Genomic DNA, 54,724 nt, shown 5'->3' with positions numbered 1-54,724 from the left:
CACTGTTATTGGCCGTAAAGGCGGTCAAGTATTGGTCACAATGGTTGATAGGAAGACCAGAATATTACTTTCAAAACGAGCGGCATCAAAGAAGACCGTCGATGTTATGAGAATCATAGGTTCAATGCTAGATTCCCTTCCAACCAGTCAGATACAGACTTTAACTCCAGACCGCGGAAATGAATTCAGTGCGCAAGATGAGATAACAAAGAAATTCGATGTCCAGTTTTACTTTCCTGATCCCCACGCTCCATGGCAACGTGGGACCAACGAAAATACAAATGGGCTAATCCGTGAGTACGTCCCTAAAGGGACTGCAATCGAAGATTATTCAGACGAATACATTGAACAAATGGTTGAGCAAATTAATAGCCGACCTCGAAAGCTTTTCGGCTGGAGATCGGCTAAAGAATATTATTTATCTCAAGTGTTCCGGTTGAATTGACAATTCACCTAACAAAAAAGCATTTCTGGATACAGTGATCCACAAATGCTTACGAAGAGGGTTTTCTCTTGTGAGTCATTTGCGGATTGTCGCCACTTTAGGTAGGCGGTAGAAACTCGCTGGCCATTTTCCAGCAATTAAATCTGCAAGGACAAAAATGTCTTTTTTGAAAAAGTTATTGTTGAATATACTACACGACTTATGACAGATTGCAAGCCCTAGATACGAATAAAATAGTTTTAATATGATTTTACGTTCGGCTAACAGTTTAACAGTCGTCAAACTGCGTGATTCTTCCTGAAAATAGGCGTACAATAGTTACTTGTAAAAAATAAATAGCGATTGAGGAGGTCATCATGATTCAGCGACGACTTTCCGGTCTCCCTACCTGGCAACGTAATTTGTACGTTCTCTGGTTCGGGGTCTTCATGACTGGAATTGGCTTCAGTGAAGTCATGCCATTTCTCTCCCTTTACGTCGATACCTTGGGACATTTCACTAAGAACCAACTAACGTTCTATAGTGGTGCCGCTTTTGCGATTACCTTTTTGATGACGGCCATCGTCTCACCATTTTGGGGTAAGCTCGCTGACAGTAAAGGCCGTAAGCTAATGTTGCTTCGTGCTTCATTAGGAATGGCGATTGTGTTCTTGCTCATGGGAGCAGCACAGAATATTTGGCAATTGATTTTCTTGCGCGCTTTGCAAGGATTGTTTGGTGGTTTCATTTCAAATGCAAACGCCATGATTGCAACGCAAACACCAAAGGAACGCTCCGGCTACGCTTTGGGTCTGCTGGTTACTGGTGTGACCGGTGGAAACTTGTTAGGACCGTTCCTTGGCGGTGTGCTAGCCTCATTGGTTAGCTACCGTATTTCATTTGTTATTACTGGTATTATTTTCCTACTTGTTTTCACCTTAACACTGACAATGGTCAAGGAAGAATTCACACCAATCGAGCGTGGTGTTTCGCCATCTCGTAAGGAAGTCTTCCAAATGTTGAAGTTTCCAAAGCTTACCATTGTCCTATTCACCACCACGTTGATTATTCAGATGGTTAACCAATCAATCAGTCCGATTGTGGCGCTGTTTGTCCGTGAACTTAATCACGGTGCACCAAGCACGACCTTCTTAGCCGGTTTGGTTGCGGCCATGCCTGGAATTGCGACAATGATTGCCGCCCCACGCTTCGGTCGTATTGGCGATCGCATCGGGACGAACCGCATGATTATGATTGGTTTTGCATTAGCATTCATCTTTATGCTACCAACTGGATTTGTAACCGCTGTTTGGCAATTGGTTATTCTACGTTTCATGATTGGTATTTCAGATGCCACGATGTTGCCAGCCGTGCAAACCATGTTGTCGAAATCAACGCCACGCGAAATTACCTCACGTATCTTCGCCTACAATCAGTCATTCCAATCACTTGGTGCGGTTGCCGGACCAATGCTTGGTACCCTGGTTGCAACATACTTTGATTACAACGGTATTTTCATGGTCAGTGCCGCTTTGATTGTGGTTAACGCCATTATCTTCGGTACAAATACGCGTTTCTTGCGTCACAATGATGACGTGAACGACTAAAAAATAAAGGTCGATGTTACTCAAATTCGAGTAGCATCGACCTTATTTTTTACTTCATTTTTCTAAGAATATGGTACATCAACAACAATGCCAGCTGCAAAGCCCCAAATGACATCACAAACACAAAACTGTGCATGGTAAAAGCTTGCAGAACTTGTTGCAGAACTGAGTGACCATTAGTCAACAAATCCCATGAGTTCAGACGTAGGAAACGGCCGAGATAAATCCCAAAGGCCGATAACAACGACAAAACAGCATAAAATGCCACCGCTTCGATTCTGGCATCTTCACCAAGAAAACGAACCGCAATGATATGTGCCGATGACACACCCAACAACGTACCAATCATCACACCACTAGCCAACAGCGCATAATTAAAGAACTGCGTCTCAGTCATCAATCCTGTACCGATTGATGACAAGTGACTGAAGTCCGTCAGCATATACATGGTATTTGGAAAGAAAATCAACCAAAGCAACGTTAGCACAACCATCATCCAACGCTTTAGTTGGCGATTTTTAATTAATAGCGATAAATCAAACGGGATTAACGCTAAAAAGACGTTCCATATTAAAAACATGAAATTCGTCGGAAATAGCCACACTGTCAGCATGAACAGCGCCACCAATATATGAATTTCAACTATGCCCCGCTTCACATTCCTCACCAACCCTTTAAAACATCATATTCTTGAGTATACGACGTCAACATTAAAGCTACCCAAACTTTAACGTTTACTTCAGTGACGACGTTTGTGCAGTGACGCGCTTTTCGTACGGCACTTCAAACAAATCGACATCCCCAACTTCAACCGTGACTTGACCAGATAGCAAATCGGTCACATCAGTATCAAAACTCGTCATATCTTCATCAGATACCGGCACAACCAGCGTCACGCCAGTATCATATTGTGTATCCAAAATAACATATTCATGTTGCTCGAGCCAATATTTTAGAGGCTCATAATTCTTATAATCAATGCGCAATGACATTTTGTGACGTTGAATACGTTGCACCAAGCCGAGCTCTGCAATACCACCAGCAACTGTACCAGCATATGCGCGCACCAAACCACCAGCACCCAACTTAATGCCACCGAAGTAACGCGTCACGACAGCAGCAACATCGTGTACTTCATTGTTCTTCAACACTTCTAGCATTGGCACGCCCGCTGTTCCAGCCGGTTCGCCATCATCAGAATAGCGTTGCACTTGGTCACGGTCACCCAACATGTATGACCACACATTGTGAGTGGCTTTGTTGTGCTCTTTGTTAATGCGGTCAATAAATTCACGGGCTTCTTCCTCGGAAGTCACCCGAGCCATATTAACGATAAAACGAGACTTTTTAATGACTTGTTCCCAAGTATATTCATCCGCCGCAATCGTGACGTATTGATCTGGATTGCTGACGTGTTCAGTTTGATTTCCGGCCATCATTTTCTCCTTTTCACACAAAAAGCCAGATGCAAGCATCTGACTTTTGATTTTACTCTTCGAATTCGAAAGCAAAGTCCAAAATTTGAACCGTGTCACCACCACGAGCACCTGCATCACGCAATGCTTCGTCGACACCCATGAAACGCAATTGACGTGCAAAACGCATCATTGATTCCGTGTAGTTCGTGTTCGTACGCTTGAACAAACGTTCGATTTCATCACCATAAAGAATCCAAGTACCATCTTCATCACGATCGATTTCAAATGGCGTACGGTCTTCAGTGAATTCGTACAAAGCAGTCTCATTTTCATCAGGCTCCATACCCTTAGGAATAAAGGCAGGTGTCTCATCCAACAAGTCGGCTGTACGTTGCATCAATGGCTCCAAACCTTGACGCGTCAATGATGAAATTGGCATAATCTCAACGTCTTCTGGGACATCTGGATCAGCAGCCAACTTCTTCTTGAATTCTGCCAACGTCTCTTCAGCGTCTGGCATATCCATCTTCGTTGGCACGATAATTTGTGGACGCTCCAACAATGCTGGATCGTACTCAGCCAACTCAGTATTAATCTTAACGTAGTTTTCGTATGGATCTTCTTCTGGATCGATACCTGACATATCAATCATGTGCAAGATAACACGCGTACGCTCAACGTGACGAAGGAATTGAATTCCCAATCCGACACCTTGTGAGGCACCTTCAATCAATCCAGGCAAGTCAGCCATAACAAAGTCACGACCATCTTCCAAACGCACCATTCCCAAGTTAGGAACCAACGTCGTAAAGTGGTAGGCCGCAACCTTTGGCTTCGCAGCCGTTACAACTGACAACAATGTTGACTTTCCAACAGATGGGAAACCAACCAACCCAACATCGGCCAAAACCTTCAATTCAAGGGCAATGTCCAATTCTTCTCCTGGCTCACCGTTTTCGGCAATTTCAGGGGCTGGGTTCGTTGAAGAAGCGAAACGCATGTTACCGCGTCCACCACGTCCACCTTGGGCAACAACCAATCGTTGACCTTGCTCAGTCAAGTCACCAATCACGCGACCTGTCTCAGCATCAGTAATCGTTGTACCTTGTGGGACTTTGATGATCAAATCTTCAGCTGACTTTCCAGTCATTCCCTTAGTGGCACCATTACCACCTGGGGTAGCCTTAAAGTGGCGCTTATAACGGAAATCCATCAAGGTACGTAGCCCTTCATCCACTTCCATCACAACAGATCCACCGTGACCACCGTCACCTCCAAAAGGACCACCCATGTTGATGTACTTTTCGTGTCGGAAAGAAACGGCACCATCGCCACCCTTACCGGCCTTTACAAAAATTTTAACTTGGTCGACAAACGCCATCGTTTATGACCTCACTTTCTTTATTAAAGCTCTTAAAATATAAGCGCAATTTGACGCTTATCATTTTACAGTACTTGGCCTCGTTTGACCACCTTTAATCATCACTGTGTTGAATTGCTTGCAGTGAAATCTTAATGGCGTTGGCTACCTTTTCAGAAACACCGACTTCGCGCAGTTCTTCAATTGACGCATTGGCAATCTTCTTGAGTGACCCAAATTTCGTCAACAACTTCTGACGCGTCTTTGGACCAACCCCGGCAATTTCATCCAACTTTGAGCCCAAAGAACTCTTTGAGCGGAGTTGACGGTGGAACGTGATGGCAAAACGGTGCACTTCATCTTGAATACGTTGCAATAGGAAGAATCCTTGCGACTTTGGATCCAAGTTAACGTGTGATTCACCCTCTTCGCGCAACAAGTCAGCCGTCTTGTGTTGGTCATTCTTAACCATCGCTGCGACTGGAATTGCCAAACCAAGTTCATCTTCAATGACTTCACGGGCCGCATTCAACTGAATCACGCCACCGTCCATCAAAATCAAATCCGGCATCTCAGCATGCTCCTTGAGCAAACGTGTGTAGCGACGACGAATAACTTCCATCGTTTCAGCGCGTTCATCCGCATGGTCAACCGTCTTGGTCTTGTACTTGCGGTACTTATTCTTGTTCGGCACACCATCTTCAAAGGCAACCATGGCCGAAACCATTTCTTCACCCTGGGTGTGTGAGTGGTCAAACGCCTCAATACGGTGAATGTGGTCAAGGTCTAACGCGTCCGCAATTTCTTGCATCGCCCCGTTCGTCTTCGACTCATTCATCTCCATCAAGCGGAACTTTTCATCCAACACGATTTTGGCATTCTTTTCCGCCAAGTCGAGCAAGTCACGCTTTTCCCCACGTTGCGGTGTACGCACGGGAACATTCAATACTTCTGGGATAATTTGCTTATCAACGCCAGCCGGCACCAAAATTTCCTTGGGCAACACGGCATTCTTACGGTTGTAGAACTGCAAAATAAAACTCGTCAATTCTTCTTCAGGTGAATCAACGATGGCAAAGGTACGCTTCTCACGTTTCATCAAACGCGCTTGGCGAATGAAGAAGACTTGAACAGACAGCCAGCCCTTGTCCATATAAAAGTTGAACAAGTCACGTGGCGTACCGTCCTTTGAGATAATCTTTTGCTTTTCAACGGTTGTCTCAATGAACTTCAATTGGTCGCGCAAATCGGCAGCACGCTCAAACTCAAGCTTTTCAGCTGCGTCAGCCATCTTGCCTTGCAAGACCTTCGTCACTTCCTTTGTATCCCCATCCAAGAAACGTTGGATCTTCTTGATTTGATCCAAGTACTCCGTGAATGGCACCTTACGATAGCAAGGACCTAAGCATTGTCCCATGTTGGCATACAAACATGGACGTCCTTGGTAACCGTTACAACGACGTAATGGATAAACCTTTTGCAAGAAATGCAAGGTTTCCTGCGCAGCGTAAACGTTAGGATAAGGGCCAAAGTATTGGGCGCCGTCTTCTTTGACGTCGTTGGCCAATTCAAGCTTTGGATCCGATTCGTGGGTAATCTTAATGTAAGGGTACCCCGTTCCACGCTTCAAGCGAATGTTATAGTACGGCTGGTATTTTTGAATCAAGGTGATTTCAAGCAACAATGATTCCTTTTCAGAACTCGTGACAATGAAATCAAAGTCCGCAATATTCTCAACCAGCTGGGCTGTCTTACCGGTGTGTTCACTTTTAAAGTAAGAACGCACACGATTTTTTAGGTTCTTGGCCTTACCAACATAAATGATTTTCCCGTTCACATCCTTCATTTGGTATGAGCCGGGCAAATCTGGTAACAGCGCAAGTTTTTGTTCAATATGTTCTGACGCCATCCGCTTTTCCTTTCAAATAGTATTTACTTCATTATACGCCGAATTTCGGTTTAATTTAACCCCGGAGATTGGTTAAAAAACTGCGCAAAAAAAGCCACTAGGAAATCTCTCACTTCCTAGTGGCTTAAGGGTTTACTTTGTCTTGTAGACGTAAATCATTACGGCTAGTGACGTCATCAACAATCCAGCAATCACTTCGACTGTCTCGGTTGAAGATGGTGCCATTGCTGTTGCTGTCGTTGCGGCCAATCCCTCTTCGGCCATCAACCACAATCCTGAAACCGTACCTGCAATCGCAAGTGATGCTTGTTGTGCGAACTTCATCTGTTCTTTCCCCTTTAAATAAATAATTGCTTCCGAAGTTGTATATTACGGTTCGTTTTTGAATTATTTATGAAGTTGAAAACGTTCTCATTATTACCAAATGCGAATGCGGTTTTCACCGACGACCAAGCTACCAACAGGTCCGGCTAACTCGCGTTCAATCTTGTCGCCAACTAAGTCTTCATTCAACACATAATCCGATCCATCTGGTTGCTCAAACTCAGCATCTACCAAGCGCACCTTGCCCAACGTTTCTGATGTCTGGGTTGGGGCAACAAAATTCGTCACCGTTTCTGGTACAGACAATTCTAGGTAATATGCTTCGCCCTGCTTCACCACATCAAAGTGTGGATTCATTTCATCAATGACGTTTGTCTTTTCAGCAGTCGTTGCACGGGCTCCGTTCAAATAAACATTATGTGAAACGTACATCTGTTGCTCAACGGTTTCGAATTGCTCAATATCGGTTGGGCGCGTCATGTGCACCGCATCAATGTACGCTTCAAGCGTGGTTGGTGCTTCCGCGAATTGCGCCGTTCCTTGCACTTCCCACGCCTTGTTAGGGGTTCCGATAAACACGTTGTTGTAAAAACGGTCATCCCCACCATAAACACAAGCGTAGCCAGCAATCTGAGTTGAATGTGGTGTGTGATATGGCGTCGTACGGTTCAGGACCTTTTGACGCTTCATCGCACCAGCAATCAGGTTATTGACGAACGCACCACCTTGGGCAAATTCATCAACCGCATTTTCAGAACCGAAGACATTGTGATCAACCATGAATGGTCCGTGGCTCACTTCAACGAAGAAGTCACGATTATTGTGGTGATAAACGTTACGGTTAATGCGCGTACCTTGCGTCTGCCAATCCAACCACGTTCCCAAAACTGTATTGTGAATGTGGTTATGCGTCAGTTGCACATCAATTGCAGCGTGCAACTTAATACCAGCAACTTTCCAGCCGTGGTATTCACGCTTCAAACCAATGTTGTAGATATGATTATCCGCAATCGTTGAGAAGACACAGCCCAAGTGACCCACGATACCATTTTGACCACAGTCATAAATCTCATTGTTGCGGACAATGTGTGACCCAATCGTTTCCTTGCGCCAACCATGATTGTTAATTGCTTCAAACACCGTTTCCAATTGATATTGGTAGCCTGGCTTATCACGACGATGCGTGTAGTAGTTATCGCCTGACGCACGTTCCTTACCGAGCGAAATACCACTGGTCTTAGCATCGTGAATGCGATTGTTCTCGATAATCCAACCCTTGCTCCAGTGCGCACCAATCAAGCCAGGTTGCTCTGCAGTTGGTGGCGTCCAAGGCGTTGCCGCTTGGGCCATTTCGAAACCACGCACCGTGATGTAATTACGGCCAATTTGGCTTGGATAGAACACATATGGGCGCACGTTCATTTCAATCAAATGCTCTGACGGCTTAATGTCATGAAAGTTAGCATAAATCGTCGTCACGTCATCCGTCACCTCGGCGAACCACTTGTACTTAGTACGGGCTGGGTACGGTTCCGCAATTTCCTCATCGGTCATAAAATCATGCACGTGATTACGCTCTTCACCAGCATCAACTTCGGCCAATGATTGCGCTTCGTACATTGAAACCCCATCAATATAAATGTCCGCCGTGTGCGCCTTACGGTTCAAGTTTGAAATGAGCCAATCCCCATTTAGCTCATCATCAAACGGATCAAACTCGCCAAACACCTTGTTATCCACGATTGCCTTATAAACCGAACCAGCAATCTCTTCCCACTCAGTAACCACTTCTGAGCCCTTGATAACCACCTTTTCGCGTGGCGCTGCTTGATAAACAATGCGGCGTCGGTCGCTTAACCCGGCATTCTTTGGATTCACCCATTCACGGTATTCCCCCTCGTGAACGATGACCGTGTCGCCCGGTTGCGCAATTTGCGCAGCGTGATTAATCGTCAACAACGGACGCTCTGCTGTCCCGTCGTGATGATCATTTCCTGTTTTTGCAACGTGAATCTGCATTTTTCCTACCCCCATGAAATCACTTTTGCCCCTTCATCATAAACAAAAGTGACGCCCTTATGACGGAAAAAAATGAATTTATTTTGACGACAGCACCCTAGGTAAACGTGGTATACTATTGGTAAGAATATTTGATGGGGGAAAGCCAAATGCCATTGCAAACTAAGCGTACGGATGAATTGAGCAAGCAATTTGATGACTTGTTCGTTATGCCCGAAGTTAAGTATGATCAAAAGGATCGTTTCTTGGGTAAGAAGGAAGAAGAGCAATTGAAGCAATAATCTGCTCACGAAAAAACGTCGACCATAATCGGTCGACGTTTTTTGTTTAGTCTTTAGTTTTAACGAACAAGCCCTTCAGACTAGCCAAAGCAGCCTTCGTGATATTACCGTCGTTGTACGTCAACACGTTGCGCTTGTAAACACGCAAGCCGAACATGCTGATGAATACCAACACAATCACTTCAAGCACCAACGCAATCGCGGCATCCCCCATCGTTGCATATTGCAACCCAAGACGGGCCGGCATTAGTGTTTGTGAGATGAACGGCACATATGACAAGATGTTCAAGAACGTATTGTTTGGTTGACCTGACAACGTAAACGTTAGCACATAACCAATCATCGCCAAGTATGTGATTGGCGCTACTGCTTGTTGCACCTGACTCAAGTCATTGACCATCGCGGCAACAATCGCTGTTAGCACCATGTACATGAAGATGGCAACCAGTGCGATTAGCAAGGTCATAATGGCAAAGCCAGCATCAACACCGGCCAACAACTCCTTGATCATCTTCAAGTACTTGTAGTGCGGCGCAAAGATGTTAACCAACAAACCAGCAATCACGTACAGCAAACCGTGCGTCAACGCCAAACCAGCAATACCGCTCAACTTACCAAAGAATTGCACAGCTGGCGATGTCGCAGCCAACAAAATTTCCATGATACGTGATGACTTCTCATTGGCAATCTCTTGCGCAATCATACTGATGTATGACGTCAAGAACACGAAAATCAAGATACCAATGGCCGATGCCAAAGCCGTGTTAGCCGAATTGGCTACCGCACCACCTGCTGATTGCCCCTTGTCACTTTGCGTCGTCGTCTTCAAAACCGGTGGCGTCATCAACTTTTGCAAGTCCGCACCTGATAGGTTAATTTCAGCTGCCGTATTCAACATTGAAAAACTCGTCAAGTTGGCTTTCAGCTTCGTTTCTGAAACTGATTCACCGTCCGCTGACGCAACCAATTGGAACTTGGACTCGCCAGTTTCCTTCAAATAGGCATCCAACTTACCTTTGCGCAAATCGGTCTTAGCTTGCTTTTCAGACGTAACTGTCTTCACCTTGGCATCGAAACCATCAGTCTTTTTCAAATACGTCGTTAGCGCTGGTTGGTTAACCACTCCGACAACCGGCATCTTATGACTTTGCGTGGCTGTGATGATAAAGGTGATACCTGCGATAACACCCACAATCAATACTGGCGCCAAGACCAATGCCCAATAACCAAAGGACTTAATACGCGTCAGGTAGGTTTGGCGAGCCACTAAGAATAATTGTCGACTAGTCATTTACGCCACCTCCTTGCACTTCACGACGGAAAATTTCATCCAGCGTTGGCGCTGTTTGGGCAAACACTGGCACATAACCATCTTGCGCCACAGTGCTAAAGACTTGGCGTCCAACTTCAGCGTTCGCCAAACGCACTTGACGACCAATCCCTTGTGGTTCAACCGACACCACGCCATCAATGGCCAACAAATCAGCATCTGCCACTGGTGACTCAATGTAAATCTCCGTACGCCCGAATGATTCACGAATTTCCGTTGTCGCACCGCTCAAAACCGTTTCACCATGACGCAACATCGTGAGGTGATCTGACAGCTTTTCAACCCCCGACATATTGTGAGAACTGAAAATAATCATTGCGCCATCTTGCTTCAAACGCTTAATTTCATTCATCATCAATTCCGTATTCACCGGATCTAGCCCCGTGAACGGCTCATCCAAAATCAAAAATTCTGGGTGGAAAATAACTGTCGAAATCAGTTGAACCTTTTGTGCGTTACCCTTAGAGAGCTTTTGGACTTTGTCAGTCGTCTTACCAACGACATCCAAACGCTTCATCCAATCTTGCAAAGAGACCTTCGCATCAGCACGCTTCATGCCGTGCAATTCAGCAAAGTACATCACTTGTTCTTCAATCGTTAGCTTTTGGTACAGCCCACGTTCCTCAGGCAAGAAGCCAATGCGTTGCTTATCGGCTGATGTAATCTTATGTCCATCCCAAGCAATTTCACCACTCGTTGGTTCGATAAAATCTAGAATCATGCGGAACGTCGTCGTTTTACCCGCACCGTTTTGACCAATCAACCCCATAACCTCGCCCGGGTTGATAACCATATTCATATCCTGAACTGCTAGTTTGTCACCAAACTGCTTGTTCAGGTTTTTTAATTCAATCATGTAAGCTACTCCCTATTTATCTGACATGTTAATACCATTGTACCCAAGCCATATGAATAATTGTATAAACTTTATTCATTTGTTAGAAAAATACTGTCACAGCCCGCATAACAAAAAAGGACGCATCCCCCGAAAGGAATGCGTCCTGCATTAGGCATTATGCCCAGTTAATTTCATCTCGTTGCACAAGTTGGAAATCAATATTTGCCATACGTGCGCGTCCAGTTGGGTTTTGACCATGGACTTGCAAGTAGAAACGAACGTCGTCATCATCACGCATCTCTGCTGGTGACAACACAACGTCGTGGTCGTAGTGCAATTGGAATCCCTTAATCTCTGGCACATACGTGTATAGACGACCAACATCGACATCAAAATCGGCGCGATACATCGCCACCAATTCGACGTCCGTTGCTGGATTTGTTAAATCATAACGAATCATCTGACGGCCTCCATCTCATTTAATCGTATGCGTTATGTTAGTGCTTCACGGCGGAAACGGTCAAGCATTTCGGGTGTAAACTTCAACTCACGTGGCTTAGATCCATTTTGTTCACCAATCAAGCCACGATCCGTTAGCGCATCCATGATACGACCGGCACGGTTATACCCCATACCAAAGTGGCGTTGAATTGATGATGTTGAGGCACCACCAGCGCGCAAGATAAATTCAAGCACGTCATCCCAACGTTCATCTAGCTCATCACCTTCTGAACCAGGATTATCAATCGCGTTCACTTCTTCGTCAGATACTTCCATGCTCTTATCATATTGCGCTTCACCTTGATTCTTGATGAAGTCCGTCAATGACTCAACGTCTTCGTCGGTCAAGAAGGCACCTTGAACACGTTGTGGCCCGTTTGAACCAATTGGGGCGAACAGCATATCACCACGACCCAAGAGCTTCTCGGCACCGTTACTATCCAAAATCGTACGTGAATCAACACCAGATGAGACGGCAAACGCCATTCGTGATGGCACGTTCGCCTTAATCAACCCGGTGATGATATCAACAGACGGACGCTGTGTAGCAACAATCATGTGGATACCAGCGGCACGACCCAATTGCGCAATACGCACAATTGAATTTTCAACGTCACCAGAAACGGCTGACGTCATCATCAAGTCAGCCAACTCGTCAATAATGACAACCAAGTATGGCATCTTTTGAAGCACCGTACTTGGATCAGCTGCATTACGCTTTTCGACTAAGCGGTTGTAACCATCAATGTTACGTACCCCTTCATCGGCCAGCAACTTAAAACGACGATCCATTTCAGCGACAACCTTCTTCAAGCCAAGTGACGCCTTCTTTGGGTCTGAGATAACCGGTGTAATCAAGTGTGGAATATCGTTATAAACTGACAATTCCACCTTCTTTGGGTCAACCAACATCAAGCGAACTTGCGATGGCTTGGCCTGTAACAGAATTGACGCCAAAATACCGTTGATGGCAACTGACTTACCTGAACCAGTTGAACCAGCAATCAGCAAGTGCGGCATCTTCGTCAAATCAAGCTTCACAACACCGCTTGTAACACCACGACCAATTGGCACAACCAATGGCTTCGTGGTATCGATACCAGCTTCTTCAACCATGTCTCGGAAACCAACTGTCGCTTGTTGATCATTAGCGACTTCGATTCCGACGACGTTTTTACCAGGAATTGGTGCTTCGATACGCAATGACTTAGCAGCCAACGCCAACGCCAAATCATCAGCAAGGTTTTGAATCTTTGATACCTTCACCCCAACTGCTGGCTTAATTTCGTATTGCGTAACGGTTGGCCCAAGGACCACCTTTTCAACCGTCGCATTGATGTTAAAGCTCTTCAATGTTTCGTGCAAGATACGGGCCTTATCGTTCAACGCATCGCGCTCAGCTGACTGGTCAGTTGAACCGATGTGTTGTAACAAATCAGTCGTTGGCAAAACGTAATCCTTATCATCAATCAACGTTCCCAAGCCAGAGGCATCGACATCAGCCGTTGGTTCTGAAACCGTTGACGGTTCAACGTGACCTACGTTTGATTGGTGCGCCGTTGTCTTTGGTGACGTTTGCGCGTCATTGTGACCAAGAATATCAGCGTGCGTCAACGGTACATCTTGACCAGGTAACAGTTCGTCATCTGGCAAGTCCTCGCCATACACTACCGGCTCAATCGCAGCATCTTGCGCTTGAATAACCTCATCTGGATTAAAACTTGGATCATACGCCATTTCAACTGGTTCTTCATCTTCGCTTGGTAGCGGTGTGAACTCATTTGTCACTGGTTCTGCAGCCGCAAATGTCGCCTCATCAACTGGTGCTTCCGGCTTGAACGGTGCCGGTGCCACAATTTCTGGCATCACGAATTCAGTGGCCGTTGCGTCTACTTCAGGTTCAGCATCCACAACTGCCGTAGGTGTCTTAGCCTTCTTTGATTTGATTGGTGCATCGTTTGACACAGAAGCATCAGGTAAGCCATCAATCATATTTGCGGCACGTTCCGCTTCTGAGGCGAACGGATCTTCATTGAAGAAATCTTGCATAGCCGACTTTTGACGGACACGGAAACTTTCAATTGATTCAGTCACTTTTTCATGGGCTGTTGAAGCTTGCGTTTGAACCAAATCACCCGCACCTTCAGCCAAGTTAAAGAAGTTGTCAAAGACATCGCGAATTGGCAAATTGAAGAACATCACTGGTCCAGCAATCAATAGAATAACTGCCACTAGCCATGAACCAAAATCAGCCATTGCCATGTATGTACCACTGTAAAGCATGGCACCAATTAAGCCACCACCAACCGGGGTTGTGACTGCCTTGTTGTTCATATCTTGATTGATTAACGTTTGAATGGTTTGTGCATACGCTTCATGCACATTCATCTTATCGAAAAGCAAGATGGAACCAACCAACATGATACCCACATAAAAGAGGGTAAAACCAACATATTGTTGCCACTTAAAGCGCTTTGGCCATTGGCCGTAAGCAACAACCACGAGTAGTGGAATTAAAAGCACCACTAACAGGAATTGATAAGAGCCACCTACTACAAGGCGAATAATATTGGCCAAAAACTTACCAACTAATCCAACCTTGGCAATGGCAATCACAGTCATAATGGTTGCAAATAGGCCAATAAGTTGTGGCCCACGTTCCAGCCACCAATTCTGTTGGGCTGCTTTTTTCTTTTTGGCAGACGTCGACTTTTTCGGCGTTGTTTTACGCTTGGTAGTCGGACGCTTTTTTGCTGTCGCCGCCATATTAATCTCCTTTCTTAAGTGAATAAACGCTCATTTATTTTTTACTTCAACTTATCGTAGTCGTATTCGTGAGCCAAATCTAGGTTTGGGAACCCTTGTTGGCACAACGTTTCGTAGATAACGATAGCGGCTGTGTTTGACAAGTTCAATGAACGAATGTGGTCATCGTTTTGTGGGATACGCAATGCCTTTTCAGGGTGTTGCTTCATGAATGGCTCTGGCAAACCAGTCGTTTCCTTACCAAACAAGAAGTAGTAATCGTGATCAGGGTTTGTGTAATCAGCCTCGTGATAAGCACGTGGTGCGAACTTTGAAATCAAGAACAATTCGTCCGTCTCCTTCAAGCTGGCCATAAAGGCTGGCAAGTTTTCGTGAATTGTAATATCAACTGTATCCCAGTAGTCCAATCCAGCGCGCTTAACGTGCTTGTCGTCCAACTTGAATCCCAAAGGTTCAATCAAGTGAAGCTTCGTGTTAGTTCCTGTTGCAGTACGGGCAATGTTTCCAGTATTTGCTGGCATCAATGGCTCAAATAATACGATGTGATTCGTGCTCATGATTATCTCCTATTCCGGGGAGGCTCCCCTCCCCCAACGCGTTTAATTGCATACAAAAATAAGTATAGCATGGTCTGATAACTGACCACGCTATACTTAGCAAACCTTATTAAATGCTTTACTCGTTTTCTTCCGTAAATAGACCTGAGTTTTCTTGCCACCACTTATACAAACGGTACAACAAAACCTTTAGGATGGCATACCCTGGAATTCCGAAAATAACGCCCACTAAACCGAAAATATTTCCGGCTGACAACAAGATAACCAAAACTGTTACTGGGTGAATCTGCAACGAATTACCGAGCAGCTTTGGCGTAATGAGTCGGCCTTCCAACGTCTGTTCGATCATAAAGACCACTAGTACTGAAACTAGCATCATTGGTGAGACGAATAGTCCCACGACAACTGCTGGCACCATTGCCAAAAATGATCCTAAGAATGGAATCAAATTTAGCACACCAGCAACAATCGCAATCAACCAGCCATATGGCAAACCAATGATGGTATAGCCAATCGCGAACATCACCATAACGGCAAAAGCAACTGACAATTGACCACGGATGTAGTTTGAAATTTGGTTGTTAATTTCACCAATCGTTTCAAGGAATGATGGTCGTGCCTGCGGTGGCAAAAACTTCGCCATGTAGCCTGGCATTTGGTGACCATCCTTCAATAAGTAGAACAACATGAACGGGAACGTCAACAAGGTTATGACAACCGTCGTTACTGTCCCGACAACTGAAGAAACCCCCTTGATTCCCTTGCTTGCATACTCAGCTGAGTAGTTTTTGAGCCAGGTCGTCAAGTCATTATTCGTCTCGTTAAACCACTTATTGACCGACATGAATCGCTTGTCTGACGTCAAATTATCAACAGTCTTAACAATGCTACGCCAGTATTCTGGCCAGTGCTTAATCAATCCAGCAACCTGATCCGTAATCCACGGAATGAATACAGCCAATCCCCAAATAATTAACAGCGCCAAGACAACGAATTGAATCGTAATCGTTACGGCACGATGCAACTTAAAACGGCGCTCGGCCCAATCAACCATCGGATTTAGCAAGTAGTAAAAGACACCCGCGATAATAATCGGTGCCCCCACTGCGCCGAACAAGCCAGCGACTGGCGCAAAGATGAAATCAACCTTCTTCAACATATAAATAATGGCCAACGTCAGCAAAATAACCAGCATCGTTGAAATGATTTTATTATCTAACAGCCAGCGATACAAAATCGACCGGTGTTTTTGGTTGTTGCTCATATAGTCTATCCCCCAAAAATAAAAAGCCAGTTACCAGCTGGCAACTGACTTTATTGTATCAAGCTTAGATGAACAATACACGCACTGATTCAGGAATTTCGTAGTCCTTTTGTGACAACGTCAATTCACCAGTCTCAGCATCGCGACGGTAAACCGTCACGTTATCTGTGTTTTGATTGGCTGCAACCAAGAACTCGTTGCTTGGGTTCAAAGCGAAATCACGTGGGAAGTCACCCTCAGTTGAAATCCATTGGATGCGCTCAACTGATGCGCCGCCGTCCTTAACCGCAAAGACAGCAATTGAGTTGTGACCACGGTTTGACGTGTACACAAACTTACCGTCGTTTGACAAGTAGATAGCTGCACCACCGTTGTGCTCAGTCCAATCTGCAGGAATCATTGAAACAGTTTGCAACAACGTGAATGATCCGTCAGCGTTGTACTTCAAAACTGACAACTTTGATGACAATTCACCCAACAAGTATGCGTATTGACCGTCGGGGCTAAAGCGCAAGTGACGTGGACCGAAGCCAGCTTCTGTTTCAAACGTTGCAACCAACGTCAACTTTCCTTCGTCAGACACATCAAACGTCAACACCTTGTCGGCACCCAAATCAACGACTGCCACACGGTTGTCTGGCGTCAAGTTGTTCCAGTGAACGTGTGATGAACCTTGTTCTGGACGTGGACCTGATCCTTCTGATTGGAATGAGTCAGTCAACGTCAAAGAACCATCGGCTGCAATCGCGAAGACTTCCAACGTACCCTTGTGGTAGTTACCTGAGTACAACAATTGACGGGCTTCATCAACAGACACGTACGCTGGTGAAGCACCTTCTGCCAAAACTTCTTGCGTCAACGTTGCTTCGTCATTGGCAAAGTCGAACACACCAACACCACCTTGGTCGCCGTTCTTGTCAACCGCGTACAACTTGTTAGCCTTGCTCAAAGCAAGGTATGTTGGTGAACCAACTTCAGCAACCAACTTGGCATCTTGCAACTCACCAGTCTCCGTGTTCAATGCTGCTTCGTAAATTCCCTTTGAAACATGTCGCGTATAAGTACCAAATAAAATCTTTTCCAATGCCATGGTTGATCTCGCTTTCATTCATTAAATATCTTTTCAGTAAACGCTTACATTATAACATAAAAGCGTATGTATCAACAGACACATACGCTTTCGTTACCTATTTATTCGCAATTACTTCGATTTCAATGCGGGCGTTCTTTGGCAACGTTGCCACCGCTACAGCTGAACGAGCTGGGAATGCGGCAACCTCACTAAAGTAATCGGCATACAACTCATTTACAGGTGCAAAATCAGCCATATCAGCAAGGTAAACACTCACTTTAACAATATCTGCTCGCGTCATGTCAGCTGCAGCAAGCAAGCCATCAATGTTCTTAAAGACTTGCGTTGCTTGTTCCAAGGTCGTCTCCCCTGCAAATTCCCCTGTGCTAGGAATCAAACTAATTTGTCCTGAAGCGTACAACGTCCCATTCGTCAAAACAGCTTGTGAGTATGGTCCGATAGCAGCTGGTGCATCAGTTGTTGCGATAATTTGCTTTGTCATTTTTCTATCCCCTACAAATTTAATATCGTCAGTATACGCGCAAAAATCGATAGTGGAATTAAAAAAGGACCTACCCGAAAAGGTAGATCCTCCAACTGTTATTCAGCCTTAAACTTACGACGCTCTTGTACACGAGAGACGATAACTGAGGCAATAATTGATAGTGTTAACAATCCAACGATAACGGTCAATGACACCACATTTGAGATGTGGAAGTGCCAATCGAAAGCCTTCGCTGATTCATTCAAGACCATCTTCACCCCAATAAAGGCCAAGACGACCGCCAATGCGTACTTGATGTAACGGAACATTGGCAAAATACCAGACAAAGCAAAGTACAATGAACGCAATCCCATAATCGCAAAGATGTTTGACGTCACGACGATAAATGTATCTTGCGTAACGGCCAAAACAGCTGGAATTGAGTCAACGGCAAATAGCAAATCTGATGCTTCAATGAACAACAATACCAACAAGAATTGCGTTGCATAACGCTTACCATTTTCCTTAACCAGGAAATGTGGTTCTGCCACATCTTCCTTCAATGGCAAAATCTTACGCAAACTCTTGATGATGAAACTATCATTCAAATCTTGCGCTTCTTCCTTTTCGAAGAGCATCTTCACACCAGTGACAATCAAGAATGCGCCGAAGATGTACATCAACCACGCAAAATGGTGTAGCAAGGCTGCGCCACCAAAAATGAAAATCACACGCATGACTAGGGCACCAAAGGCACCCCAGAACAGCAAACGGTGTTGATACTTCAATTCAATACCGAAGAAACCAAATACCAAAATGAAGATAAACAAGTTATCAATACTCAATGACTTTTCAAGCAAGTATGCCGTCACGAAATCAAGCGCATGATCACCGCCAGTGAAGAACCAAAGACCACCTGCAAAAATGAAGGCAAGCCCAATCCAAAAGGCACTCCACAACAATGATTCTTTCATGGTTGGTGCCTCATTGTTTTTGTGGAAGACACCCAAATCAAGTGCCAACATCACCAAAACAAAGGCGAAGAAACCAATCCAATAACCTATACCAACTTCCATGTATTTCTCAACTTTCTTATAAATAGATACGTCTCGGGCCACCAATTTGGTCCGCGATGACTATAACTCTATTCTAACCGAATATTAATCGTAATACTATTACTAACTTTTATTAGGTTCATTTCACGCCGGTAAACAAAAACACCCGCCCTAGGGTAAAGGCGGATGTTTTATAAAAGAAAGAAAGTGGGTCTTTCAGACTTTTTTATAAAGAGAGAAGTAGATAACTTTAGTTTGTGTTTTGGCTAGTGTTCATGTTCTCATTGCTAGCACTTGAGAATCTAGCCCGACGCTGCTAAAGCATCACAACATTGCGTTGCATAATTATTATGTCATAGCGATAGCAATCACTAGCACACTCTTTTTTCAAAATTGTAAAACTTTTTGAAGCTTACAAAATCGACGTCTTATTTAGTTTTGACACACTAATTTCACCTAGGCGCTGTTCGAACTGGTGCCATTGGCGACTCGTTGGTAGCGCCGTCCACTCGAACTTATTTTGCGGTTCCACGTTGGCTTGGAAGTTTGAAATGACCAAGTCAGCATTTTTAGTCGTATTTTCCGTAAAGACAATTTCATAACGCGAAACTGACTTAATCATTTCCTGTAACACGCGGTTAGCGCTAGGATATTGCTGCATGTTAACGTTCACCACGATCGGCTTGAACATCTTATCAAATGCCAAATCATTCAAGAACGTCACAACCAATTTGTCATACAAGAAATTATCTGAAAGATTTTTTACACCCATATCTTCGCGGAAAATCTTCATGGCCGCGTTTGTAAATTCATGTACAACCGGATACAACGTTGCAACATCAATCGAACTAAAGCGTTCCGGAATAAACAAATCGTCACTGTCACCAAATGAACGAATAATTGTCGCAAATAAATGACGACGTAGATTTGCTAATTCTTCTTCCTCTAGTTCGGTATTGAAGCACTCAAAATACAAGCTCTCCACCTTGAAAATAAAGTCATTCAAACGCTTCTTCACACGCTTCGTGACATTCATCATCCAATCCGTGTCGATGCGAATGTTGTTCAAATACAAAATATAGAGCAGCTGCACGCTTTCTTCCTTAGCATTCGTCACGCTAATACCTTGGCGTTCAAGCATTACTTGCCATTCTGTAATCAGCCACTGCGCACGATCGTCGAGTTCATCATAATTAACAAGCGTTTCGCGCACTGGGGCACTGTTAATAAAATGACCAAGTCGAGCACGAACTAATGAAATTGCCAAAAATTGCTGAATAACCAATGAACGAACGTTTGTTAACGCAGCTGAGTTAATACGGAAATCCTTGAAAATCGGTTCACGTGTCACGATGTCACGGACCTTGTCCGTTTGGGCCACCACATCCCAACGCATCATGATATGGAACAACATTGAGCGCAAATACATTTCGTTCCCTTCGAAATGATAATTTGGCGTAATCGTCAAATTTTTACTTGGCTAAACGTTCATTCAAAGTTTGCTTGATATTACTTACCGTCCCGGCAGAAATCGCATGTTGCAACGCGAAGTGCTCATATGACTTCATCGTTTCGTTCAATACATCAAGTGTAAATTGCCAATACACTGAATTTTTAATGTAGTAGCTAATAATGCCATCTACATTACCCAAATAACGATCATCCAAATAAATTGTTTTTGAATCATCTGAAACAAGCAACGTGTCATCTGTCGTGGACATCACAACTTGAATATCGCCATTCAGTGCTCGTGCATTCTCAAGCACCTTATACTTTGACCAATCCAAGCGCTCCATCAATTCTGAAACCGGCAAAATCAGTTCATCAGAATTCGCAAGTTCGGTTAACAGCGTCACCTTCTCTTGCTCTTTTTTATCTAACATCCATAAATCAACAACCATACCCCTTATCCTCCACTGGATAATAGTAATTGAAAATTTATTATTTAGAATTTAACGTTTTTTCAAAAACAAAATAATTTTGCCGTTGTTTTTGCCATGAAACCAAAATAGTGGCCCAACCGCATGGGTCGTACCACTATTGCATACATCATCTTAGAATAAGTCTGTTTTTTCGGTTTTATCCACCATTTTTGATCTTTGCATCTCAATCAGACTTCGTTGTAACTGTGTAATTTGTTTTGTGCTTGGTAAATCTTGCCAATTGAATCGATTGTTCATATTAGCAGTTGGTCCAATGACATCCGAAATGACAATGTCGGCGATCTTTAAATCATCTACAAACTGCACGTTAATCTTTAAGAATCCTGAAATTAGACGTCGCAACATCAATTCAAGATTAGGTCGCGTACGAATATCAATTAAGACATTAACTGGCGGCCAAAATAACGTCAAACTAACATTTGAAAATAACAACATGAAGATTGGCCCATAGAAAAGATTTTTCATCATTTCTAAATCAATTGCCATTGACTGTTGCCATTCAGAAATGATTTCGTCCGTAATTTGTGCCGTCGTTGGCACCATTAAAATTGCATTATCAATTCTTACCGGATTATCGAGCAATAACTCATTGTGTTCCTTGTAAACTTCGACAAGAATCAACGGTGCCAAAACATCTCGGGGCAGCGCCTCTTTGGTTCCTTCCGGCATAGTTGATTGTATATGCGAATCAAACACCCGCACCATCACCTGCCACAAATCCTTAACATTTTGGACGATAGGTTCTGCTAAATCGTTTTGCCAATCTAGCCGTCCGCCTAGGCCGACCACGTACATCGCGAGATAAAATCCTTGAACCTGTGCCCAGACATCCGCTTCTTCGTCCAAAAGATTAATTTCTTTGAACTTCTGGACTAACTGCGTCAAGATTAGTTGCGTACGTTGTGAAAGTTCTTGCCAAGGTCGCAAAATATAGTTGGTTAAGGTTTCACCACCACGGTGTCCATGGCGTTCTCTGGTAAGTGATACCAACAAATAAACTTTCAAAAAGTGCCACTCTGATGAAGACAGTTTCCCTTCACCTTCAAAAATCAGCTTATTCAACAGCACGTGGCAATCCTGAACTGTAATACTCAACGCATGGTTGAATCGCATTTTACGTCCGCCATAGAAACGGGCATAAATTTGAATGAATATCAGTCGAACCGATAATTCAGTATCCCCTTCAAGTGTGTTTTGTGGCGTGATGTGCACACCATATTTCAAGAGCAGATGCTCCAACTCTTTCTTATGATTACCTACCGTCCCCACAGAGACAGACTTTTCTGCCGCGTAGCGTTCATAGTTAATCATTCGTTCATTAAACATATCAACCAGCATCTGCCACTTCAATGACTGTGATAATAACTCGTACTTCAAATCATCTAGGTTGACATGCCGATATTTCGAGACAACCACCACGCGATTATGATCTGTCAGTTGAATTGCATTCTCGCCGTCCTCATCAACACCGTATAACTTAAGCAAGTGTTGTGCCAACAACTCGACGGTACGACGGACTTTGTATCCTGACCAATCGAATTCGTTTTCTAACTCTGTCACAAATATTTTATCGCTATTATTGTTGACAATAAATGATGCTAACGCAATTTCATCATTGTCTGCTTTGTCGAGTAACCAATCGACTTCGTAACCCATTAACATTTCTCTCACCCTAACAAGCAACCTCTTCAATCCCACATATCGGAGGCCTGTGTTGCATCCCACAAAAAACAAAGAGGACCTATATAAATAAGTCCTCTTTTAACATTGTACACCACAATTCAAATAATCATACTGAACAATTACGGTTTTTATGTCGATATTATTTTATTCGTCTTATTTTCGTATTCATCAAATGAACAAACTTGGGAAATCTGTTCATTATTCTCGAAAACTAAACTTTGAAAACTAACAGATTACTTGCGCTTTTGTACAAATGCAAAAGTTACAAGGCTAGCCATAACCGTCATAGCTACCAACAAGGCACTCTTGTCTTGGGCACCCTTAGCAGCCGTTTCTGGCAATGACACCGCATTTGAAATAGCTACCGCAGCGCGATCAACGGCTTGTTGCAAAGCTGCTGGCGTCTCTGCGTGTGCAATATCATCAATGCTTGAAACAACCGTGGCATCCTCGGCAACATTTTGCTTAGCAGCTTCATCTGTCATAGCATCCTTAGCATGATTCTTATCATCATCTGTAACACCATTGGCTGGTGCTTCAATTGGATCATTTGGTACTACTGCTGATGAACTGTAAATTGGATCATTTGGCACTACCGCTGATGACGTCAAGATTGGGTCGTTTGGTACTACCGCTGATGACGTCAAAATTGGATCATTTGGCACTACTGCTGATGACGTCAAAATTGGATCGTTTGGTACCACCGCTGATGAACTGTAAATTGGTTCATTTGGCACTGCCGCTGATGATGTCAAAATTGGGTCGTTTGGTACTACCGCTGATGACGTCAAAATTGGTTCATTTGGCACTACTGCTGATGACGTCAAGATTGGGTCGTTTGGTACTACCGCTGATGACGTCAAGTATTGTGGGTCATTTGGTACTACTGCTGATGACGTCAAGTATTGTGGATCATTTGGTACTACCGCTGATGACGTCAAGTATTGTGGATCATTTGGTACTACTGCCTCTGACGTCAAGTATTGTGGATCATTTGGAACCACCGCTGATGACGTCAAGTATTGTGGATCATTTGGTACTACCGCCTCTGACGTCAAATATTGTGGGTCATTTGGTACTACCGCCTCTGACGTCAAATATTGAGGATCATTTGGAACCATCTCTGTATCTGACACATCAGCTTGAATAAACTTACCACCGAATCCGTGGTGACCATCGGCCGCATAGTTATTGTTTCCATTTGCATGAATGGTTGCAATCAATTCAGCACTGCTGTTTCCAAACAACAAGTGCTTTACTGTCGTGTTAATACCATTTGCTGCATATACCGTGTTTGTTAGCTCAGGCGTGAAGTTGTTGTTTGACAAGTCAAGCGTTTCAAAAGATGCCGTCTTGACGTTAGAAAGTTGCATTTCCCAGAACAACTGCGCCGCGTCGTGACCATTGTGCTTATCAGCCGCATTGGCAGCAGCAAACGTTCCACTCAAATCAACTGACTTCAAGTTCTTGTTTTGCGCAAAAGCACGTCCCAAATCAGCAAGTGCGTTACGGGCTGCTTGTTGATCTGACCAGTTGTCCCAGTTCTTAACGACATCCGCTAACCAAGCTGAAAACTCACCGTTGTTTGACAAATCAACATCAGCTTCTGTGCTTGCTGCCGTCAAAACGCTGGCTGGTACCTTGGTAAAATCAGTTTCTTGCACAGAAGCTGCAGAAACCGTTTCTGGCGTCGTTAATTGTAGCGTTGCAGACATAACCGGTGTCCCAACAACCAACGCTACACCCATAACTGACAAACCGTAGCTTACCCACTTCTTGCCAGCCTTATACATCTTAAAATGACCCTTGCTTTGGACATTCTTCTTCATCATAACTCAAAACCCTTCCCACTATTCGAAACTTTGCAATCAAAATCACCCCAACAGGCGACTTGATCTATCAATGTGTAAGGTCATTGTATTTTTGATTATTAGTTTTCACTCATAATGTTTTAAGCATATGAAAGAATATATTTTTTATGTTTAATGAAAGGGCGAATGCCACAAACGCCTATAAATCAGGGTTTATAAATTTGTTGAAAGATATATAAAACAGTTCAATTTGAAAATTCCGTTAAAGTAGTACAAAAACACCTAACATAATCGTCTGTTTTTTAATTTAACTGAACGACAAAAAAGCGATCACACAGAAAAATGCGTGACCGCCTAAAATGTTTTCAATTTCTAAATCTTGCTAACTCTTGCCCTGCAACAACTTTTTTGACCATCCCAATTTTGCATCTAACCACCAGCACAATCCAACTAAAGCGTATGTAAAGACCGCATCCAAAACCGCGTGCTGGTGCAACAAGAACGTACTTAACGTAATTAACAAGCCGAAGACAACACAGATAACACCAAGGACAGAACGGTGCTCACGAAGCGCAACAACACCGAAGAACACCGCTAAAGCCGCCCAAGCATTGTGATAACTGGGGAATGATCCGAACACGTTCACAGATGACGAATCTAGCACCGCAATCTGACTATAGAATGCAGTGCCCTTGGACAAAACTTGAATCGGGCCCACCAAAAAGTCATGTGGAATCGTCACTGTTGGCATAACAGCGTAAATCACTGTCGAAATCACGTAAACCAGCGAACTTACCGTGAAGTATTGCCAAAACAAACGCTCCCGGCCAGCAAACCAAGCCATGACCGGCCATAAAATAATCCAAATAAACGGCAACGGCATATACAGTGCAAAAATCGGCGTAAACCATGGTATCACGCGATCAATGCCCAACTACAAATTAACCGCTGAAGCGACACCGCCATGCACGCCACCAGCCCAAGTTGCCACAACAAAATAACTGAACGATTCAATCGCCCATACAAACAAAAACAGTCCCACAATCATTGGCCATTTTGCGTGCCAAACCTGTTTAAAACTTATCATGATATTTCCTCCTGTCATCTTCATCAAACCCAGGTTATCACGGCGTTGTGAACAATTTTCGAATGGTGCTTGAGACACAAAAAAGGCCAGGCAAAAATTGCCTGGCCTTCATATTAATTAATGATTAGTTTGACTTAACATCCAATTCTAGGAAGTTAGCTACCTTAGTCGCTTCGTTAGCAACAGCGTGCAACGTAGCCAAACGGTTGTTCTTAACAGCTTCGTCTTCGACCATGACCATCGTCTCATCGAAGTAAGCTGCAACTGCGGGTTGCAAGTTCAACAAAGCAACCAACTTGGCATCCGTTTCTGAATCTTCAGCAACTGGTGAAACAGCTTCGAACAAAGCCTTTTCAGCATCGTTCTCGAACAACGTCACATCAACAACAGCGTCAGTAGCGTTCTTTGTCGTCAAGCGCATGACACGCGTCAAAGCTTCAACACCTTCACGGAAGTTATCGTCAGCCACGTGAGCTGCCAAAACTTGTGCTGATTCGAACATTTGAGTCGTATCAGCAAAGTCATTCTTCGTTACCGCGTTGATGATGTCACGACGAACACCATCATCTTGCAACGCCTTCACAACACGGTCCGTCAAGAAGTTCACAACGGCAGCCACATTGTTTTGCAACTCAGCCATAACATCTTCTGGCAAACCAAACTTAGCAGCATCGGCGTTGATGTCATCGATCAAGTCTGACAAGATACCGTCAATATCCAACTCCCACTTGTTGTCGGCCAAGATGTTTACAACACCTGAAGCAGCACGACGCAAAGCATATGGGTCGTTTGAACCTGATGGTACCATGCCACCAGCGAAGAATGACAACAAGCTATCCAACTTGTCAGCCAAAGCCAAAACCTTACCCAAATCTGACGCTGGCAATTCACCATCAGCTGAGATTGGCATGTAGTGTTCACGGATTGCTTGGGCCACAGCGGCGTCTTCACCAAACAAGTTGGCGTACTTCTCACCCATGATACCTTGCAATTCGTCGAACTCACCAACCATACCAGTCATCAAGTCGAACTTGTAGATCTCACCTGCACGGGCCAACTTCGTTTGTTGGTCAGCTGAGAAGTTCAAGCGACCAGCAATGATAGCAGCCAATGCCTTGGCACGACGCGTGTGTGCGGCAACTGATCCCAACTTAGCGTGGAACGAAACAACTTCCAACTTGTTGTTGTAGAAGTCGATGCCGTGCTTTTGGTCCTCGTGGTAGAAGAACTTAGCGTCTTCCAAACGGGCAACCAACACCTTCTCGTTACCGGCAATCACGTTGTCGATGTGTTCAGCGTTTCCGTTACGAACTGAGATGAAGTGTGGCAACAAAGCACCATTAGCATCAACCACGTGGAAGAAACGTTGGTGCTCCTTCATTGACGTAATCAATACTTCGTCAGGAACTTCCAAGTAACCTTCGTCGAAGCCACCAGCAAAGGCCGTTGGGTATTCAACGATGTTGTTAACTTCTTCAAGCAAATCATCGTCAACAACCACTTGCCAGTTGTTGTCGGCTGCAATTTGGCGCACTTGTGCACGGATGTTTTCCTTACGTGCTTCAGCATCAGCTTGCACGAAAACAGACGTCAAAGCTTCTTCGTACTTGTCAGCAGATGCGATTTCAACATCGTGACCCAAGAAGCGGTGTCCACGTGATGAACGACCCGTTGCAACACCCAAAATATCGAATGGTACAACTTGATCATCCAACAACGCAACCATCCAACGAATTGGACGAACGTATTCGAACGTGTGACGGCCCCACTTCATCGTCGTTGAGAACGTCATTGCCTCAACAACTGACTTGAAGCCTGCCAAAACAGCAGCAGCTGGTTGACCAGCTTCAAACTTCGTTACGTAAACGTATTCGTTACCGTTAAATTCCTTGAACGTGATGTCGTCCGTCGTCATACCTTGACCACGTACGAATCCTTGGGCAGCCTTTGAGTAGTTACCTTCAGCGTCCAAAGCAGCCTTCTTAGCAGGTCCCTTTACTTCTTCAGTAAAGTCTTCAGCCTTTTCAGCCACACCTGAAATCAAAACTGCCAAACGACGTGGCGTTGAGAATGGCTTGATTGACTCGTAAGCCAAACGCTCATCCTTCATAAAGTTTTCGGCACGCTCAACCAATTGGTTAATTGCGGGCGTAACCAAGTGGGCAGGAACTTCTGCCAAACCAATTTCTAGCAAAAAGTTAGCCATCTTAGTTCTCCTCCTCATCTGCAGGCAAGTACTTCGCACGCAAAGCTTCGTCCTTCAACAATGGGAAACCAAGCTTCTTACGCTCATCAATGAAGGCACGCGCAACTGAACGGGCCATGTTACGGATACGTGAAAGGTACTTTGCACGCTCAGTAACTGAAACCGTTCCACGCGCGTCCAACAAGTTAAACGTGTGTGATGACTTCAAAATGTAGTCGTAAGCTGGGTGAACCAAGCCCTTTTCCAAGGCCTTCTTGGCTTCAGCTTCGTACTCGTTAAAGTGACGCAACAACATCTCTTGGTCTGACTCTTCGAATGAGTAAACTGAGTGTTCGTACTCAGGCTCCTTGAAGATGTCACCGTACAAAACACCGTTACCCCATTCCAAATCGTAAACTGTTGGCACGTCTTGGATGTACGAAGCCAGACGCTCCAAACCATACGTGATTTCTGATGTTACGGCATCAACTTGGATTCCACCGACTTGTTGGAAGTACGTAAATTGCGTCACTTCCATACCATCCAACCAGATTTCCCAACCGATACCAGCGGCACCCATTGAAGGGTTCTCCCAGTTATCTTCAACGAAACGGATATCGTGTTCCAAAGGATCAATACCCAAGGCCTTCAAAGAATCCAAGTACAACTCTTGGATGTTGTCAGGTGATGGCTTCATAACCACTTGGAATTGGTGGTGTTGGTACAAACGGTTTGGGTTATCCCCGTAACGTCCATCGGCTGGACGACGTGATGGCTCTACGTAAGCTGCGTTCCATGGCTCAGGACCATTGGCACGTAGGAACGTGTAAGGGCTCATCGTACCAGCACCCTTTTCTGTATCGTAGGCTTCCATTAGCATTGCGCCTTGATCAGCCCAGAACTTTTGCAACGTCAAAATAATGTCTTGCACACTCATTTTTGCACTCATGTTGACAAATTCCTTTCTCGTGGTTGGCTTCGAGCAAATAAAAAGCCCTACACCAATCACCTTTAAAAATGATTGATGTAGGGACGATAATTCGCGGTTCCACCCTACTTCTAGGAAAACTCCTAGCAGCTTCATTGGATTAAATTGTGCTCCGGCAGTGCCCCTTGCGCGTTTTCAGATCACCCTCACATCACCGGTGACTTGCTGGACTGAGTTCACGCAATTCTTCTGCTTTCATCGCTTATTACATGTAATAAGTTTATCACTCAGCGTTTAAAAGTCAACGCGCATGACTGATTAATTAAGAACGACGATGTGCTTCTTTTCGAGCACGCTCACGGGCTTGCTCAGTCGCTTCTTGTGCTTGTTCCTCAGCTTGCTCACGGCGTTGTTCCTCACGCCAATCATCAAATCGTTTTTGTGCGTCAGCGCGCTTTTCTGGTGACAAGCGACGCCAGAATAGACGTTGCAACACTTTTTCTTGCATATCCATCGATTTCTCACTGATTGATTCATCATCCGCATTTAACATATCTTGCACACGCGCTTGTTCTTCTGGTCGCCAACGCGCGGCTTGATCATTAATGCGATCCTTCAATTCACCTTCAAACAGCGTTTGGACGAAACTAACAATTGGCACCAAGATAAACAACCAGAATCCCCACGTTGGCCAGATAGTCGCCACGATTAACAGAACTATTGCACTAATTCCCGTTAGTCGCGCCTGAGTATTAAATGCGAAATGATATAACTGCGCTAATGAATTATTGCCCGCCTCCGTCATCTCATCAGGATTGAAATTCGTCTTCACCAAATTGAGTAGTAACGCCTGTTGTAACACGCTAGCTAAAACATAAATAATCCCGTACCCCAACACTGCATACCGATTATGCCAGTCTTCAAACATCCAGCGGGTAAAAAATGGCAAAAGCGCTAATACTGCCAGCCAACTAAATACCAATAGCATCCCCACCGGATTAATTTTGTGAATCAAATTGAACATACGCATGTTCGTCACGTATTGATTCACCACCACAATGAAACTCACCACAAATATCGCAATCCCAATCAAAACAGGTTGGATTGTCGTCCAATCGTGTGCCCCTTTAATTGGCAACTTCAATGCCAACACCATGATAGTCGCTACAATTGCCAAAACAGCGTCAATCAATCCGTTCAGTCGATTGATCGTCGGCTTTGCGTAGTAACGATCGCTTAACTGCAACTTCGCCTGTTCAGCTTTCTTCAAATCAAATTTTTCTGTCATCGTCTTCCCCACATTGTCCCCGATTTTACTCAAGGATAGCGATTCATTGTGAACAGACACCGACTAAATCAAAAAAAGACTGACAACAAAATGTTGCCAGTCTATCATAATTAATCTTTATATTCGGTCGTCTTAGACCACAAGTACATCCCGTAGAAAGCATTGAATGTTTTCACAATCATGAGGACAAACATCCCCAATGCACCTGAGCCACCTGCTTGGATTTGATTCCACCAGAGCAACAAGCCCACAGCGTCAACGAACAACCACACAATCCATTGTGATAGGTAACCGTACGTTGCCAAAATTTGGGCCAACATACCTAGTGGTAGTTGTGATGAGTCCAGGTAAACTTGATTACCGTGGGCCGTCTTCGCAACCGTCAAGACAATGCCGTAGACGACGACTGCCCCTGCGACCAGGCAGCCCATCATCTTCGGACCAATGCGCTTAGCTTGAATTTAGCTGTTATCGGCCTGTTGTGACAGTTGCTTGTACCAAGCCGCCATCCCCACAAATTGCATCACGAAGAAGAATCCTTGGTTCAAGATATCACCAACCAAGTGATTATGAATTGACATCAACAGCCAAATACCATTCGTCAACAAACCCCAGAAGAAATTCGTCAAACGGCCACTAGCCAACATAATCAAATAAAACGCCAACACAAGGCCAGTAATCAAACTTGTCCAACCGGATGATGAATAGTCGCCTGTATAAACAAACGCCCAAACCGTGACGGCCATAATCACAACCATGTACACGCGTTGGAATCGATTCATCAACGCTAAGTCACGTTTGATGTTTGCTGGCGACGTTGCTTCACGCAAAGCTCGCTTCAAATTCTGCATCTTTCTACTACTCCCTAAAACTAAAACACTAAGCAATAGATTACCACATTAACTAATCGTTTGTGCACAATGTCACAGGACTGTAACTAGTTGGTGGTTGAGATGCGAAAAAAGACGGCACACTCACTCGAGCATGCCGTCCATTAGGTGTTTATTCAATCTTTTCCAAGCAATCCTGATAGCTTGTCCTTAACGTCATCTAAATCAACGTTATCAAGCATGTCAGCCTTGTCGCCAAGCAACTCGCCGGCCTTATCCTTCAATTCGTTCAAGTCAGCCCCTTCTAGTGCGTCAGCTGCCTTGTCCTTCAAATCATCCAAATTAATGTCCATAGAATCATCTCCTGTCTGAAAACGTTTTCTTCTACACATTTATTATAAGTGATTAGTCCGTAGAAGTCTCATTTCGGCCCTCAGAATTATTGCGAGTCGCTAGCCGTGCTTGCCAGCCTGATAACTGTTGAATAAATGATTTTGCACGCAAATGTACACCAACCTGATCGTCATACAGCTTATCCATCACACGCGCCATATCTTGCTTTGTTTCATCCTTCAGACTCAACGTGCCCAGTTGCTTCAAATCCACCTTCGCCAGTTGTGACAAAATTCGAACCGAGCGCGGATTGGCGTTCATGCGATTTTCATCTTGGTCCCAGTGTATCTGGCAAATGGTGCCATTTAACTTTTCAGAAAAATCGAGTGGCAAATCACGACGACCACAAACCGCGCATTCACCCCAAGTCGGATTTAGACCAAATGCTGGCAATAATTGGACTTCAAAGTAGTTCGCCAAGCCTTGTGGGTCGAGACCTTCCTCCAGCTTTTCAAGCGCCAACTTTGCCCAATTAAACCACTTTTCAATCGGCTGATTGTCGACGAAAGCAGCGTCAATCAAGCCAAGGATGTATGTCATGTAAGCATTCTTCTCAACATCCATCATCAACTCACGAGAATGATGACTTTCTTTAACTGAATTAATGAAACTTAGCCCGGTTTGGTTCAACGTTCCTTCGAAGGTTGCAATCGTCATCGGTTGGACATCAGCAGCAAACTGGTAACGCTTTGACTTACCATTTTTGATATAAAACATCCGCTTGCCGGCTGTTTTAGTCAGCATTTTAACCATCAAATCTTTTTCTTTGTGGTCACGTTGATACATGACAATCGCTTCAAATACTTCCGCCATGCCGCCTCCTAATAAAAAAGAGACTAATTAGTCTCCTTCTCACATCATTAAATATCTGAATCTTCCTTGTAACCATACGTTTGCAAGGCTTGTGGCTTATCACGCCAACGTTCTTCAACCTTAACCCACGTCTCCAAGAAAATCTTGTCTCCAAGCAAGCGTTCGATATCCTTACGGGCACGAACACCAATTTCCTTGATCATCGCACCTTGCTTACCGATAACGATGTTCTTTTGCGTTGGACGTTCAACAACAATCGTGGCTTGCACGTGCAAGTGGTTCTCATCTTGACGTTCGATCTTATCAATCACAACGGCAACTGAGTGTGGCACTTCTTGACGTGTCAATTGTAGCACCTTCTCACGAATCAACTCACTCATGATGAAACGCTCTGGGTGGTCCGTAATTTGGTCAGCTGGGTAGTATTGTGGTCCTTCTTCCATCTTGTCCATGGCGAAGTCCAACAACTCTGGCACACCATCACCCTTCAAAGCTGAAATTGGGAAGATTTCCGCGAATTCCATTTGTTGGCTGTAATCAGCAATGATAGCCAACAAGTCTGATGGGTTCACCAAATCAATCTTGTTGATGATCAAGTAAACTGGTGTGTTTGTGTCCTTCAAACGGTTGATGATGAAGTCATCACCGGCACCACGTGGCTCGTCGGCGTTAACCAAGAACCAAACCATATCAGCTTCACGCAAAGCTGACATCGCCGTCTTCACCATGAAGTCACCCAATGAATTGTGTGGCTTGTGAATTCCTGGTGTGTCCATGAACACAATTTGGCCTTCATCAGTCGTGTAAATTCCTTGGATCTTGTTACGTGTCGTTTGTGCCTTTGGTGACATGATGGCAATCTTTTCACCAATCATCTTGTTCAAAAGCGTTGACTTACCAACGTTTGGACGACCAACTAGGGCAACGAAACCTGACTTAAATCCTTGTTCACTCATGTATATTATTCTCTATTCTTTCTATAATCCACGCATCGCGCGTACAACTAACTTATTTAATAATCATCTGCAAATTTGGCAAGATGTATGGTTGGAAAATCAAAACACCAATCACAACGGCAAATGCCACCGCCGCCAAAACGGCACCAGACGCCACGTCCTTTGCCACCTTAGCCAACGGGTGATATTGTTCACCCACAATCAAATCAACAATTGCTTCGACCATGGTATTCACGAACTCAGCCATGATAACCGTAAAGACGGCAACTGAAATCCACAACCAATCTGAACGTCCTAGTTTAACATAGATGCCGACAAGTAAGACTACAATCGCCGCAACAATATGAAAACGCATGTTTCGTTCACGAACCAAAAGTTGACCAATACCTTCTAAGGCATGTCCAAGGGCTTGGAGGAAGTGCGTATTTTTCTCAATTTGTGGCTCTTGTGTAGTAGCCTTTTTCTTATCGTGTAAGTCCATAACTATCTAAAATCTCACGTTGCAAATCAAACATAATCTTTTCGTCTTCATCACTGCGCATGTGGTCATAACCATTCAAGTGCAAGAAGCCGTGCACAACCAAGAATCCTAGTTCACGCTCATATGAGTGTTCCAAGTATTCCGCTTGCTCACCAATCTTATCGACAGAAACGATAATGTCACCAATGTTCTTAGCCAAATCTTCGGCCATCTCTTCATCCATCATCAATGGCAAATCATCACCATCTTCTTCAATGGCAAATGAAATGACATCCGTTGGCTTATCCAACCCACGGTATTCGCGGTTGTAACGTTGAATTTCATCATTGTTTACGAACGTTACTGACATTTCAGTATCAGCTGGCAACTTCATATACTCACCAGCATAGTTCAAAACCTTTTCAACGAGTTCAATTTGCTCAGCGGGAACGCCAGGCTTTGATTGGTCAATGATCGCCAAATCCATAATCTTAATCCTTCTTCTTTTTTGCTTCTTTTGCCTTTTCTTGCGCTGCATCAAAGGCGTCGTATGCATTAATAATCGCTCCGACAACTGGGTGACGCACAACGTCATCTGCCGCGAACTCAATAAATTCGATATGTGACACATTTACCAACACACGACGGGCTTGAATCAAGCCTGAACGCACCTTACTTGGCAAATCAATTTGTGACACATCACCGTTAACCACCATGTGTGATCCAAATCCCAAACGGGTTAGGAACATCTTCATTTGTTGCGGTGTTGTATTTTGTGCTTCATCCAAGATGATAAAGGCATTATCCAACGTACGACCACGCATGTAGGCCAATGGTGCAATCTCAATCGTACCACGATCCATCAAACGCTCCGTGTGCTCAGCACCTAGAATAGCATGCAACGCATCATAAATTGGTCGTAGGTAAGGATCAACCTTTTCCTTCAAATCACCCGGCAAGAAACCAAGACTTTCACCAGCTTCAACAGCCGGACGCGTAATGATAATCTTCTCCACATCGCCGCGCTTCAAAGCAGCCACGGCCATAACAACAGCCAAATACGTCTTTCCAGTACCAGCTGGTCCGATACCAAACGTAATATCATTATTGCGAATGGCTTGGATATAGCGTCGTTGACCGTAGTTCTTAACACGAACTGGGTGTCCCTTAGCATCACGAATCAACGTTTCCGTGTACATGTCGCCAAAGTATTCCAACGTACCGCGTTCTGACATCTTCATCGCTGACACGATATCAGTTGCGTTCAACTTCACACCTTTTTTAATTAGAGCGGCCAATTCAGCGACAATCGCTTCAGCAGCATCTACTGCTTCAGCTTCACCCTTAATCGTTAGTTGGTCCCCAAACACAGACAATGCAACCTGCATGCCTTCTTCAATTAACTTCAAATTACTGTCTTGTGCGCCGACCAAACCAATTTCTTGCTCAGCATTTTCAAAACGATAAACTTTTTCAACTTGTGCTGCCAAAAATGTAATCCCTCTAATTCGAATTATTCTCTTACGGTTACTATTATACCGCAAATATATATGTATCGGGGGTATCCCCCGTATCATAGTTCGACCTTAATTAGCCCAACAATGATTGAACAGTTTGGTTAACCAACTTACCGTCAGCCTTACCCTTAACCTTAGGCATCAAAGCGCCCATTACCTTACCCAAATCAGCCTTTGATGATGCACCGACTTCAGCAATCGTTTCCTTAACAACGGCAACGACTTCTTCTTCAGACATTTGCTCAGGCATGTAACGCTTCAAAACGTCGATTTGACCTTGGATTTCTTCTGCCAAATCTTCACGATCAGCATCCTTGTATGATTCCAACTCTTCGACACGTTGCTTCATCTCACGTGACAAAACAGCCAATTCTTCATCAGCAGTCAAGTCGTGACCCAACTTGATTTGCTCGTTAGAAACTGAAGACTTTACCATACGAACAACGCCCAAAGTAACCTTGTCCTTAGCCTTCATTGCTTCCTTCATGTCGTTAGTCAGTTGTTCCAACAAACTCATAATCATAATCTCCTTTAATTACTTGAATATAAAACAAAACCGGACCACCAGCAGGTAGCCCGGCAAGAGTCGAATTAACGGCTCTTCTTGTTCTTGCGCTTACGAGCGGCCTCAGCCTTCAACTTACGTTGTACTGATGGCTTGATGTAGAACTCACGCTTACGGTACTCTTGCAAGGTACCATCCTTTGATACACCACGCTTGAAGCGACGGAGAGCATCATCAAGAGACTCATTCTTACGAACAACAGTCTTTGCCATAATGTTTACCCTCCCTTCCCGTGTGAAGTTTCCAACTTTTATATATGTCGCACACTTTTGTTCTTTAATAGTTTACCAGAATTGAACCTGTTGTCAACGCTTTATACAAAACTGCTGACGATTTGTTATCACTCTTCACCTAGTCACACCTAAAATGTTTGTCCCTAAGCTTTTTGTACCTAACAAACCGTTAGCTTACAACTTTGGCTCGTAGAAACGACCGAACGTGCGATCGATACGCCAGAGTGATGCCCAAGCTTGTGGATCAACCTCGTAAATCGCATCACGCAGGTCATATTGTTCATACATTGAAATAACGGTGAACAAGACTTCCTTGTGGTGGTGGTTATACCCACCCTCAGCGTGGTGCACAATCGTAATGCCACGACGGATATCACGCTGAATGGCTTCAATAACCAAATCAGGCTTTTCTGTCACAATCATCACTTGCATCTTTTGTTGACGTGTATAAACCAAATCAATGACGCGGGCGTTGATAACCAGACCAATACCGGTATACAACGCATATTGTGGACCAAACAAGAATCCTGAGGCCAACAAGATGAAGAAGTTAAACGTTAAGTTTACCGCTCCCATCTTCATGCCAGTCTTGCGACGAACCAGAATCCCAATAATATCCAACCCACCAGTTGAGAGCCCGTTACGTAGAGCCAACCCGGTTCCAAATCCGTTGACAGCACCACCAAAGATGGCCATGACAAGTGGATCGTGCGTCCATAATTGCTCCGGTTGCGAAACCAAACGCATCGCAATTGCGGCCAGCAACAAAGCCAACGCCGTAAACATCGCAAATCGCTTACCAATCGCACGGTAGGCGGTAATCATTAGTGGCACGTTAATCAGCACCAGCAAGACACCAACTGGCACATGCCATCCCACAAAGCGTTCCAGCAATGTGTTCAGCAACTGGGCTAGTCCTGTAAATCCAGAAGAATAAATGTGTCCGGGTGTCCAAAAAAAGTTCAACGCAATCGCTGAAGCAACTGCGTATACCATCGCACTACCGATGCGACTTGAGTACTGGTGTCGATTAAAATACTGTTCTATCTGGTCCATTTTCTCGCTTCTTTCAATTTGTACTTTATGATTTTAGCACGAAAACGCCCATAAAAATAAAAAACTTACGGACCAACGCCCGTAAGTTTTCGTCATGCTTTAATTATCGTGTTTCGTTTTCTTCGTCACGCTCTTCACGTCGACGACGGAAGAATGCGAACAAGAAGCCAAGGATTGCTCCCGCTACCATCGTGAACCATTCAGATCCAACGCCGGCTTGTTCCAACTTCAATGCATTAGAACGCTTGGCATCCTCAGAAACAATCATGTCGTGAATCAAATCACGCCCAGCACTTGAACTTGCAAGACGTGCTTGGTTGCTGTTTGATGCTGATTGGCTAAGCGTTGGTTGACTTGATGTCGCATAGCCACCGATGAACGTGGGTGCATCATCACCAAATACCGCTGTACGTGCCGTTGTATTCGCACCCGCTGAAACCAATCCTGGTGTTTCGTTAGTCACGAAGCCGGTTTGTGACCCACCAGGCGTGACAACTGCTGACGCACTTGAATCATCCGAAGTATTTACTTCATTTGAATCATTTGTATTGTTTTGATCATCAACGACCGGTGTATCTGGATTCGTGACGTTTGTATCACCTTCACCTGATACAACTGGCGCTGCGATATCGCCTGTATCTGGCTTACCACCTTCAGTGTTCCCATCAATCGTTTGTTGACCGTGATCAGGTGTGCTTGGTGCTGGAACAGCCCCATAACCTGGCTCAGTAGGTGCTAGGATATCCCCGGTATCTGGCGTGCTTGGCGCTGAAATATTTCCAGTATCGCCCTTGCTTCCTTCAGTATCACCGTTGATTGTTTGGTCACCTTGGTCTGGCGTGCTTGGCGCTAGGATGTCGCCAGTGTCCGGATTGCTTGGTGCCGAGATGTCACCAGTGTCGGCCTTACCACCCTCGGTATTACCATCAATGTTAATATCGCCGGTGTCACCCTTGCTTCCTTCAGTATCACCATTGATCGTTTGATCACCTTGGTCTGGTGTGCTTGGCGCTAGAATGTCGCCAGTGTCTGGTGTACTTGGCGCTGAAATGTTTCCAGTATCGCCCTTACCGCCTTCAGTATTACCATCAATGTTGATGTCACCGGTGTCACCCTTACCGCCTTCCGTGTCACCATTGATCGTTTGGTCACCTTGGTCTGGAGTGCTTGGTGCTAGGATGTCGCCAGTGTCTGGTGTACTTGGCGCCGAAATATCCCCCGTATCTGCCTTGCCACCTTCAGTATTACCATCAATGTTGATATCACCAGTATCACCCTTACCACCAACTGTGTTTCCATCAATCGTTTGGTCACCTTGGTCTGGCTTACCACCAATAGTATTCCCGTCAATGTTGATATCACCCGTGTCACCCTTGCCGCCTACTGTGTTTCCGTCGATGGTTACATCCCCAGTGTCAGGCGTTTGCAATGGCACACTTGGCAATGTCGTCCAATCAGAAAAATTAGGTGCATCAATAGGTCCCGTCGTCCAACCAGTTTCTGGATCTTCTGGCTTAGGTGCCTCCGGGTCCTCAGGCGTAGCTGGTCGCTCACCTTGTTGAATACCCACGTACATTCCTTGCGCACCATACCAAGATTCTGATTGATCGCCGTTTGCGCTCACTTGATACAACACTTGGAATTGAATGTCATAGACACTGTTAAACTTAACGAAGATTCGCGCAGTCGATCCGACGCTAAGTAAGCGGCTACTCTTGAAAGTTAAGTAGCCATCAAATTGTTGTCCGTTAACTGAAATACTTCCTGGGTGCCAATCCATGGCCTTCTGCCCATTAATCATGAAGCCCGCTTCACGAATAATCTCAGTGCGAACATCGGCATCCCCGAGCTTTGCATTCAAAGCATCCATATCTGTCGTGTACAACGGTGAGTTCCATGTCACCTTAGTCGCGTTGTCCAAAGTGGTTGATGCCGTGTGACTATTATCAGTCAAATAAACATCATCAGAACCGTAGGCAGTCCCTGCCACAGTCATCATCCCTAGAACAACAGCTGAAGATAATGCTAATTTACGCCAATTCAACATGTCACAATTCCCCAAATTTCTTTAATCCAAATTCTCTAACAAAAGATACTTACTTATCTTTATCACTAACAAAAAGTATAAGGAGGATTTATGAACAAAATGTGAAATGCGACAAATTCAGCTGTGCTATTTTTGCAACAAAACAACTTACTATTAATAGGAAAATCGATTGACAAACCAAAAAAGAGCGAGCTTACAGAAAACTGCAAACTCGCTCAATTAAAAACAATTATTCTTCTGACATGTTTGGTGCTTCAATGTCGGCGTATACAGGCGCCGTCAATCCCAAGTCATCAACGATTTGTGCCTTGGCAACTGGTGTTGGTGCTTCTGTCATTGGCTCAGTAGCCTTTGAGTTCTTAGGGAACGCAATCACTTCACGGATGTTGTCACGTCCAGCCAACAACATAGCCAAACGATCCAATCCTAGGGCGATTCCACCCATTGGAGGGAAGCCGTATTCCATACCTTCAAGCAAGAAGCCGAATGCGTCGTGGGCTGCTTCCTTAGTGAAGCCAAGTGCTGACAACATCTTCTCTTGGATGTCCATACGGTGAATACGGATTGAACCTGAGCCCAACTCGTATCCGTTCAACACAAGGTCGTATGATTGAGCGTGCGCTTGGTGAGCACCTTCCGTCGTCTCCAACAATGGCAAATCTTCTTCGTTTGGCATTGTGAATGGGTGGTGTGCCGCAATCCAACGATCTTCTTCAGCTTGGTACTCAAACAATGGCCAGTTAACAACCCAAGCGAAGGCCCACTTGCTGTTGTCAATCAAGTCCATTTCCTTAGCCGTCATACGACGCAAAGCATCCAACGTTGCTGAAACAACGCCTTCTGAATCAGCCGCGAACAAAATCAAGTCGCCGGCCTTAGCTTCAGTTTGGGCCAACAAGTCGTCACCCTTCGTCGTCAAGAACTTAGCAATTGGTCCAGTGATACCTTCATCAGTCACCTTCAACCAAGCCAATCCCTTGGCACCGAAGCGCTCGATGTATTGGGCCATCTTATCAATGTCCTTACGTGAGTAGTGATCAGCACCACCAGGTACAACGATTGCCTTTACTTGGCCACCGTTCTTAACCGCGTTAGCAAAGACACCAAATTCTGAATCAGCCATCAATTCTGACAAATCTTGCAATTCCATGCCGAAACGCATATCAGGCTTGTCAGTTCCGAAACGCTTGATTGAATCAGCGTAATCCAACACTGGAATTTGAGCCGTATCCAAATCAACATCAACTGTCTTCTTCATGATAGCGGCAACCCATTCGTTAACCAATGCCATGATTTCATCTTGCGTCATGAATGACGTTTCAACGTCCAATTGCGTAAATTCTGGTTGACGGTCACCACGCAAATCTTCGTCACGGAAGGCACGGGCAACTTGGTAGTAACGGTCAAAGCCGGCACCCATCAACAATTGCTTAAACAATTGTGGTGATTGTGGCAAAGCGTAGAATGAACCAGGGTAAACACGTGATGGCACTAGGTAATCACGGGCTCCTTCTGGCGTTGACTTAGCCAAGTATGGCGTCTCAATATCGATAAAGCCGTTTGCATCCAAGAATTCGTGCGTTGCAGCCGTAATCTTTGAACGGATACGCAAGTTATTTTGCATCTCAGGACGACGCAAATCCAAGTAACGATACTTCAAACGCAATTCGTCTGAAACGTTGATATCGTCTTCAATGTAGAATGGCGTCGTCTTAGCTTCTGACAAAATCGTTGCCTTGGCAACTTGCACTTCAATCTTACCTGACTTCAAGTTATCGTTAACCGCACCTTCAGCACGTGAACGAACAACACCTTCAACTTCGATAACGAATTCTGAACGCATCTTTTCAGCAACTGCCAAAGCATCTGCGCCAAATTCTTCTGAGAAGGCCAATTGCACAATACCTTCACGGTCACGCAAATCAACGAAAATCAAACCACCCAAGTCACGGCGCTTTTGCACCCATCCTTGTAGCGTGACAGTTTGATCAAGGTAGGCTTCATCAATCAAGCCAGCATAGTTAGTACGCTTCATAATTAGTTTTCCTCTTCTACGTCTTCTTCAACTTCAATAAACTCTGGGAGACCCGTGTAAAGTTCAGCCAACTTTACCGTGATTTCTTCACCAGTCGTCATGTTCTTCAAGTTTGCCGTTTGCTCAGCCAATTCACGTTCACCAATCGTAATGATGAAGCGTGCGCCCAGCTTGTCGGCTGTCTTAAATTGTGCCTTTAGCTTACGGTCTTGGTAATCGCGTTCTGCGCTGTAACCAAATGAACGCACTGCTTGAACCATTTGCATAGCTGCAACATCAGTGCCTTCGCCCATGTTGGCAACGTAAACATCCAATGGTGCTTGTTCAGGCAACGTTGCACCCTCGGCTTCAAGCAACAACATCAAACGCTCAAGACCGATTCCAAAGCCGACACCTGGCATTTCTGGTCCGCCAAACTCTTCAACCAAGCCGTTGTAACGACCACCACCAGTGATTGTCGTCCAACCACGACCAAGGGCAGCTGATTGCGTCATCACTTCGAAAATCGTGTGGTTGTAGTAATCCAACCCACGCACAACATTGGCGTCGACTTCGTAATCAATCCCCATTGCTTCAAGGTAGGCTTGAACCTTTTCCCAGTGTGCTTGGGCATCTTCCGTCAAGTAATCCAAGATTGATGGTGCATCCGCAACGATGGCTTGATCCTTTTCATCCTTAGAGTCCAAGACACGCAATGGGTTCTTCTCCAAACGCGTTTGTGAGTCAGCAGACAACTCATCAAAGTGTGGCTTCAAGAAGTCGATCAAGGCATTACGGTAGTTTTCACGTGATTCCTTGTCACCCAAAGAGTTAATCTTAACCTTCAAGTTCGTCACACCCAATGTTTGGAACAAATCAACTGCCATTGCAATAACTTCAGCATCCAAAGCAGGTGAGTCTGAACCCAAAGCTTCCACACCGATTTGGTGGAATTGACGCATACGACCGGCTTGTGGACGCTCGTAACGGAACATTGGTCCGATGTAGAACATCTTGTATGGATGTTGGTGTTCAGGTCCAAACAACTTGTTCTCAACGAACGCACGAACAACACCGGCAGTACCTTCTGGACGCAAAGCAACGTGACGGTCACCCTTATCCTTGAAGTCATACATTTCCTTCGTCACAACGTCTGATGTATCACCAGCAGAACGGGCAAAAACATCAAAGCTTTCAAAAATTGGCGTACGTACTTCTGAGTATTGGTAGTCGCCGAACAAAAGGCGCGCCGTCTCTTCAACGTAGTGCCACTTCAATGATTCACCAGGGAGCAAATCAGCTGTTCCCTTTGGCTTTTGGAATGATTGCTTAGCCATGTTTAAAATTCCTCTCATGTTTCCGATGGTGCAAAACGAAAAGGCGCCCTCAACGACACTTCATGTATCGTCAAGGGCGCCTTTTAGCGCGGTACCACCTTGAATTTGGTCTCATGCCGTAACGTGGCAACACGCGCATTGCTGCGACCTAAAAAGTGTCCCCTTGCTTCAGTAACCACAGGCTTGCACCAGACCCTGCTCGCTTTCTTCTACCAACCACAAGTTTGCTTTCTCATCGGTTTATCTATGGAATTTATTATCCAATAGAAAGTAAATTGCGTCAAGGTCTATGGTGCCACTGTATAGCACATTAAGCGGGCATATAAACGTTCCATTTCAGTTACGCGATTTGAAACTGCCTGAACGGCCTGCCAGTCGGCTGCATTATCAAATTGCAAGAAGGCAGCACTCATATCATTAATTTGATTTTTCAACGTGGCCAAACTGTGCGCTTGTGTTTGGCCAACTTCAGCGTCAACAAAATTACGCAATTGAATGCCCAAATCACCTAAGGCTGCTGTAACCGCGGCCTTATCAAAATTGACTGGGTCATCCCCAAACATCACATTCGTCAAGTGGTAAGCAATTTCGTCTACAACGCCAGCTAGACGCATAACTTCCATTGCCACCTCGTTATCAGTATTAATCGCTGTCATATTAAATGCCCCATTTCTAAACACATTCCCCATCAGAGAAATGGTATCGAAATTCCGCGAATAATTCTATCAATAACCCCTAACAACCTGTGACTAATTAACGGTTTTTACCCGATTGTCAAAATACGTTTCCAACCCTTGTTCAACATCTTGCGCAATCAATTTACGATATGCTGGGCTCTTAATTTTCTTGAAATCACGATCAGAATTGATGTAGCCATTTTCTAGCAACGTGGCAGGCACTTTATTATCAATCAACACCACATATTCAGCGTGATCAATTCCGCGATTCTCCAAAGGCATATTTGGATTCATCGCATCATTAATTGCCTGTGCTAAGTCCTTTGACCCGTTGTCCTTGTGGTAATAATAAGCAGTATAGCCACTTGCCCCATTCGCCTCGGTCACCGAGTCAAAGTGGAACGAAATAAACGCATCAGCATTCGCGTTTTCTGCCACCTTTGGAATCTGAGACAGATAAACCAATTTATCGCTATCACGTGTCATGATGACGCGCGCACCTGTAGCACGCAACGTTTTAGCAACTTGTTGGGCAAGTAACAACGTATAAGTCTTTTCAAACTTACCGCTATTCGACTCGGCACCAGGATCGTTACCACCGTGACCAGGGTCCAAAACGATTGTTGCTTCAGACAGTGGTGTGACCTTATCCAATGGTGTTGTGCGTTCTAGTAACCAACTAGCCACCCAACCCGTCGATTCATCTTCACGACGCACTTGATACCAACCATCATCTTCTTGCAAAATTTGCAAGTGTTCTCCTTGTTTCAGAACCGAAATTGGCGTACTTGTCACCCCGCGTTTTTCACGCAAGGTTAGGTTCGGAATCTGCACCGTAATTTGCTGCTTATACAGCATCACAGTTGTGACGGAAACCGCAACCGCCAGCATGCCAACGGTAATCGCTAACGGCACCCAAAACTTTGTAATCCATGCCAACATTAACCGGCCTAGTTTTTGCATGTTGTCATGTCCTTTCTCTAATTAATGTCTTAAAACAGTTTACCTTATTTCGAACAAAAAACGGCACCCACTTTTTGTGAGTGCCGTTTAATTTAAGTCTTCTATTTAGGTAAAACCCGAATTAGAAAGTCTTACCTTCCCATTCGTTTGATGGCAATGCATCAAAGTCATACGTTGCAACGTCGGCAACATCCGTGATAAAGGCGTGGGCTGGTACTGACATCATCAAGTTGATGCCACCTTCCTTTTCCTTCACCAAGATAACTGGCTTCTTCGTTGCTTCTGAGTAACCAATCTCCCAGGCAGTACCTGGATCAACGTGCTCACCCTCATAGTCAATCACAGCAATTACAACTTCGGCTGGATCCAAGTGATCCTTATCACCCTTGTAAATTGCCTTTGCCCATTCCTTTGAACCGAATTCAAATTCGTCGTGTTGCTCAGTACGTGGACTGAAGAATTCTGATACCGTTGGGTTGGCTGCTAGAGCCTTTTCCATACGTTCAATACGATCAATTTGGTCATCATCAAAAAATGGACCGGCTAGGTAGACGCGCTTCATAAAATTCCCTCTTCATCTAACTTTTATTATTTAGTCTTACCCAATAATTTTACCTGACGAATAGTGAACAAGCAACATCTACATAAATGGTGCATCTGCTTTATTGGCAAATGGCGCTGACGCTGTTTTAGCCACCTGAACTTGCGTGTGTAGCAACGATGCATTGGCATGCGTCAAATCTGGAATATACACCACTTCCATGTCGTACGTCTGCCCCTCACAGCGTACGACTTTCCCAATGAACGGCCGGTCAATGCCCTTTGCTTCATCGCAATGGGACAAGTCGCCAACTTTAATCTTGCATAGGCACTTCCCCCTGTACTAGTCTTTGCGATTAGTGTACCCAGCGCGTTTGATGAAGCCACGCATAATTATTGATTTTTTCTCGGAGTTAGTGTGCCACGTATTGGCGTTGTTGATCCTTCAAACCAGCCAAGACAAACTTAGCTGGATCAGCTGAGATATCAAACTCGCGATCCTCTGAACCGTGCAAGCCAGCCATAAACACTTCCTCGTATGCTGGAATCGTCAAATACTCACGATTCTCAAACAACGCGTCCATTTGACCAGCAATCAAGCCATCACGGAAGTTAGGTTGCAAAATAGCTGAGTAGAACTCACCCTCGGCACCAGAACCATATGAGAAAATACCCAAACGGTCACCAGCAGCCAAGTCTTCAGAGTTGGCCAACAATGAGTACAAGCTCAAGTATACTGAACCCGTGTACAAGTTTCCAATTCGCTTGTTGTAAACACGGCTGGCTTCAAATTCGTTCAACAAGTCGGCTTGCTTAGCTTCATCCGCCTCAGGCAAAATGTCACGCAAAGCCTTCAACCCCATCTTCGTGAATGGCAAGTGGAATGCGTATGCCTTAAAGTCGTTAATTGAACGACCCGTCTTCTCCTTGTATCGTGACCACAAATCACGGAAGAACTCACGGTAAACTTCAGCTGAATACTTACCATCAACCAAAGCTTCTTCAGCATAAACTGGACGCCAGAAATCCATCACGTCGCGTGACATGAATTGGTTATCGCGATTCAATTCAAGAATACGTGGGTTTTCAGTGACCAACATGGCCACCGCACCAGCACCTTGCGTGACTTCACCTGGTGTGTGCAAACCGTAACGGGCAATATCAGATGCCATAACCAACACCTTTGAACCAGGGTGCAAAGCAACGTAGTCACGCGCTTGCATCAAGCCGTACGTACCAGCGTAGCAAGCTTGCTTCATTTCAATCGTGCGTGCATATTCATTCAAGCCCAACAAACGTTGTACATAAACGGCCGCTGACTTTGAGTTATCAATACCTGATTCAGTGGCAAAAATAATCGTATCAATTTCAGCACGTTCTTCAGCCGTCAACAATTGATCAGCTGCATTGGCTGCCATCGTGACCACATCTTGAGTTGGTGGCACAACCGCTTGTTCCGTCTCACCGATACCAATCAAGTACTTATCTGGTTCTTCATTGCGCGCATTTGCCAAATCCACCATATCAATGTATTGGTGTGGTGAGAAAAAGCTCATCTTATCAATTCCAATTACTGCCATGTCTTATTTTCCTTCCACTTGAGTTGCAATACGATTCATAATATCACGGGCCAACGCTAACTTAGATTGTAGCGGTAGCTTTTCTGGTGCCGCATCACGTTGCAACAACGTCACTTCATTTGTGTCGTGGCCAAAGCCGACTTGCGCCTTAGACACGTCGTTCGCAACTAACATGTCGGCATTCTTCTTTTCCAACTTGTTTTGCGCATATGTCAACAAATCTTGCGTTTCGGCGGCAAAGCCAACCAAATATTGGGTCGTCTTTTGTTGGCCCAAAGTCGCCAAGATATCCGGATTCTCAACCAAGTCAATCGTCAAACCGGCGTGGTCAGCATTCTTCTTCATCTTTTGATCTTCCGGCGTCGCAACACGATAGTCGGATACCGCTGCTGCCATGATTGCAACATCAGTTTCCTCAAAACGTTCCGTCATCGCTGCCAACAAGTCGCGTGCTGATTGTACTGGTACCATCGTCACGCCAACCGGCGCTGGCAATTCAGATGATGATACAAGTGTCACATCTGCACCTTGTTCAGCAGCTGCTTGCGCCAACGCGTAACCCATCTTACCTGATGATCGATTCGTAATGAAACGCACTGGATCAATCGGCTCAACCGTACCACCAGCTGACACAACGACCTTTTTACCAGCTAAACGGCCCGTCTGTTGACGAAGCTTCAAATCAGCAAGCGCCAAAATTTCATCTGGTTCAGACAAACGGCCCTTACCGGCGTAACCTTCAGCAAGCATGCCTTCGGCTGGTTCGATAATGATCACGCCATCTTCGCGCAACATCTTCAAATTACGTTGCGTTGCTGGGTTCTCATACATATTCACATTCATTGCCGGTGCAACAATCACTGGCGTGTGGCGAGCCAACAACACTGACGTTGCCGCATCATCCCCGATACCCGCAGCCACCTTCGCCAAAATGTTTGCAGTGGCCGGCACGACAAAAATATAATCCGCCCAGTCAGCCAAGCTAACGTGTGCAATCATACTTTCGTTGTGGTCATCAAACAAATCGGTCACAACCGGGTGTTGTGTTAGTGCCTCAAATGTTTTTGGGGTTACAAATTCAGTTGCAGCCTGGGTCATCACGACCTTTACATTTGCGCCTTGCTTCATCAACAAGCGCGCGAAAATGGCTGACTTATATGCTGCAACGCCCCCACTGACGATGAGCACAATGTTTTTATCAGTAAACATTTCGACACTCCTTTTGCATCTAGTTAAAAGTCATCTGGTTTAAGTTTACCATGAAGCGCCACTACAAATAAAAAGAGAGTGATATCTCTGATTTTTCAGAAACATCACTCCCTTAAAATTCACCCTTTACTTATCGGCTTGCTTACGGCGCTTAGCAATAAGCAACAACAAAATTGATGAGAATAGGAAGATACCAATTGGCAACCAACTGTTTTCATGGGCAATTGTTGTATCAAGACCAGCACGACTTACGCGTTGACCGTCCAACTGACGAACACGGTCAATAATCCGACGTCCTTCAGTATCACCAGCCAACGTACGTGGTGCAGTGGCTTGATATGGCAAAAGTCCACTAGCTGTTGGTGTTCCGACACTAGGTACCCAGGCAATACCTGACCCATATCCGGTGTATGGCAACACACCAGGGATAATGATTGGGTAACCACCGCTCATGTAAACCGGCGTTGTACCATACAACGTTTGCATTGTCGTTGCTGGTGTCTCACCCGCTACCGTCGAAACAACAGTGGCTGTTGGCGCTGTTTGACTACCTACCGTCGGTGCCGGTGCTTGGGTTGTCACAGCACCGGTTGTCGCTTGGGCAGCCTCCGCCTTCGCAACTGCCGATTGCAATGCCTGCATTGCTGCCAAAATATCAATCGTTAGGTTATCCGGACTATCTGCCGCTGCTGCTGCAAGAATATCTTGCAAACGTTGCATCGCTGCCTGTACAGCTGGATCATCACTAACCGCACTATTTTGTGCCGCTTGAATGGCTTGCTCAGCTTGACTATTCGCACTCTCACGACTTTCCTTGGCTGGTTCAACCGCATTTTGAAGTGCGTCCATCGCTGCTTCAATTGCCGTTCGTGTGGCGTTCGGATCATTAATCAACGTTTGCAACTTCTTAATCGCATCAGCCACACCCTTTTCATTCGAAACTGGCTTAGCATCAACAATGGCTTGTTGTGCTTGACCACGCGCATCATCAACTAACGCTGTCATTGCATCAGTCAACGCTTGCATGGCTGCCTTAATGTCAGCCGTCAAGTCATCACTGCTATCAGTCGCTGCATTTTCAATCGCATTACGCAATGTGTGCATGGCTTCAACTACCGATGGATCATTTGCCAAGTCTGACTGCGCAGCTTGGTCTAACAACGTATTACCATCAGCACTCGTTGCGTCACGTTCTTGTGTATCCGTGGCGACTTGCTTCAACAAGTCTTCCGTTGCTTGCTTAATATCTGCATAATTGGCGTTCGGATCATTAACCAAGGCGTTCAACGCATCGATAGCTGCTGCTGTGGCTGGCTCGTGACTGACCGGTGCCGTCTTAGTCAACGCATCCGCTGCCGCGTCACGAGCTTGTTCACGGTAACCAACAACATCATTTTGCGCCTTAGTAAGCGCCTCAGTTGCTGCAGCAATATCCTTTGTCAAAGCACCACTTGAATCATTAGCCGCTTCAGTCATCAAACGTTGCAAATTAGCGACCGCTTCAGCAACCTGTGGCTCGTTTGCCACTTCAGCTGGCACGTTCGTAATGGCATCGTTCGCTGCTGTGTTAGCTGTATCACGGTTCGCCTTTTCGCTCGTCGTTGCATCAGTCAGTGCCTTCACTGCATCGGCAATCTCATCAGCCGTTGACTTTGGATCACCCAACACAGCTTCCAAAGCATTCTTTGCTGTGGCCACAGCCGTTTCATTTGAAACCGGTGCTGTTGCATCCATCGCTGCTGTTGCATTATCACGTTCAGTTGCTTGGTCCGCCGCTTCCTGAGCGACCGCATCCTGCAATTGCTTCGTTGCAGTCGCAATCGCTTCACTTGTGCCTTGGTCATCCGCGGCATTCTTCTGCGCCTCTTGCAACGCAGCAATCGCATCCTTCACTGCCTGAGATTGACTCTGATCACTATTTGCAGCGCTTGTTGCAGCATCGTTAGCCACTTGGTTAGCCGCATCACGCTCATCGTTCGCTTCTGAAATGGCATCTTGTAGTGCCTTGATTGCATCATTAATTTGGGCTGCGGTTGCTGTTGAATCATTTAGTAACGTATCCAAATCACTAACCGCTTGTTGCACACCTGGTTCTTGTGAAACCGGTGCTGTTTGCCCCTTAACCTGATCAGCAAGGTCAGCTGCTTGGTCACGTGAAGCCACCGCCGCAATTTGTGCATCTTGCAACGCCTTCATGGCATCTTGAATATCACTCGTCAACGCATCAGCGTTATCCGCATCTGCTTGATCCATGACATTTTGTAACGCCGTAATCGCGTCTTGGATGCCTTGATCAGCTGACAAATCGCTGTTCTGTGCTGCTGTAATGGCATCCGTTGCCGTAGACTTCGCATTGTCACGTTGCGCCTTCGTTTGATCGATAACATCTTGGTAGGCCGCCATAGCATCGTTCAAGTCGGCTGCTGTCGCATTTGGATCATCGATCACATCTTGCAACGCTGATTTTGCATCCGTGATGGCCGGTTCATTTGTTACAGGACTAGTCTTGCTGTCGTCCTGTAACAACGCCGAGGCTTCGTCACGAGCTGTGTCTTGGGCCTGTTCAGCTGCGGTAACCGCGTCTTGCAAAGTCGTCATCGCATCAACAATATCTTGTGATACCCAGGCATGCCCGGCATCGTCAACAGTTTCATTGGCAGCCTTGGTCTGTGCGTCCTTCAAGTTTTGGATAGCCGTCAACACTGATTCGTCAGTCGCAACCGTTGACGCTTGTGCATCAGAAATTGCGTCTGCGGCATCAGAATTTGTCGCATTACGCTCGGTCGTGTCGCTCGCGGTTGCTGCAGTCAGTGCCTTAGTTGCTTCACGCACAGCTTCAGCAGTTGAATTTTCATCTGCGAGTAGCGCTTGTAAATCAGAGATTGCTTGCGCAGTGGCTGCTTCATTTGAAACTGGCTTTGTTTGACTCAACGCATTTTCAGCAGCTAGGACAGCTTCTTGCTTATCAGCCGCCGCTTCGGCAACTGTGTCAGCAAGGTTCTGGATGGCGTCCAAAGTATCTTGGGTCAAAGCGGAAGCCGAATCGTTAGCTGCATTCTTTTGTAACGTTTGCAACTTTTCGACCGCCTCTTGTACAGACGGCTCATTAATTTGTGGCGTACCTTGGGCCTTTGAAACGGCTGTGTCAGCATTGCTATTTGCAGAGTCACGGGCTGTGTTTGCCGCATCGACTGCATTTTCCAATGCCGTTGTCGCGTCTTCAATTTCCTCGACTGTCGCACTCGGATCGTTAAGTACCTTATCCAAGGCAGATTGCGCATCCTTAACGCCTGATTCATTCGAAACTGGCGCTGCCTCAACTTGACTAGCCGCATCACGGGCGGCATCTTGCGCAGCCTTGGCGTCGGCAATCGCTTGCGTAACTGCCTTGGTTGCTGCTTCGATATCAGCCGTCAATGCCCCAGCGTCATCAGTTGCCGCTTTGTTTTGCAATTCTTGCAAGGCCGTGATGGCATCTTGTACGCCTGGTTCACCAGCTTGATCACCAGATTGCGCATTGGCAATCACATCATCAGCTGTATCATTCGCCGTGTCACGATTATCCTGCGCTGTTTTCACGGCATCCTCAAGTGCTTGTTGGGCCGCTTCAATTTCCGCGACTGTCGACGCCGGATCATCAAGTACATCATTCAACGCTTGTTGGGCGTCCTTAACACCTTGTTCATTTGAAACCGGCGCCGTTTCTACCTTACCAGCCGCATCACGGGCGGCTTCTTGGGCAGCTGCGGCGTTTTCAACAGCATCGGCCACAGCCTTGGTTGCTGCCTCAATGTCCGCCGTAAGTGCATTTTCATCATCTTGACTCGCCGCATCTTGCAGGTCACGCAAAGCTTGAATAGCATCTTGCACACTTTGCTCATCAGCTTGGTTAGTTGCTTCGGCGTCAGTCACTGCTTGATCAGCCGCGTCATTAGCATCGTCACGTGCATCGGAAGCCTCATCAACGGCATCTTGCAGTGCTTGCGCAGCGTCATTAATATCCGCAATTGACACATCCCCACCAGATTCAGCCGAAGCAATCAAGTCATCCAGTGCATTTTGCGCATCAACAACATCAGCATCATGACTAACTGGTGACGTCGCCACAGCTTGTGCGTCATCGATGGCCTTTTGTTGCTCAGACTTAGCCGCATCCACTGCATCTTGTAGCGCTGTCATTGCTTCTTCAATTTGAGCAGTCGTTCCTGTATCGCCAGCTGCGTTTTCTTGTGCTTCCTTTAAGGCCGCAATCGCATCTTGAACGCCCTTTTCATCGGCATAATCCGAATTTTGAGCTGTTGTAATGGCGGAAGTCGCTTCACTATCGAATGCCGTTCGCTCTTCGCGCACAGTGTCAATAGCCTCCTTAAAGTCCTGCATCGCTTCTTCAATGTCGGTTGCTGTCGCCTTTGGATCATCCAAAACCTCTTGCAGTGCAGCCTTAGCCGTTGCCGTATCTGGTTCTAATGAAACCGGCGCTGTGTCGCTCATCGCTTCTTGCGCTGCTGTCACTGCATCCTCACGAGCTGATGCTGCATCAGAAATTGCTTGGGCAAGTGCTTGCGTTGCTGCTTCAATGTCAGCTGTTAGTGGCACCTTACCATCGGCATCCGCCGTTTCAGACGTTGCATTATCAATGACGGTTTGTAGGTTTTCAATTGCTTCCTGTACACCTTCGTCATTCGCATTATCGCCTGCTTGGGCAGCCGTAATAGCACTATCAGCAGCTGTTACCGCATCACCACGAGTTCCCTTTTCAGTCGTCGTCGCATTTGTCAAAGCGGTTGTCACATTGGTAATTTCATCAGCGGTTGCATTTTGCATATCCAAAATATCTTGAAGTGACTTATAAGCCGCCAAAATATTCGCTTCGTTAGAAACTGGCGTCATCGCTGCAATTGCTGCGGCTGCGGCTGCACGAGCGGCTTCTTGATCGGCTTGTGCGTCAGCAACGGCCTTGTTCAAAGCTTCCGTCGCCTTTGTCACCGCATCCGTTGTGCCGGTGTCAGCATTCGCGCTCGCAACGGCATCTTGCAACGTCTTTTGCGCGGCGATAACATCTGGATCAAGCGCAGCCGTTGACGATGCAGCATTGGTCAGCGCTGTATTTGCACCAGCCAATGCATTATCACGAGCTTCAAGGGCTTCATTTACGGCATCCTTCAACGCATCACGGGCCGCGATGATTTGGTCGGTTGTCGATGCCGAATCCGCCAATACCTTGTCCAAATTGTCCTTGGCTGACGCAACGGCGGTCTCCTGACTAACCGGATTAGTTGCAACTGCCTTTGCCGAGGCCACTGCTACTGCGCGATCCAACGCATTTGTCGCATCAACAATCGCCGGGGTTGTCCCAGTATTGTTGTCGGCTGCTGCGATGGCATCATCCAAGGCTTTTTGTGCATCGACAACAGTGCTATCGTCAGCGACGCCTTGATCCTCGGCGTTCTGCTCAGCTGTATCTGCATTTGTCTTAGCTGTTTCACGATCACTCTTAGCCGTTGCAAGCGCATCATCAAGTGCCTGTTGCGCCGCTTGTACGTCAGCTGTCGTCTTGGTTGGATCATTCGAAACTGATTCCAAGTTTGAGGCTGCTGATGACACCGCTGATTCTTGATCGTATGGTGACGTTTCCGTTACCACAACTGTAATCGTTTTTGTTGTCTTCAAGCCCGTCGCATCAGTGGCCGTTAATGTCACTGTATACGTACCTGGTTCATCCTTCACGACATCGGCGTAGTCAGACGTCAACGTTGTGCTACCATCCACCTGGTTGTCGGCAACTTGGGCATTAATCGCCGTCAAGAAACTATCGGCCGTTGTACCCGCACCGGTCGTCACTTGATAGCTATCCTTACCTGTTGAAATGGTAGGCGCTTGCGTATCCGTGTAATTCACTGTGAATACTTGAGCAGTCGCATCAGTATCACCGTCATTACTTGTATTGTCGTAATTTGGTGTCGCTGCCAAAGCCGCGGAGAGTGTGTCGTACGTCTTACCATCCGCCCCCGTGACATTGTAGGTGTAACCTGTCTTAGCCAACGTGCTATCAGTTGACGAAAACGCAATTTTACTGTCAGTTCCACCAGTTACCGACTCCACATCCGAATTCGTTGCATTAATAACCTGCTTCAACGTCGCCGTTTGCTTATCAGCCTTCAAAACAATCGTTGAGTTCTGATCCGTTGCCGTGTCCGCGTCAAATTTACCGGTAATCGTTGCACTGCGCATTGTTGTCGCATATGTCATGTTAATACCTGAAGCCAACGTCGTACTTGCGCTGTCCAAGCGGTATCCGCTTGGTGCGTAAACATATAATGATCCTGGCAAGGCATCATCCGTGACACCAGAAGTAACAGTTGGTGCACCTGAAAGTGGTGTCCCACCTGAATACGTAAAGTTAGCCTTTTGTGACAAAGCTGAGTATGAAACGCCAAAACTTTGTACCGTCGCATCCGAAGCGCCTGAACTGTTAGTTGTGCTGTCATAGACGCCATTTGTACCAGCTGCTAGCGTTTCACTCATCGTCGCGTATTGCTTACCATCTGGCGCCGTTACGACATAGCTATATCCAGCAACTGCCAAGCTAGCATCCGCAATGGCAATCGCACCACTAGTTACACCACTTGCAGCGACAGTAGTTCCGTTTTTAACCGTATTCGCGTCATTTAACCCAGTCCTAGTGACCGTGGCTTGTTGTGGTGACTTTTCATACACCAAATCCAATGATGGCGTCGTCCCTGAACCAACCTTAACGGAAATATCATTTGCAGATTTAATGTAGTACCCCGGCACGACCGGCGCATCATAGCTATACGTATCGCTCGACGCCTTTGGTGAAGCACCATTAATTCCAACCGACTGTCCGTCACCGACGTCCAACTTCGTGCTAGTCAACAACGTATTACCAGCCGTGTCCTTATATGTCACCGGCACAGATAGTGAGGCCTTGGTTCCTGATACCAACTGAATTGACGATGTCATTTCAGTCGAATTATCTCCAGCCGATCCAATCAGTGCGAATGACAAATATGGCATCATCGTCGTATTAATGGTCATACTCTTAGTGACTTTACCTCCCAAACTAAACGTCAATGTTTTAGTTGAGGCCGTGTACTTTACCGTCCAAGCAGCACCCGTTCCATCATTGATACCATTAGGCTTATTGTCAGCTGGCAAACTTGAAACACCACTTCCTGAAGTCAACGAACTATCCACTGTCGCTTGTGTCAGATTACCGCTTGAATCAGTGGTTCGGATACCAACCATCGGATACGTCCCACTTGCGTCTTTGTAGGTAGACCCGTTTGAATACATGTCCATACCAAACGAAATGGCATTTTTAATGCCTTGAATTCCAAGGCCACCACCTCCCGTACCACTTCCAAGCGTGTCCGGCA

Annotated in this window: 46 protein-coding genes, 1 pseudogene and 1 riboswitch (1 of these 48 running past the window's edge); of the genes and pseudogenes, 3 read left to right on the top strand and 44 right to left on the bottom strand. The window is 45.5% G+C overall.

Annotated elements, in window-relative coordinates; translation table 11 throughout:
• Positions 1 to 445: IS30 family transposase (locus tag C6P11_RS04580; protein WP_135518959.1), on the top strand; the 445-nt coding region annotated here is incomplete at its 5' end.
• Between the two features lie 66 nt (positions 446 to 511).
• Positions 512 to 610: riboswitch (purine riboswitch) on the bottom strand.
• Positions 611 to 801: 191 nt separating this feature from the next.
• On the top strand, positions 802 to 2,031 hold the full coding sequence (locus C6P11_RS04575) for a multidrug efflux MFS transporter (RefSeq protein ID WP_135518957.1): 1,230 nt from the start codon (positions 802 to 804) through the stop codon (positions 2,029 to 2,031).
• Between the two features lie 49 nt (positions 2,032 to 2,080).
• On the opposite strand, the gene C6P11_RS04570 is transcribed toward C6P11_RS04575, so the two are convergent.
• The 6 genes from C6P11_RS04570 to C6P11_RS04545 all read right to left on the bottom strand — a co-directional run bounded on the left by C6P11_RS04570 (position 2,081) and on the right by C6P11_RS04545 (position 9,061).
• On the bottom strand, positions 2,081 to 2,611 hold the full coding sequence (locus C6P11_RS04570) for a DUF1361 domain-containing protein (RefSeq protein WP_245299774.1): 531 nt from the start codon (positions 2,609 to 2,611) through the stop codon (positions 2,081 to 2,083).
• A 154-nt stretch (positions 2,612 to 2,765) separates the two neighbouring features.
• Positions 2,766 to 3,467: a YigZ family protein gene (locus C6P11_RS04565; protein ID WP_135518965.1), complete on the bottom strand. Its 702-nt coding sequence runs from the start codon at positions 3,465 to 3,467 to the stop codon at positions 2,766 to 2,768.
• A gap of 52 nt (positions 3,468 to 3,519) precedes the next feature.
• Positions 3,520 to 4,830 carry a GTPase ObgE gene (gene obgE, locus C6P11_RS04560; RefSeq protein WP_135518951.1) on the bottom strand — a complete coding sequence of 437 codons (1,311 nt, stop codon included), beginning with the start codon at positions 4,828 to 4,830 and terminating at the stop codon, positions 3,520 to 3,522.
• A gap of 94 nt (positions 4,831 to 4,924) precedes the next feature.
• Positions 4,925 to 6,718, bottom strand: coding sequence for an excinuclease ABC subunit UvrC (uvrC, locus tag C6P11_RS04555; RefSeq protein ID WP_135518948.1), 1,794 nt, complete (start codon positions 6,716 to 6,718; stop codon positions 4,925 to 4,927).
• 132 nt (positions 6,719 to 6,850) lie between these two features.
• A complete protein-coding gene (locus C6P11_RS04550; RefSeq protein ID WP_135518945.1) occupies positions 6,851 to 7,042 on the bottom strand; it encodes a hypothetical protein in 192 nt (63 codons plus the stop codon).
• A 93-nt stretch (positions 7,043 to 7,135) separates the two neighbouring features.
• Entirely contained in the window at positions 7,136 to 9,061 is a 1,926-nt protein-coding gene (locus tag C6P11_RS04545) for a right-handed parallel beta-helix repeat-containing protein (RefSeq protein ID WP_135518942.1), read from the bottom strand.
• 149 nt (positions 9,062 to 9,210) lie between these two features.
• Between C6P11_RS04545 and C6P11_RS11395 the strand changes: the two genes are divergently transcribed.
• A complete protein-coding gene (locus C6P11_RS11395; protein WP_280950194.1) occupies positions 9,211 to 9,342 on the top strand; it encodes a hypothetical protein in 132 nt (43 codons plus the stop codon).
• A gap of 46 nt (positions 9,343 to 9,388) precedes the next feature.
• On the opposite strand, the gene C6P11_RS04540 is transcribed toward C6P11_RS11395, so the two are convergent.
• The 38 genes and pseudogenes from C6P11_RS04540 to C6P11_RS04365 all read right to left on the bottom strand — a co-directional run.
• The gene (locus tag C6P11_RS04540; protein ID WP_135518939.1) at positions 9,389 to 10,633 is read right to left on the bottom strand and encodes an ABC transporter permease; all 1,245 of its coding nucleotides are present in this window, start codon (positions 10,631 to 10,633) and stop codon (positions 9,389 to 9,391) included.
• Complete coding sequence (locus C6P11_RS04535) at positions 10,626 to 11,528, bottom strand: ABC transporter ATP-binding protein (protein WP_135518936.1); 903 nt, start codon at positions 11,526 to 11,528, stop codon at positions 10,626 to 10,628. Before C6P11_RS04535 ends, C6P11_RS04540 begins: the two co-directional genes overlap by 8 nt.
• A gap of 157 nt (positions 11,529 to 11,685) precedes the next feature.
• Entirely contained in the window at positions 11,686 to 11,970 is a 285-nt protein-coding gene (locus C6P11_RS04530; protein WP_135518933.1) for a hypothetical protein, read from the bottom strand.
• A 32-nt stretch (positions 11,971 to 12,002) separates the two neighbouring features.
• Complete coding sequence (locus tag C6P11_RS04525; protein WP_135518930.1) at positions 12,003 to 14,777, bottom strand: DNA translocase FtsK; 2,775 nt, start codon at positions 14,775 to 14,777, stop codon at positions 12,003 to 12,005.
• A gap of 41 nt (positions 14,778 to 14,818) precedes the next feature.
• Positions 14,819 to 15,334, bottom strand: a complete 516-nt coding sequence (locus tag C6P11_RS04520) for a tRNA (cytidine(34)-2'-O)-methyltransferase (RefSeq protein WP_135518928.1) — start codon at positions 15,332 to 15,334, stop codon at positions 14,819 to 14,821.
• A gap of 118 nt (positions 15,335 to 15,452) precedes the next feature.
• Complete coding sequence (locus C6P11_RS04515; RefSeq protein WP_135518926.1) at positions 15,453 to 16,598, bottom strand: AI-2E family transporter; 1,146 nt, start codon at positions 16,596 to 16,598, stop codon at positions 15,453 to 15,455.
• A 64-nt stretch (positions 16,599 to 16,662) separates the two neighbouring features.
• Positions 16,663 to 17,688 carry a lactonase family protein gene (locus C6P11_RS04510; protein ID WP_135518924.1) on the bottom strand — a complete coding sequence of 342 codons (1,026 nt, stop codon included), beginning with the start codon at positions 17,686 to 17,688 and terminating at the stop codon, positions 16,663 to 16,665.
• A gap of 97 nt (positions 17,689 to 17,785) precedes the next feature.
• Positions 17,786 to 18,172, bottom strand: coding sequence for a Rid family detoxifying hydrolase (locus C6P11_RS04505; protein ID WP_135518921.1), 387 nt, complete (start codon positions 18,170 to 18,172; stop codon positions 17,786 to 17,788).
• Between the two features lie 98 nt (positions 18,173 to 18,270).
• The gene (locus C6P11_RS04500) at positions 18,271 to 19,230 is read right to left on the bottom strand and encodes a TerC family protein (RefSeq protein WP_135518918.1); all 960 of its coding nucleotides are present in this window, start codon (positions 19,228 to 19,230) and stop codon (positions 18,271 to 18,273) included.
• Between the two features lie 391 nt (positions 19,231 to 19,621).
• Complete coding sequence (locus C6P11_RS04495; protein ID WP_135518915.1) at positions 19,622 to 20,638, bottom strand: hypothetical protein; 1,017 nt, start codon at positions 20,636 to 20,638, stop codon at positions 19,622 to 19,624.
• Positions 20,639 to 20,681: 43 nt separating this feature from the next.
• Entirely contained in the window at positions 20,682 to 21,110 is a 429-nt protein-coding gene (locus tag C6P11_RS04490; RefSeq protein ID WP_135518913.1) for a helix-turn-helix domain-containing protein, read from the bottom strand.
• Positions 21,111 to 21,263: 153 nt separating this feature from the next.
• A complete protein-coding gene (locus C6P11_RS04485; protein ID WP_167849530.1) occupies positions 21,264 to 22,808 on the bottom strand; it encodes a helix-turn-helix domain-containing protein in 1,545 nt (514 codons plus the stop codon).
• A 260-nt stretch (positions 22,809 to 23,068) separates the two neighbouring features.
• Positions 23,069 to 24,667 carry a KxYKxGKxW signal peptide domain-containing protein gene (locus C6P11_RS04480; protein ID WP_135518907.1) on the bottom strand — a complete coding sequence of 533 codons (1,599 nt, stop codon included), beginning with the start codon at positions 24,665 to 24,667 and terminating at the stop codon, positions 23,069 to 23,071.
• Between the two features lie 361 nt (positions 24,668 to 25,028).
• Entirely contained in the window at positions 25,029 to 25,565 is a 537-nt protein-coding gene (locus C6P11_RS04475; RefSeq protein WP_135518905.1) for a phosphatase PAP2 family protein, read from the bottom strand.
• 15 nt (positions 25,566 to 25,580) lie between these two features.
• Complete coding sequence (locus C6P11_RS10935; RefSeq protein ID WP_167849529.1) at positions 25,581 to 25,733, bottom strand: hypothetical protein; 153 nt, start codon at positions 25,731 to 25,733, stop codon at positions 25,581 to 25,583.
• Positions 25,734 to 25,857: 124 nt separating this feature from the next.
• A complete protein-coding gene (glyS, locus tag C6P11_RS04470; protein WP_135518901.1) occupies positions 25,858 to 27,939 on the bottom strand; it encodes a glycine--tRNA ligase subunit beta in 2,082 nt (693 codons plus the stop codon).
• Between the two features lies 1 nt (position 27,940).
• Positions 27,941 to 28,867, bottom strand: a complete 927-nt coding sequence (glyQ, locus tag C6P11_RS04465; RefSeq protein WP_003610409.1) for a glycine--tRNA ligase subunit alpha — start codon at positions 28,865 to 28,867, stop codon at positions 27,941 to 27,943.
• Between the two features lie 301 nt (positions 28,868 to 29,168).
• A complete protein-coding gene (locus C6P11_RS04460) occupies positions 29,169 to 30,134 on the bottom strand; it encodes a TMEM175 family protein (protein WP_135518899.1) in 966 nt (321 codons plus the stop codon).
• A gap of 110 nt (positions 30,135 to 30,244) precedes the next feature.
• Positions 30,245 to 30,880, bottom strand: a pseudogene (pnuC, locus tag C6P11_RS04455) (nicotinamide riboside transporter PnuC).
• A gap of 260 nt (positions 30,881 to 31,140) precedes the next feature.
• Positions 31,141 to 31,317, bottom strand: coding sequence for a hypothetical protein (locus C6P11_RS10930; protein WP_167849528.1), 177 nt, complete (start codon positions 31,315 to 31,317; stop codon positions 31,141 to 31,143).
• A gap of 52 nt (positions 31,318 to 31,369) precedes the next feature.
• Complete coding sequence (gene recO, locus C6P11_RS04450; RefSeq protein WP_135518897.1) at positions 31,370 to 32,170, bottom strand: DNA repair protein RecO; 801 nt, start codon at positions 32,168 to 32,170, stop codon at positions 31,370 to 31,372.
• A 47-nt stretch (positions 32,171 to 32,217) separates the two neighbouring features.
• A complete protein-coding gene (era, locus tag C6P11_RS04445) occupies positions 32,218 to 33,126 on the bottom strand; it encodes a GTPase Era (RefSeq protein ID WP_003610416.1) in 909 nt (302 codons plus the stop codon).
• 52 nt (positions 33,127 to 33,178) lie between these two features.
• Positions 33,179 to 33,607: a diacylglycerol kinase family protein gene (locus C6P11_RS04440; RefSeq protein WP_135518895.1), complete on the bottom strand. Its 429-nt coding sequence runs from the start codon at positions 33,605 to 33,607 to the stop codon at positions 33,179 to 33,181.
• A complete protein-coding gene (gene ybeY, locus C6P11_RS04435) occupies positions 33,591 to 34,073 on the bottom strand; it encodes an rRNA maturation RNase YbeY (RefSeq protein ID WP_135518893.1) in 483 nt (160 codons plus the stop codon). The genes C6P11_RS04440 and ybeY overlap by 17 nt, the downstream gene beginning before the upstream one ends.
• A gap of 4 nt (positions 34,074 to 34,077) precedes the next feature.
• Positions 34,078 to 35,076, bottom strand: coding sequence for a PhoH family protein (locus C6P11_RS04430; RefSeq protein WP_135518891.1), 999 nt, complete (start codon positions 35,074 to 35,076; stop codon positions 34,078 to 34,080).
• Positions 35,077 to 35,176: 100 nt separating this feature from the next.
• Positions 35,177 to 35,620, bottom strand: a complete 444-nt coding sequence (locus C6P11_RS04425) for a GatB/YqeY domain-containing protein (protein WP_003610424.1) — start codon at positions 35,618 to 35,620, stop codon at positions 35,177 to 35,179.
• A gap of 74 nt (positions 35,621 to 35,694) precedes the next feature.
• On the bottom strand, positions 35,695 to 35,880 hold the full coding sequence (rpsU, locus tag C6P11_RS04420) for a 30S ribosomal protein S21 (protein WP_003610426.1): 186 nt from the start codon (positions 35,878 to 35,880) through the stop codon (positions 35,695 to 35,697).
• 195 nt (positions 35,881 to 36,075) lie between these two features.
• On the bottom strand, positions 36,076 to 36,957 hold the full coding sequence (locus tag C6P11_RS04415; RefSeq protein ID WP_003610428.1) for a YitT family protein: 882 nt from the start codon (positions 36,955 to 36,957) through the stop codon (positions 36,076 to 36,078).
• A 103-nt stretch (positions 36,958 to 37,060) separates the two neighbouring features.
• Positions 37,061 to 39,004, bottom strand: a complete 1,944-nt coding sequence (locus tag C6P11_RS04410) for a hypothetical protein (RefSeq protein WP_135518889.1) — start codon at positions 39,002 to 39,004, stop codon at positions 37,061 to 37,063.
• A 229-nt stretch (positions 39,005 to 39,233) separates the two neighbouring features.
• Entirely contained in the window at positions 39,234 to 41,039 is a 1,806-nt protein-coding gene (aspS, locus tag C6P11_RS04405; protein ID WP_135518887.1) for an aspartate--tRNA ligase, read from the bottom strand.
• Positions 41,040 to 41,041: 2 nt separating this feature from the next.
• Positions 41,042 to 42,355 carry a histidine--tRNA ligase gene (hisS, locus tag C6P11_RS04400; protein ID WP_135518885.1) on the bottom strand — a complete coding sequence of 438 codons (1,314 nt, stop codon included), beginning with the start codon at positions 42,353 to 42,355 and terminating at the stop codon, positions 41,042 to 41,044.
• A 287-nt stretch (positions 42,356 to 42,642) separates the two neighbouring features.
• Entirely contained in the window at positions 42,643 to 43,011 is a 369-nt protein-coding gene (locus C6P11_RS04395) for a hypothetical protein (protein WP_135518883.1), read from the bottom strand.
• Between the two features lie 93 nt (positions 43,012 to 43,104).
• The gene (locus C6P11_RS04390; RefSeq protein WP_135518881.1) at positions 43,105 to 43,995 is read right to left on the bottom strand and encodes an N-acetylmuramoyl-L-alanine amidase; all 891 of its coding nucleotides are present in this window, start codon (positions 43,993 to 43,995) and stop codon (positions 43,105 to 43,107) included.
• 121 nt (positions 43,996 to 44,116) lie between these two features.
• The gene (locus C6P11_RS04385) at positions 44,117 to 44,557 is read right to left on the bottom strand and encodes a nucleoside 2-deoxyribosyltransferase (protein ID WP_003610440.1); all 441 of its coding nucleotides are present in this window, start codon (positions 44,555 to 44,557) and stop codon (positions 44,117 to 44,119) included.
• Between the two features lie 78 nt (positions 44,558 to 44,635).
• Entirely contained in the window at positions 44,636 to 44,758 is a 123-nt protein-coding gene (locus C6P11_RS11390; protein WP_280950193.1) for a hypothetical protein, read from the bottom strand.
• Positions 44,759 to 44,948: 190 nt separating this feature from the next.
• On the bottom strand, positions 44,949 to 46,115 hold the full coding sequence (locus tag C6P11_RS04375; RefSeq protein ID WP_135518877.1) for a hydroxymethylglutaryl-CoA synthase: 1,167 nt from the start codon (positions 46,113 to 46,115) through the stop codon (positions 44,949 to 44,951).
• A 3-nt stretch (positions 46,116 to 46,118) separates the two neighbouring features.
• Entirely contained in the window at positions 46,119 to 47,324 is a 1,206-nt protein-coding gene (gene coaBC / locus C6P11_RS04370) for a bifunctional phosphopantothenoylcysteine decarboxylase/phosphopantothenate--cysteine ligase CoaBC (RefSeq protein WP_135518875.1), read from the bottom strand.
• A 126-nt stretch (positions 47,325 to 47,450) separates the two neighbouring features.
• On the bottom strand, positions 47,451 to 54,724 hold the 3' portion of the coding sequence (locus tag C6P11_RS04365; protein ID WP_135518873.1) for a lectin-like domain-containing protein. It continues 499 nt past the right edge of the window; 7,274 of the gene's 7,773 nt are visible here — the last part of the coding sequence; its start codon lies beyond the right edge, outside the window; its stop codon occupies positions 47,451 to 47,453.

This window comes from Weissella confusa (assembly GCF_004766315.1).
GTDB lineage: Bacteria > Bacillota > Bacilli > Lactobacillales > Lactobacillaceae > Weissella > Weissella confusa_A.
Note: the sequence above shows the minus strand (reverse complement) of the source record. Positions and strands in the feature narration are given on the sequence as shown.

Excerpts from the sequence above, each read along its gene's own strand:
- C6P11_RS04505 (WP_135518921.1), bottom strand. The coding sequence starts at position 18,172 with ATGACAAAGCAAATTATCGCAACAACTGATGCACCAGCTGCTATCGGA.
- aspS (WP_135518887.1), bottom strand. The coding sequence starts at position 41,039 with ATGAAGCGTACTAACTATGCTGGCTTGATTGATGAAGCCTACCTTGAT.
- rpsU (WP_003610426.1), bottom strand. The coding sequence starts at position 35,880 with ATGGCAAAGACTGTTGTTCGTAAGAATGAGTCTCTTGATGATGCTCTC.
- C6P11_RS04415 (WP_003610428.1), bottom strand. The coding sequence starts at position 36,957 with ATGGACCAGATAGAACAGTATTTTAATCGACACCAGTACTCAAGTCGC.
- C6P11_RS04530 (WP_135518933.1), bottom strand. The coding sequence starts at position 11,970 with ATGATTCGTTATGATTTAACAAATCCAGCAACGGACGTCGAATTGGTG.
- obgE (WP_135518951.1), bottom strand. The coding sequence starts at position 4,830 with ATGGCGTTTGTCGACCAAGTTAAAATTTTTGTAAAGGCCGGTAAGGGT.
- uvrC (WP_135518948.1), bottom strand. The coding sequence starts at position 6,718 with ATGGCGTCAGAACATATTGAACAAAAACTTGCGCTGTTACCAGATTTG.
- C6P11_RS04510 (WP_135518924.1), bottom strand. The coding sequence starts at position 17,688 with ATGGCATTGGAAAAGATTTTATTTGGTACTTATACGCGACATGTTTCA.
- C6P11_RS04570 (WP_245299774.1), bottom strand. The coding sequence starts at position 2,611 with ATGTTTTTAATATGGAACGTCTTTTTAGCGTTAATCCCGTTTGATTTA.
- C6P11_RS04425 (WP_003610424.1), bottom strand. The coding sequence starts at position 35,620 with ATGAGTTTGTTGGAACAACTGACTAACGACATGAAGGAAGCAATGAAG.
- C6P11_RS04395 (WP_135518883.1), bottom strand. The coding sequence starts at position 43,011 with ATGACAGCGATTAATACTGATAACGAGGTGGCAATGGAAGTTATGCGT.
- C6P11_RS04550 (WP_135518945.1), bottom strand. The coding sequence starts at position 7,042 with ATGAAGTTCGCACAACAAGCATCACTTGCGATTGCAGGTACGGTTTCA.
- C6P11_RS04390 (WP_135518881.1), bottom strand. The coding sequence starts at position 43,995 with ATGCAAAAACTAGGCCGGTTAATGTTGGCATGGATTACAAAGTTTTGG.
- C6P11_RS04410 (WP_135518889.1), bottom strand. The coding sequence starts at position 39,004 with ATGTTGAATTGGCGTAAATTAGCATTATCTTCAGCTGTTGTTCTAGGG.
- C6P11_RS04575 (WP_135518957.1), top strand. The coding sequence starts at position 802 with ATGATTCAGCGACGACTTTCCGGTCTCCCTACCTGGCAACGTAATTTG.
- C6P11_RS04535 (WP_135518936.1), bottom strand. The coding sequence starts at position 11,528 with ATGATTGAATTAAAAAACCTGAACAAGCAGTTTGGTGACAAACTAGCA.
- C6P11_RS04375 (WP_135518877.1), bottom strand. The coding sequence starts at position 46,115 with ATGGCAGTAATTGGAATTGATAAGATGAGCTTTTTCTCACCACACCAA.
- C6P11_RS04565 (WP_135518965.1), bottom strand. The coding sequence starts at position 3,467 with ATGGCCGGAAATCAAACTGAACACGTCAGCAATCCAGATCAATACGTC.
- C6P11_RS04385 (WP_003610440.1), bottom strand. The coding sequence starts at position 44,557 with ATGAAGCGCGTCTACCTAGCCGGTCCATTTTTTGATGATGACCAAATT.
- C6P11_RS04440 (WP_135518895.1), bottom strand. The coding sequence starts at position 33,607 with ATGGACTTACACGATAAGAAAAAGGCTACTACACAAGAGCCACAAATT.
- C6P11_RS04515 (WP_135518926.1), bottom strand. The coding sequence starts at position 16,598 with ATGAGCAACAACCAAAAACACCGGTCGATTTTGTATCGCTGGCTGTTA.
- C6P11_RS04460 (WP_135518899.1), bottom strand. The coding sequence starts at position 30,134 with ATGACAGAAAAATTTGATTTGAAGAAAGCTGAACAGGCGAAGTTGCAG.
- C6P11_RS10930 (WP_167849528.1), bottom strand. The coding sequence starts at position 31,317 with ATGGACATTAATTTGGATGATTTGAAGGACAAGGCAGCTGACGCACTA.
- era (WP_003610416.1), bottom strand. The coding sequence starts at position 33,126 with ATGAGTGAACAAGGATTTAAGTCAGGTTTCGTTGCCCTAGTTGGTCGT.
- glyQ (WP_003610409.1), bottom strand. The coding sequence starts at position 28,867 with ATGAGTGCAAAAATGAGTGTGCAAGACATTATTTTGACGTTGCAAAAG.
- recO (WP_135518897.1), bottom strand. The coding sequence starts at position 32,170 with ATGGCGGAAGTATTTGAAGCGATTGTCATGTATCAACGTGACCACAAA.
- coaBC (WP_135518875.1), bottom strand. The coding sequence starts at position 47,324 with ATGTTTACTGATAAAAACATTGTGCTCATCGTCAGTGGGGGCGTTGCA.
- C6P11_RS04500 (WP_135518918.1), bottom strand. The coding sequence starts at position 19,230 with ATGGAAGTTGGTATAGGTTATTGGATTGGTTTCTTCGCCTTTGTTTTG.
- ybeY (WP_135518893.1), bottom strand. The coding sequence starts at position 34,073 with ATGGATTTGGCGATCATTGACCAATCAAAGCCTGGCGTTCCCGCTGAG.
- C6P11_RS04480 (WP_135518907.1), bottom strand. The coding sequence starts at position 24,667 with ATGATGAAGAAGAATGTCCAAAGCAAGGGTCATTTTAAGATGTATAAG.
- C6P11_RS11390 (WP_280950193.1), bottom strand. The coding sequence starts at position 44,758 with ATGGAAGTGGTGTATATTCCAGATTTGACGCATGCCAATGCATCGTTG.
- C6P11_RS04495 (WP_135518915.1), bottom strand. The coding sequence starts at position 20,638 with ATGTATTTGCGCTCAATGTTGTTCCATATCATGATGCGTTGGGATGTG.
- C6P11_RS04525 (WP_135518930.1), bottom strand. The coding sequence starts at position 14,777 with ATGGCGGCGACAGCAAAAAAGCGTCCGACTACCAAGCGTAAAACAACG.
- C6P11_RS10935 (WP_167849529.1), bottom strand. The coding sequence starts at position 25,733 with ATGATAAGTTTTAAACAGGTTTGGCACGCAAAATGGCCAATGATTGTG.
- C6P11_RS11395 (WP_280950194.1), top strand. The coding sequence starts at position 9,211 with ATGCCATTGCAAACTAAGCGTACGGATGAATTGAGCAAGCAATTTGAT.
- C6P11_RS04545 (WP_135518942.1), bottom strand. The coding sequence starts at position 9,061 with ATGCAGATTCACGTTGCAAAAACAGGAAATGATCATCACGACGGGACA.
- glyS (WP_135518901.1), bottom strand. The coding sequence starts at position 27,939 with ATGGCTAACTTTTTGCTAGAAATTGGTTTGGCAGAAGTTCCTGCCCAC.
- C6P11_RS04490 (WP_135518913.1), bottom strand. The coding sequence starts at position 21,110 with ATGGTTGTTGATTTATGGATGTTAGATAAAAAAGAGCAAGAGAAGGTG.
- hisS (WP_135518885.1), bottom strand. The coding sequence starts at position 42,355 with ATGGCTAAGCAATCATTCCAAAAGCCAAAGGGAACAGCTGATTTGCTC.
- C6P11_RS04540 (WP_135518939.1), bottom strand. The coding sequence starts at position 10,633 with ATGACTAGTCGACAATTATTCTTAGTGGCTCGCCAAACCTACCTGACG.
- C6P11_RS04485 (WP_167849530.1), bottom strand. The coding sequence starts at position 22,808 with ATGGGTTACGAAGTCGATTGGTTACTCGACAAAGCAGACAATGATGAA.
- C6P11_RS04520 (WP_135518928.1), bottom strand. The coding sequence starts at position 15,334 with ATGAGCACGAATCACATCGTATTATTTGAGCCATTGATGCCAGCAAAT.